Origin of the sequence: Paraburkholderia flava, assembly GCF_004359985.1 — a bacterium.
GTDB lineage: Bacteria > Pseudomonadota > Gammaproteobacteria > Burkholderiales > Burkholderiaceae > Paraburkholderia > Paraburkholderia flava.
In genome coordinates, this window is sequence record NZ_SMRO01000005.1 from 1 (window position 1) to 54328 (window position 54328).

A 54328-nucleotide genomic window follows, 5' to 3' on the forward strand; every position below is an offset into this window, starting at 1 on the left:
GCGCAGATGGACGGCGCGATCCTGGTGTGCTCGGCCGCAGACGGCCCGATGCCGCAAACGCGTGAGCACATCCTGCTGGCGCGTCAGGTCGGTGTGCCGTACATCATCGTGTTCCTGAACAAGTGCGACATGGTGGACGACGCCGAGCTGCTCGAGCTGGTGGAAATGGAAGTGCGCGAGCTGCTGTCGAAGTATGACTTCCCGGGCGACGACACGCCGATCGTGAAGGGTTCGGCGAAGCTGGCGCTGGAAGGCGACAAGGGCGAGCTGGGCGAAGTGGCGATCATGAGCCTGGCCGATGCGCTGGACACGTACATCCCGACGCCGGAGCGCGCAATTGACGGTGCGTTCCTGATGCCGGTGGAAGACGTGTTCTCGATCTCGGGCCGTGGCACGGTGGTGACGGGTCGTATCGAGCGTGGCGTGGTGAAGGTCGGCGAAGAAATCGAGATCATCGGGATCAAGCCGACGGTGAAGACGACGTGCACGGGCGTGGAAATGTTCCGCAAGCTGCTCGACCAGGGTCAGGCAGGCGACAACGTGGGTATCCTGCTGCGCGGCACGAAGCGTGAAGATGTGGAGCGTGGCCAGGTGCTGGCCAAGCCGGGTTCGATCACGCCGCACACGCACTTCACGGCTGAAGTGTATGTGCTGAGCAAGGACGAAGGCGGCCGTCATACGCCGTTCTTCAACAACTACCGTCCGCAGTTCTACTTCCGCACGACGGACGTGACGGGCTCGATCGAGCTGCCGAAGGACAAGGAAATGGTGATGCCGGGCGACAACGTGTCGATCACGGTGAAGCTGATTGCGCCGATCGCGATGGAAGAAGGTCTGCGCTTCGCTATCCGTGAAGGCGGTCGTACCGTCGGCGCTGGTGTCGTCGCCAAGATCATCGAGTAAAATCGCTGGTTTGCTGTAGCAGTAACAGGTGCCCGGGACCGGGCGCCCGCCTCCCAGGAAGGTGCCCGGTCTCTTGTTCTTTTTAATTTAGCGGTGCAATACCGCTTCGCTCTTTTCAAGGAAACATCATGCAGAACCAGAAAATCCGCATTCGCCTGAAGGCTTTCGACTATCGTCTGATCGACCAGTCGGCAGCTGAAATCGTCGAGACCGCAAAGCGGACTGGCGCAATCGTTCGTGGCCCGGTGCCGCTGCCGACGCGCATCCAGCGCTTCGACATCCTGCGTTCGCCGCACGTCAACAAGACGTCGCGCGATCAGCTCGAAATCCGTACCCACCAACGCCTGATGGACATCGTCGACCCGACGGACAAGACCGTCGACGCGCTGATGAAGCTCGATCTGCCGGCAGGTGTGGACGTCGAAATCAAGCTGCAATAAGGTTTCCAGCCGTCGTCCGATTCGTCGGGCGGCGCTAAGTCTTTGATTGCTTGCGGAAAACGAAAAGCCCCGCTATAATGGACGGCTTTTCGCGCATTTGCGCAAAAAAGTCGGCGCGATTTGCCCGGTATCGACCGGTCAGCGCCGGCATTTTGTAAATTAGCCCCGACCAATCGCAGTCGGGAATGGAGAAAACGATGAGCCTTGGACTCGTAGGTCGCAAGGTTGGCATGACCCGTATCTTTACGGCTGATGGGGACTCGATTCCCGTTACCGTGCTGGACGTGTCCGACAACCGCGTGACGCAGATCAAGACTGTTGAAACCGACGGCTACACGGCCGTTCAGGTTGCTTTCGGTACGCGTCGTGCATCGCGCGTGACGAAGCCGATCGCAGGTCATCTCGCCAAAGCCGGTGTTCAAGCCGGTGAAATCCTCAAGGAATTCCAGATCGATGCCGCCAAGGCAGCCGAGCTGTCCGCTGGCGCGGTGGTCGATGTCGATCTTTTCGAAGTGGGCCAGAAGGTCGACGTGCAAGGCGTGTCGATCGGTAAGGGCTACGCCGGTACCATCAAGCGTTACAACTTCGCATCCGGCCGTGCATCGCACGGTAACTCGCGCTCGCACAACGTGCCGGGCTCGATCGGTATGGCGCAGGATCCGGGTCGCGTGTTCCCGGGTAAGCGCATGACCGGTCATATGGGTGACGACACCGTAACCGTGCAAAACCTCGAAATCGCTCGTATCGACGCCGACCGCAAGCTGTTGCTGGTCAAGGGCGCGATTCCGGGTGCGAAGGGTGGCAAGGTTATCGTGACGCCGGCAGTGAAGGCGCGTGCCGTGAAAGGAGCGAAATAATGGAACTGAAGCTCCTTAATGCCAATGGCCAGGAAGGTGCTGGAGTCAGCGCGTCGGACGTCGTGTTCGGCCGTGACTACAACGAAGCCCTGATTCACCAGGTCGTGGTGGCCTACCAGGCCAACGCCCGTAGCGGCAACCGCGCGCAGAAGGATCGTGAGCAGGTCAAGCACACGACCAAGAAGCCGTGGCGTCAGAAGGGTACGGGTCGTGCCCGTGCCGGTATGTCGTCGAGCCCGTTGTGGCGCGGCGGTGGCCGTATCTTCCCGAATTCGCCGGAAGAAAACTTCTCGCACAAGGTCAACAAGAAGATGCATCGCGCAGGTCTCTGCTCGATCTTCTCGCAACTGGCTCGTGAAGGCCGCATCTCGGTCGTCGATGAACTGACGCTCGAAGCGCCGAAGACCAAGCTGCTGGCCGAAAAATTCAAGGCGATGGGTCTCGATTCCGTGCTGGTGATCACCGACACGGTTGACGAAAACCTGTACCTCGCGTCGCGCAACCTCGCCCACGTGGCGGTTGTCGAGCCGCGTTACGCCGACCCGCTGTCGTTGATCTACTTCAAGAAAGTGCTGATCACGAAAGCTGCGGTCGCCCAGATCGAGGAGTTGCTGTCATGAGCGAGATTCGCAAGAACGATCATCGTTTGATGCAGGTCCTGCTCGCGCCGGTGATCTCCGAAAAGGCGACGCTGGTAGCCGACAAGCACGAGCAGGTCGTGTTCGAAGTCGCACCGGATGCGACGAAGCAGGAAGTTAAGGCTGCTGTCGAGCTGCTGTTCAAGGTGGAAGTCAATTCCGTCAACGTGCTGGTCCAGAAGGGCAAAGCCAAGCGCTTTGGCCGTTTCATGGGCAAGCGCAAGGACGTGAAGAAAGCGTATGTCTGCCTGAAGCCCGGCCAGGAAATCAACTTTGAAGCGGAGGCCAAGTAATCATGGCAATCGTTAAAGTTAAGCCGACTTCGCCGGGCCGCCGCGCGATGGTCAAGGTGGTCAACAAGGATCTGCATAAGGGCAAGCCGTTCGCACCGCTGCTCGATTCGCAGAGCGTGACTGCCGGCCGTAACAACAACGGCCACATCACCACGCGTCATAAGGGCGGTGGCCATAAGCAACAGTATCGTATCGTCGACTTCAAGCGTACGAAGGACGGCATTCCGGCTAAGGTCGAGCGTCTCGAATACGATCCGAACCGTAGCGCGAACATCGCGCTGGTTCTGTACGCAGATGGCGAGCGTCGCTACATCATCGCGTCGAAGGGTATGACGGTCGGTCAGCAACTGCTGTCCGGTTCGGAAGCGCCGATCAAGGCAGGCAACACGCTGCCGATCCGCAACATCCCCGTCGGTACGACGATTCACTGCATCGAAATGCTGCCGGGCAAGGGCGCGCAAATCGCACGTTCGGCTGGTACGTCGGCAATGCTGCTGGCTCGCGAAGGCACGTACGCGCAGGTTCGTCTGCGCTCCGGCGAAATCCGCCGCGTGCACGTCGAGTGCCGCGCAACGATCGGTGAAGTGGGCAACGAAGAACATAGCCTCCGTCAAATCGGTAAGGCCGGCGCGAACCGCTGGCGCGGTATCCGTCCGACGGTGCGTGGCGTTGCGATGAACCCGGTCGATCACCCGCATGGTGGCGGTGAAGGCAAGACGGCAGCAGGTCGCCATCCGGTGAGCCCGTGGGGCACGCCGACGAAGGGCTACCGCACTCGCAGCAACAAGCGCACGACGACGATGATCGTCCAGCGCCGTCACAAGCGCTAAGGAGTAGGCAATGGCACGTTCTGTTAAAAAAGGTCCGTTCTGCGACGCCCATTTGCTGAAGAAGGTTGAGGCGGCTGCAGCTACGCGTGACAAGAAACCGATCAAGACCTGGTCGCGTCGTTCGACGATCCTTCCCGACTTCATCGGTCTGACGATCGCCGTTCATAACGGCCGTCAACACGTTCCGGTGTACGTCTCGGAAAACATGGTCGGCCACAAGCTTGGCGAGTTTGCATTGACCCGTACGTTCAAGGGTCATGCAGCCGACAAGAAGGCCAAGAAATAAGGGGCTCATGATGGAAGTGAAAGCAATTCATCGCGGTGCCCGCATCTCGGCGCAGAAAACGCGCCTTGTGGCTGACCAGATCCGCGGTTTGCCGGTCGACAAGGCGCTGAACGTTCTGACGTTCTCGCCGAAGAAAGCGGCTGGCATCGTGAAAAAGGTCGTGCTGTCGGCGATCGCGAATGCGGAGCACAACGAAGGCGCTGATATCGATGAGCTCAAGATCACGAGCATCTACATCGATAAGGCTGCGTCGCTCAAGCGGTTCACCGCGCGCGCTAAAGGCCGCGGCAACCGCATCGAGAAGCAATCCTGTCACATCACTGTGACGGTCGGGAATTAAGGAGCCATACGATGGGACAGAAAATTCATCCGACTGGCTTCCGTTTGGCCGTCAGCCGCAATTGGGCTTCGCGTTGGTACGCCAACAACAGCAATTTCGCGGCGATGTTGCAGGAAGACATCGGTGTTCGTGAATACCTGAAGAAGAAGCTGAAGAACGCTTCGGTGGGCCGTGTGGTGATCGAGCGTCCGGCAAAGAACGCGCGTATCACGATTTACAGCTCGCGTCCGGGTGTTGTCATCGGCAAGAAGGGCGAGGATATCGAACTGCTGAAGTCGGAACTGCAACGCCGCATGGGCGTGCCGGTCCACGTCAACATCGAAGAAATCCGTAAGCCGGAAACCGATGCGCAACTGATCGCCGATTCGATCACGCAACAGCTCGAGCGCCGGATCATGTTCCGTCGCGCGATGAAGCGCGCGATGCAAAACGCGATGCGTCTGGGTGCTCAAGGCATCAAGATCATGAGCGCCGGTCGCCTGAACGGCATCGAAATCGCCCGTACCGAGTGGTATCGCGAAGGTCGCGTGCCGCTTCATACGCTGCGCGCGGACATCGACTACGCGACCTCGGAAGCGAAGACGACGTACGGCATCATCGGCGTCAAGGTGTGGGTCTACAAGGGCGACACGCTCGGCCGCAATGACGCGCCGGTGGTGGAAGAAGTTGCCGAAGAAAAGCGCCCCCGCCGCAACGCACGTCCGGGTGGCGATCGCCGTCCGCGTCGCGATGGTGAAGGTGGTGCTCCGGCAGGTGCACGCCGTGGCGCACCGCGTCGTACGGGTGGTGCTGGCGGCGCCGGCGGCGACGGCAAGACTGGAGAATAACGATGCTGCAACCGAAACGCAGGAAGTATCGCAAAGAGCAGAAGGGTCGTAACACCGGTGTGGCTACTCGCGGCAACGCGGTGTCGTTCGGTGAGTACGGTCTGAAGTCTATCGGTCGCGGCCGCCTGACGGCTCGTCAGATTGAAGCGGCGCGTCGTGCCATGACGCGTCACATCAAGCGCGGCGGCCGGATCTGGATCCGCATTTTCCCGGACAAGCCGATTTCGCATAAGCCGGCGGAAGTACGTATGGGTAACGGTAAGGGTAACCCGGAGTACTACGTCGCTGAAATCCAGCCGGGCAAGATGCTGTACGAAATGGACGGCGTAACCGAAGAACTGGCACGCGAAGCGTTCCGTCTGGCTGCAGCGAAGCTGCCGCTCAAGACGACGTTTATCGTTCGTCAGCTCGGCGCCTAAGGAGTAAACGATGAAGGCTTCCGAACTTCACCAGAAAGACCAGGCCGCGCTCAACAAGGAGCTGTCGGACCTGTTGAAGGCGCAATTCGGCCTGCGCATGCAACTCGCGACCCAGCAGCTCACGAACACGAGCCAGCTGAAGAAGGTTCGTCGCGACATCGCACGTGTGCGGACCGTCCTGACTGAGAAGGCGAACCAGAAATGAACGATAGCGTGAAAACCTCGCTTAAGCGGACGCTGGTCGGCAAGGTCGTCAGCAACAAGATGGACAAGACGGTTACCGTGCTGGTCGAGCACCGCGTGAAGCATCCGATTTACGGCAAGTATGTCGTGCGCTCGAAGAAGTACCACGCGCATGATGAAGCGAACACCTATAACGAGGGTGACCTCGTCGAAATCCAGGAAACTCGTCCGATCGCAAAGACGAAGGCCTGGACGGTGTCGCGCCTTGTTGAAGCTGCTCGCGTGATCTAAGATCGCGCCGCGGTAGATGTCCCTGAAATTGCAGTAAGTTTAGCTTGCAAGGCCGGGATTATTTGTTATAATCTCGGTCTTCCCTCGTTATGGGAGCCCCGTCGCGGGCGAAGTTGGTGGGGGAAGCGGGTCGGGCGCCAGTCTGAGCCGAAAGATTCACCGGATTGCGATGGCGGGTTTCGTCGGCCGTCGCTGCTGTTCTAACCCAAGCGGCCAGTTGGCTGACGGGACCAAGACTGACTGGGTGTGCCATGGTGGTGCAACCGGATTAAGTTGGGAAAGATAAACCATGATCCAGACCGAAACTCGGCTTGAAGTGGCCGACAACACAGGTGCGCGTGAAGTCATGTGCATCAAGGTGCTCGGCGGCTCGAAGCGTCGTTATGCCAGCATCGGCGACATCATCAAGGTGACTGTCAAAGAGGCAACGCCGCGCGGACGCGTGAAGAAAGGCGAGATTTACAACGCCGTGGTGGTTCGCACCGCCAAGGGCGTGCGCCGTCAAGACGGCTCGCTGATCAAGTTCGATGGCAATGCCGCCGTGCTTTTGAATACCAAGCTCGAGCCTATCGGTACCCGTATTTTCGGGCCGGTCACGCGTGAGTTGCGTAGCGAACGGTTTATGAAGATCGTTTCGCTGGCGCCGGAAGTGCTGTAAGGGAGTCGCGATGAACAAGATTCGCAAGGGTGATGAAGTCATCGTTGTCACCGGCAAGGACAAGGGCAAGCGCGGCGTCGTGCTGGCTATCGGCGAAGAGCATGTAACCGTCGAGGGCATCAACATCGCCAAGAAGCATGTCAAGCCGAATCCGATGAAGGGTACGACGGGCGGCGTGGAAGCAAAGACGATGCCGTTGCATATTTCGAACGTCGCGCTGGTCGACGCGAATGGCAAGCCGTCGCGTGTCGGCATCAAGGTCGAAGGAGACAAGAAGGTTCGTTTCCTGAAGTCGACCGGTGCTGTGCTAAGCGCCTGACGCTGCGGAGTGAAAAATGGCACGTTTGCAAGAGTTTTATAAAGAGAAGGTTGTCCCCGGCCTGACCGAGAAGTTCGGTTACAAGTCCGTGATGGAAGTGCCGCGCATCACCAAGATCACCCTGAACATGGGCCTTGGCGAAGCCGTCGCTGACAAGAAGATCATCGAAAACGCTGTGGGCGATCTGACGAAGATCGCAGGTCAGAAGCCGGTGATCACGAAGGCGCGCAAGGCAATTGCCGGCTTCAAGATCCGTCAGGGCTATCCGATCGGTGCAATGGTCACGTTGCGTGGCCAGGCGATGTACGAATTTCTGGACCGTTTCGTGACGGTTGCGCTCCCCCGTGTGCGCGACTTCCGTGGCGTGTCGGGTCGTGCGTTCGACGGTCGCGGCAACTACAACATCGGTGTGAAAGAGCAGATCATTTTCCCCGAAATTGACTACGACAAGATCGACGCGCTGCGTGGGCTGAACATCAGCATCACGACGACCGCGAAGACTGACGACGAAGCAAAGGCACTGCTCGCCAGCTTCAAGTTCCCGTTCAGAAACTGAGGTTACCGTGGCTAAACTGGCACTGATCGAACGTGAAAAGAAGCGCGCCCGCCTTGCCGCGAAGTTCGCCCCGAAGCGCACCGCGCTGAAGGCGATCATCGACGACCAAAGCAAGACGGACGAAGAGCGCTATGCGGCGCGTCTGGAGTTGCAGCAACTGCCGCGCAATTCGAACCCGACCCGTAAGCGCAATCGTTGCGCGATTACTGGTCGCCCGCGCGGCACGTTCCGTAAATTCGGCCTTGCGCGTAACAAGATTCGCGAAATCGCGTTCCGCGGCGAGATCCCTGGCCTGACCAAGGCGAGCTGGTAATAGGAGAGACGTAAATGAGCATGAGTGATCCTATCGCCGATATGCTGACTCGCATCCGCAATGCGCAGATGGTCGAGAAGGTGTCGGTGACTATGCCCTCGTCGAAAGTCAAGATTGCGATTGCGCAGGTCCTGAAGGACGAAGGCTATATCGACGATTTCGCAGTGAAGTCGGAAGGCGCGAAGTCGGAACTGAATATTGCGTTGAAGTACTACGCCGGCCGTCCGGTTATCGAGCGCCTTGAACGCGTCTCGAAGCCCGGTCTGCGCGTGTACCGTGGCCGCAACGACATTCCCCAGGTCATGAATGGCCTCGGTGTGGCGATTGTTTCGACGCCGAAGGGCGTGATGACGGACCGCAAGGCGCGCGCTACGGGCGTGGGCGGCGAAGTCATCTGCTACGTCGCTTAAGCCGAAGGGAGAAGAAACATGTCTCGAGTAGGTAAAAGCCCAATCACGCTGCAAGGCGCGGAAGTGGCATTGAGCGGCGATCGCATCACCGTCAAGGGGCCGCTGGGTACGATTTCGCAGGCTGCGAATCAGCTCGTGAAGGTGATGAACGACAACGGCGTCATCAAGTTCGAGCCGGTCGACGAAAGCCGCGAAGCAAATGCGATGTCGGGCACGATGCGCGCGTTGGTCGCGAACATGGTGCTGGGCGTCACGAAGGGTTTCGAGCGCAAGCTGACGCTGGTTGGCGTCGGTTATCGCGCACAGGCACAAGGCGACAAGCTGAATCTGTCGCTGGGTTTCTCGCACCCTGTGGTGCACCAGATGCCGGAAGGCATTAAGGCTGAAACCCCGTCGCAGACCGAAATCGTGATCAAGGGAATCGACAAGCAGAAGGTCGGCCAGGTAGCTGCGGAAGTGCGCGGTTACCGCCCGCCCGAGCCCTATAAGGGCAAGGGTGTGCGTTACGCCGACGAAGTCGTGATCCTTAAAGAAACGAAGAAGAAGTAAGGGTGCGCAATCATGGATAAGACTCAATCTCGCCTGCGCCGCGCTCGTCAGACGCGTATCAAGATCTCTGAGCTGCAGGTCGCGCGTCTCGCCGTGCATCGCACGAACACGCACATCTACGCACAGGTGTTCTCGCCGTGCGGCACCAAGGTGCTCGCCAGCGCGTCGACGCTCGAAGCCGAAGTGCGTGCGCAACTGGCTGACAAGACGGGCAAGGGCGGCAACGTCGCCGCTGCCACGCTGATCGGCAAGCGCATCGCAGAAAAGGCTAAGGCTGCCGGCATCGAATCCGTCGCCTTCGACCGCTCGGGTTTCCGCTACCACGGCCGCGTGAAAGCGCTGGCTGATGCGGCGCGTGAAGCCGGGCTCAAGTTCTAAGGGAAGAATTCGTCATGGCAAAGATGCAAGCGAAAGTTCAGGCTGACGAACGCGACGACGGCCTTCGTGAAAAGATGATCTCGGTCAATCGCGTGACCAAGGTCGTGAAGGGTGGCCGTATTCTCGGCTTCGCCGCACTGACCGTGGTTGGCGATGGCGATGGCCGTGTCGGTATGGGCAAGGGCAAGGCGAAGGAAGTGCCGGTTGCTGTCCAGAAGGCAATGGAACAGGCTCGCCGCAACATGTTCAAGGTGCCGCTCAAGAACGGTACGCTGCAACACGAAGTGCACGGTAAGCATGGCGCATCGACGGTCCTCCTCGCTCCGGCGAAGGACGGTACCGGTGTGATCGCCGGCGGCCCGATGCGCGCAGTGTTCGACGTGATGGGCGTGCAGAACGTTGTGGCGAAGAGCCACGGTTCGACGAATCCGTACAACCTCGTTCGTGCAACGCTCGACGGTCTGCGCAAGCAGTCCACGCCGGGTGACATCGCGGCGAAGCGTGGTAAGTCCGTCGAAGAAATTCTGGGCTAAAGGTGGGCACCATGTCTGAAAAAACTGTCAAGGTTCAGCTCGTCAAGAGCCTGATTGGGACCCGCGAGACGCATCGTGCAACGGTGCGTGGCTTGGGCCTGCGCCGCCTCAACTCGGTTAGCGAGTTGCAGGATACGCCGGCGGTCCGCGGCATGATCAACAAGGTCTCGTACCTCGTTAAGGTCATCGGCTAAGGCTTCCGACTAGGAGTTGATAATGGAATTGAATGATCTGAAGCCGGCAGAAGGTTCGAAGCACGCCAAGCGTCGCGTCGGCCGCGGCATCGGCTCCGGCCTCGGCAAGACCGCAGGTCGCGGTCACAAGGGCCAGAAGTCGCGTTCGGGCGGCTTCCACAAGGTGGGCTTCGAAGGCGGTCAAATGCCGCTGCAACGTCGTCTGCCGAAGCGCGGCTTCACGTCGCTGACGAAGGAATTCGTTGGTGAAGTGCGCCTCGCCGATCTGGAAAAGCTGCCGGTCGACGAAATCGATCTGCTCGCGTTGAAGCAAGCCGGCCTCGTCGGCGAACTGACTCGCAGCGCCAAGATCATCGCGACGGGCGAGCTGAAGCGCAAGATCGTGGTGAAGGGTTTGGGTGCGACGAAGGGCGCGCGTGCTGCGATTGAAGCAGCAGGCGGTTCTTTTGCCGAGTAACGAGCAAGTCGATTGCCGTCACTAGCATTTGCATCGGAGAAGGTACTTGGCTAACAGCCCGAGTCTCGCAAAACCCGGTCGAAGCGCGGCGAAGTTTGGCGATCTGCGTCGGCGGGCAGTGTTTCTGCTGCTGGCACTGATCGTCTACCGGATCGGCGCGCATATTCCGGTGCCGGGTATCGACCCGGACCAACTGGCGAAGTTGTTTCAGAGCCAGTCGGGCGGCATCCTTGGCATGTTCAACATGTTTTCGGGTGGCGCACTTTCGCGGTTTACGATTTTCGCGCTGGGGATCATGCCGTACATCTCGGCGTCGATCATCATGCAGCTGCTGGCGATCGTATCGCCGCAGCTCGAGGCGCTGAAGAAAGAAGGGCAAGCGGGGCAGCGGAAGATCACGCAATACACGCGAATCTTCACTGTCGTGCTGGCGACGTTTCAGGCGTTCGGTATTGCGGTGGCGCTCGAGAATCAGCCTGGGCTGGTGCTCGATCCGGGTATGGTGTTCCGGCTGACGACGGTGGTGACCCTCGTGACGGGCACGATGTTCCTGATGTGGCTCGGCGAGCAGATCACGGAACGCGGCCTTGGTAACGGGATCTCGATCATCATCTTCGGCGGGATCGCTGCGGGCTTCCCGAATGCGATCGGCGGGCTGGTTTCGCTGGTGCAGACCGGCGCAATGGGTCCGGTGTCCGCGATTATCGTGGTCGCGCTAATTGCAGCCGTGACGTATCTGGTGGTGTTCATCGAACGCGGCCAGCGCAAGATCCTCGTGAACTATGCGAAGCGTCAGGTCGGTAACAAGATTTACGGTGGCCAGTCGTCGCATCTGCCGCTGAAGCTGAACATGTCGGGTGTGATTCCGCCGATCTTCGCGTCGTCGATCATCCTGTTCCCGGCAACGATCCTGAACTGGTTTAGTTCGGGTTCGCGTACCGGCTGGTTCTCGGACACGCTGCATAACGTGGCCGAAGCGCTGAAGCCTGGTCAACCGGTGTATGTATTGCTGTATGCGTTGGCGATCGTGTTCTTCTGCTTTTTCTACACCGCACTGGTGTTCAACAGCAGGGAAACGGCCGACAACCTGAAGAAAAGTGGTGCGTTTGTCCCGGGTATCCGTCCGGGTGATCAGACTGCCCGATATATTGACCGCATTCTCACGCGCTTGACGCTGGCGGGTGCGATCTACATCGTGTTCGTCTGTTTGTTGCCGGAATTTTTGGTGCTGCGCTGGAATGTGCCGTTTTATTTTGGTGGAACGTCGCTGCTGATCATTGTCGTCGTCACAATGGATTTCATGGCGCAGGTCCAGTCGTACGTTATGTCGCAACAGTATGAATCGCTGCTGAAGAAAGCCAATTTCAAAGGCGGCGGCGTCCCGATGCGTTGAAAGGACATATGGCCAAAGACGATGTGATCCAGATGCAGGGTGAGGTGATCGAAAACCTCCCCAACGCTACCTTTCGGGTGAAGCTGGAAAACGGCCATGTCGTATTGGGACACATATCCGGAAAGATGCGGATGCACTACATCCGTATCCTTCCCGGCGACAAGGTAACGGTTGAATTGACGCCTTACGATCTGTCGCGTGCGCGGATCGTCTTCCGGGCGAAGTGATTTGAAAAAAGGGTAATATCATGAAAGTGATGGCATCGGTTAAGCGCATTTGCCGCAATTGCAAGATCATCAAGCGCAAAGGCGTTGTGCGCGTGATTTGCAGCTCTGATCCGCGCCACAAACAGCGTCAAGGCTGAACGCCGCGCTTTTGCTTGCGCTTTTTGTTTGAGGAAAAACAATGGCTCGTATCGCAGGGGTTAACATCCCGAACCACCAGCACACCGAAATCGGCCTGACGGCGATCTATGGTGTTGGCCGCACGCGTTCGCGCGACATTTGCGTCGCATCTGGTGTGGCATTTTCGAAGAAGGTTAAGGACCTGACCGACGCAGACCTCGAAAAGCTGCGTGAAGAAGTCGGTAAGTTCATTGTCGAAGGCGATCTGCGCCGTGAAACGACGATGAATATCAAGCGCCTGATGGATCTGGGCTGCTACCGTGGCGTACGCCATCGCAAGGGCCTGCCCCTGCGTGGGCAACGCACGCGTACGAATGCCCGTACGCGCAAGGGTCCGCGTCGTGCAGCGCAATCGCTGAAGAAGTAAGCGGAACTGACAGTTACAGGAAAACGTAATGGCTAAGGCTTCGAACAACTCCGCGGCGCAACGCGTTCGCAAGAAGGTCAAGAAGAACGTCGCCGAGGGCGTGGTTCACGTCCACGCGTCGTTCAACAACACCATCATCACGATCACCGATCGTCAGGGCAATGCTCTTGCCTGGGCGACATCGGGTGGCCAGGGCTTCAAGGGTTCGCGTAAGTCGACCCCGTTTGCAGCCCAGGTGGCAGCTGAATCGGCTGGCCGCGTGGCGATGGAATACGGCGTCAAGAATCTGGAAGTGCGGATCAAGGGTCCCGGCCCTGGCCGTGAGTCCGCGGTGCGCGCGTTGCATGGTCTTGGCATCAAGATCACCACGATCTCCGATGTGACGCCGGTTCCGCACAACGGCTGCCGTCCGCCGAAGCGTCGTCGTATCTAAGACGTCGCGCTTGCTCATGCCTGTTGCCGCCTTGGGCGTCGACAGGCTTGTGCATTATTGAATTGACTAAGCCCACCGTTCGGCCCAAAGGGTCCGGACTAGCGTGAATACAGATGTTCACGTGATCAATCATAGAAGGAACGCAAAGTGGCACGTTATATCGGCCCTAAGGCCAAGCTGTCCCGCCGTGAAGGCACTGACCTCTTCCTGAAGAGCGCCCGTCGTTCGCTCGCTGACAAGTGCAAGCTCGACAGCAAGCCTGGCCAGCATGGCCGCACGTCGGGTGCACGTACGTCCGATTACGGTACGCAGCTGCGCGAAAAGCAGAAAGTGAAGCGCATCTACGGTGTCCTCGAGCGCCAGTTCCGCCGCTACTTCGCGGAAGCGGACCGCCGCAAGGGCAACACCGGTGAAAACCTTCTGCAACTGCTCGAATCGCGTCTCGACAACGTCGTCTACCGGATGGGTTTCGGTTCGACGCGCGCTGAAGCGCGCCAGCTCGTGGGCCACAAGGCGATCACGGTGAACGGTCAGGTTTCGAACATTCCGTCGCTGCAAGTCAAGGCTGGCGACATCGTCGCTGTCCGCGAACAAGCCAAGAAGCAAGCGCGTATTCTCGAAGCGCTTTCGCTGGCCGAGCAAGGCGGCCTGCCGAGCTGGGTCGCTGTCGATTCGAAGAAATTCGAAGGCACGTTCAAGCAAATGCCAGAACGTAGCGACATCGCTGGCGATATCAACGAAAGCCTGATCGTCGAATTGTATTCGCGGTAATCGGATTAACGGCCGGGGCACCCTGATTGCGCTGAGCAAGGGGGCGTCTCGGCTGTTTATTTTCAGGTTGTTACCGGTCAGCCTTATCGGTGTAACGAGCCGAGGGTATTGAAAAGGAAAACCTATGCAAACCAGTTTGTTGAAGCCCAAGATCATCGCAGTCGAATCGCTGGGCGAGAGCCACGCGAAAGTGGTCATGGAGCCGTTTGAACGCGGCTATGGCCACACCTTGGGTAACGCGCTTCGGCGCGTGCTGCTGTCGTCGATGGTTGGCTACGCGCCGACCGAAGTGACGATCGCAGGCGTCGTGCACGAATACTCGACGCTCGACGGTGTGCAAGAGGACGTAGTCAACCTGTTGTTGAACCTGAAGGGTGTCGTATTCAAGTTGCACAATCGTGACGAAGTGACCGTCACGCTGCGCAAGGAAGGCGAAGGCCTCGTGACCGCCGGCGATATCGAACTCGCGCACGATTGCGAAGTCATCAACCCGGATCACGTGATCGCGCATCTGTCGAAGGGCGGCAAGCTCGACGTGCAGATCAAGGTCGAGAAGGGTCGCGGTTATGTGCCGGGCAACGTGCGTCGCTACGGCGAAGAGTCGGCCAAGATCATCGGCCGTATCGTGCTGGACGCGTCGTTCTCGCCGGTTCGCCGTGTGAGCTATGCAGTGGAAAGCGCGCGTGTCGAACAGCGTACCGACCTCGACAAGCTCGTGATGAACATCGAAACCAACGGTGTGATTTCGCCGGAAGAAGCGATCCGTCAATCGGCGCGCATTCTGGTCGATCAGCTGTCGGTGTTCGCTGCACTGGAAGGCACCGAGGCTGCAGCCGAAGCGCCGTCGCGCGCGCCGCAGATCGATCCGATCCTGCTGCGTCCGGTGGACGATCTCGAGCTGACGGTTCGTTCGGCGAACTGCCTGAAGGCGGAGAACATCTACTACATCGGCGACCTGATCCAGCGTACGGAAAACGAGCTGCTGAAGACGCCGAACCTGGGCCGCAAGTCGCTGAACGAGATCAAGGAAGTACTCGCTTCGCGTGGCCTGACGCTCGGCATGAAGCTCGAAAACTGGCCGCCGGCTGGTCTCGACAAGTAAATCGCACGCTGTACCGCGACTGGCAAAGACGCGGATTTTCCTTTAAAATCCGCGTCTTGCTTTTTTCACTACCGGCCCGTGCTGCCTACAAGGGAAGCGATAGAAGAGCTGGATCAAAACTTTGAATCAAAGGAAATGAAATGCGTCACCGTCATGGTTTGCGGAAACTGAACCGCACGAGCAGCCACCGTCTGGCAATGCTCCGTAACATGTCCAATTCGCTGATCGAGCACGAAGTCATCAAGACGACGCTGCCGAAGGCGAAGGAACTCCGTAAAGTCGTCGAGCCGCTGATCACGCTCGGCAAGAAGCCGTCGCTGGCCAACCGTCGTCTGGCGTTCAACCGCCTGCGCGATCGTGACTCGGTCACCAAGCTGTTCGACGTGCTCGGCCCGCGTTTCGAGAACCGCCCGGGTGGCTACCTCCGCATCCTGAAGTTCGGTTTCCGCGTCGGCGATAACGCACCGATGGCGCTGGTCGAACTGCTCGATCGTCCGGAACCGGTCGAAGCCGAGAACATCGCCGAAGCTGAATAAGCGAAGCGATTGCAGTCGAGCGGCACACGAACTGCACAGAAAGCCAGGCACATTGCCTGGCTTTTTTGTTTTTCGTGGCTCTGAATGCACCAGACAGCGTGACCGATAGCCGCACCGGCTGCCGGCAGATGCACGGTACCCGGTGTTACGATAACGTCCTGATTTCCCGCTGCCGGAGCCCGCGCGTGAGCCTGAACGTGACCTTGATTCTGACGACGGTGCCCGATGCGGAGACCGCCCGGAAGCTCGCGTCCGACGTTCTCGCCGCACGTCTCGCTGCGTGCGTGACGCAGTTGGGTCACGTGCAGTCCGTTTATCACTGGCAAGGCAAGATCGAATCTGCCGACGAGATCCAGGTGCTGTTCAAAATGAGCGTCGCCCGTGCGACGGAACTCGAGCAGTTCATCCAGTCACATCACCCGTACGACACTCCCGAAATCCTGTCGTGGCAGGCCACTGCATCGGTCGCGTACGGACAGTGGGTCAACGCCGAAACACAACGCACTATTCATGTTTAACCGTATCGACTGGCGATCGCGCAGCACCGCGCCCATCGTCGCCCTGCTTCTTGCGCTGCTCGCACTCGTCCTGCTGTCGACGAACCTCGCCCGTGCGGCGGACGATTTCCTCGATCCCTCGGACGCATTCCGTTTCAGCGCGAGCGAGACGCCCGGCGTCGTCGACGTTCACTACAAGATCGCCGACGGCTACTACATGTATCGCGAGCGCTTTGCGTTCGCCGTGAAGAGCGGCACGGCGACACTCGGCGATCCGCAACTGCCGGCCGGTCACGTGAAATTCGACCAGACGTTCGGGAAGAACGTCGAGACCTATCGTGGCGAGCTAACTATCCACGTTCCGGTCAAGCAGGCCGCAGCCGGTTTCGACCTCGCGGTGACGTCGCAGGGATGCGCCGATGCGGGCATCTGCTATCCACCGATGGAGCGCGTGTACCACGTCAACGGTGCCGCGCTGCAGCCGGTAAGCGCCGGCGCATCCGCGCAGCCGACCACACAGGCCACCGGTGCGCACGACGGCGCTTCCTGGTTCGAACGCGCCACCAGCGCCGACTACGCGCAATCGCTGCTCGAGGGCGGCGGCTTCTTCACCATCGTCGGCCTGTATTTCGTCGCGGGTATCGTCCTGAGCTTGCTGCCTTGTTCGTATCCGATGATTCCGATCCTGTCGGCGATCATCGTCGGCGAGGGCGCGCGGGTAACGCGTGCGCGCGGATTCTCGCTGTCGCTCGCGTACGTGATCGGGATGGCGCTCGTTTATACGGCGCTCGGTATCGCGGCCGCGCTGGTCGGCCAGAGTCTCGGGGCATGGTTGCAGAACCCGTGGGTGCTCGGCACGTTTGCGGTGCTGCTGATGGCCTTCGCGTTGACGCTGATCGCCGGCTTCGACATCGCGTTGCCGCAGCGCTGGCAGGACGGCGTATCGCAGGCATCGCAGAAGCGCCAGGGCGGCCGGTACGTCGCGGTCGCGCTGATGGGCGCGCTGTCCGCGCTCGTCGTCGGCGCATGTATGACGGCGCCGCTGTTCGCGGTGCTCGCCTTCATCGCGCACACGGGCAATGCAGTACTCGGCGGCGCGGCGCTGTTCTCGATGGGCATCGGGCTCGGTGTGCCGCTGCTCATCATTGGTCTCGGAGCCGGCACGTTGCTGCCGCGCGCGGGCGCATGGATGGACGGTGTGAAGGTCTTCTTCGGTGTCGTGCTGCTCGCGGCCGCGTTGTGGATCGTCTGGCCGGTGCTTGGAGCCGTCGCGCAGATGTTGTTGAGCGCTGTGTGGCTGCTCGTTGCTGCAGCGGCGCTCGGGCTGTTTGCGGCGCCGGCAGCAGGCGTTTCGCTGGGACGCAGATTCGCGCGCGGCATCGGCGCGGCATTTGCGGTCTGGGCGGTGGTGTTGCTCGTCGGTCTTGCTGCGGGATCGACAGATCCTTTGCGGCCGCTCGCGGTGCTGGCTGCTCGCGGTCCGGCTACGGGCGCCGGTGCGGCAGCCCAGCCTGAGCTGATGTTTGCGCCAGTCCGTTCGTCGCAGCAGCTCGATCAGGCAGTTGCGTCAGGCGCACAACCGGCGATGCTCGACTTCTACGCCGACTGGTGCGTGAGCTGCAAGGAGATGGAGAAATTCACGTTCAGCGACCCGCGCGTGCAGGCACGACTTAAACAGATGAATCTGCTGCGTGCAGATGTGACCGCGAACAATACCGACGACCAGGCACTGCTGAAACGCTTCAAGCTCTTCGGACCGCCGGGCATCATCTTCTTCGATCGCAGCGGGAAGGAAGTGCTGCGCGTCGTCGGGTATCAACCGGCAGATCAGTTTCTACGCAGCCTCGATCGCGCGATGCCGCCGTCACCGCAGACCTGAGCGATATGCGAGGAACGCAAAAGCGGCACGTACATGCAACGCGCGTCGAGAGCTAACCAATGAAAAAGGCGCTGTAACCAGCACCTTTTTCATGATGAAACGACCGCGAACAGAATCAGCGTTGCGCCTTCAGCAGACGCGCAGCATCCAGCGCAAAGTAAGTCAGTACGCCATCCGCACCGGCCCGCTTGAACGCGAGTAGCGCTTCCATCATCGCCTTGTCGTGATCCAGCCAGCCGTTCTGCACAGCGGCCTTGATCATCGCATACTCGCCGCTCACCTGATAAACGTAGGTCGGAAAACCGAACTCGTCCTTCACGCGCCGCACGATATCGAGGTACGGCATGCCGGGCTTGACCATCACCATGTCGGCGCCTTCGTCGATATCGGCCTGCACTTCGCGCAGCGCTTCGTCGGAATTGGCCGGGTCCATCTGGTAAGTCATCTTGTTGCTCTTGCCCAGATTCGCCGCCGAGCCGACTGCATCTCGGAACGGACCGTAGAACGCTGACGCGTATTTGGCCGAATACGCCATGATCCGCGTATGGATGTGGCCGTCGCTCTCCAGCATTTCGCGGATTGCGCCGATGCGTCCGTCCATCATGTCCGATGGCGCGACGATATCGACGCCGGCCTCGGCCTGCGTACGCGCCTGATCGACGAGAATCTCGACGGTCTCGTCGTTGATCACGTAGCCGTTTTCGTCGAGGACACCGTCCTGGCCGTGGCTCGTGTACGGATCGAGTGCGACGTCGGTCAGCACGCCCAGTTCAGGAAAGCGCTTTTTCAGCTCACGGACCGCGCGCGGAATCAGGCCCGCTTCGTTAGCCGCTTCGCGGCCGTCCGGCGTTTTAAGCGCGGGCTCGATGGCCGGGAACAGCGACAGCACAGGTACACCCAGCGACACGCACTGCTCGGCGACCCCCATCAGCAGATCCACCGACACGCGTTCGACACCCGGCATCGACGGCACGGCTTGCCGCTCGTTATTGCCTTCGACGACGAATACCGGATAGATCAGATCGTTGGTCGTGAGAATCGTCTCGCGCATCAGGCGGCGCGAGAAGTCGTCGCGGCGCATGCGGCGCGGACGGTGATGCGGATAGAAGCTCATAGGAAATATCGTAGAGGTGAGAAAAAAGCCCTGCTTCCGCCTCCGGGAAACTTTTTGAGACAATGGTATATCATACCGATCGAGCAAGGCGCTATGCGCTGACCTCCCCGCTTCTCCTCCCTGAGCGGGTGCCTGTCGTGTTTTTCGATTAGGCTGTTTGACCCGCCGTTACAAGCGGCGGGTTTTTTTATGGGCGAACGAAAATGCATCGCCGCCCAGCCACCTCGACACGACGGGTTTTACGAGTCTGCCCCGGCGGCCGGTTCGCCTGTCTCGCCCGGGATGATCCAGCTTTCGAGCAGCGCGTGCGCTTCGTCGAGTCCGACCCGCTTCAACGACGAAAAGAGCTGCGCGCTGAGTTCGCCTTCGAAGCCCGCATTCTTGTACTCGGCAAAACCTTTTTGCGCGGTCCGCAGCGCATTGACGCTTTCCTGCCGCGTCAATTTGTCGCATTTGGTCAGCAGCGCGTGGATCGGTTTGCCGGTGGGTGCAAACCACTCGATCATGCGCCGGTCGAGCTCAGTGAGCGGACGGCGCGAATCCATCATCAGGATCATGCCGCGCAGTTGGGCACGCGACTGCAGATAGCTGGACAGCAGCGCTTCCCAGTGAGCCTTCGCCGCACCCGGCACTTCGGCGTAGCCGTAGCCCGGCAGATCGACGAGATGGCCCGCTGGCTCGTCCGCGGGGCCGACCGAGAAGTAGTTGATATGCTGCGTGCGGCCGGGCGTTTTACTGGCGAAGGCAAGCTGCTTCTGATTGCACAGTATGTTGATTGCCGTCGACTTGCCCGCATTCGATCGCCCCGCGAATGCCACTTCAGGCTGCGGCGTGGGCGGCAGGTCGCGCAGGTGATTCACCGTGGTTAAAAAGCGGGCTTGGTGGAGCAGGAAGGCCATGAGGAAACCAGAGAAAAGACGCGGAGGGAGCCCTGATCGGGCCGGGACATGCCCGACTGGCGTCTTGGCGATTAGCGAGTTATTGTACAATACGACGGTTTACTGAAGACCAGCGGGGCCAATGCGCAAGCCTTTGCGGAGTCAAACGGTCACCGTCGTATTTTGCAAAACCTCTAATTCCCACAAGACGAAACAGGGTGTGCGAATGAATCGACTGGGCAAGTTTCTGGTGGTGCTTCACACAGCAGCGGGTCTTTCAGTTTTAGCGGTACAGGCAAGAGCAGCAGATCCGGCCAAGCCGGACGTCAACAGGGGACAGGCAATCGCAGCGCAGGTTTGCGCTTCGTGCCACGGAGCGGATGGGAACAGCGCCGGTGGCGCGTATCCGAAGCTCGCGGGCCAACATCCCGAGTACCTCGTCAAGCAGCTCAAGGATTTCAAGACGCAGCCGGGCGCGAAGCAGGCCGCGCGCAACAATGCGATCATGGCGGGCATGGCGGCTGCGTTGTCGGACCAGGACATGGTCAACGTCGCGACGTATTTCTCCGAGCAGACACCGAAGCTTGGTTATGCGCACAACAAGGACACGGTTGCGCTCGGACAGAAGATTTATCGAGGCGGGATCGCCGAGAAGGGCGTGCCGGCATGCGCGAGCTGCCATGGCCCGACCGGTCAGGGGATTCCGTCGCAGTATCCGCGGTTGTCGGGTCAGTGGGCTGATTACACGGTTGCGCAGTTGACCGCGTTCCAGCAAGGCCCGGGAGCGCGCAACAACAACGAGGCGATGCATACGGTCGCGTCGCGTCTGTCGGATAGCGAGATCAAGGCAGTCGCCGATTACATCGCGGGCTTGCACTAAACCAGCAGTCCGCACGCAGGTGCAGCCGGCCCACGGGCCGGTCAGAAAACAAGAAAAGGGTGGGGGCGTCGTGCTCGAAGCGACCGCCCTTCACCCTTTTTTGCTGTTCAGTCGGAGTTTGAATGAGCGTCACCACGTCGGGTTTGCAGTTGAAGTCGGGCCAGCGGGCCGTGCGCAGTGCAGTCGAACTGCTGAGTTCGATGCGCTTCGCGATCGCGCTGCTCGTGATCCTGGCGATCGCGAGCATCATCGGTACCGTGCTGACTCAGGACGATCCGTATCCCAACTACGTCAATCAGTTCGGCCCGTTCTGGGCGGACATCTTCCGCTCGCTGTCGCTGTACACCGTGTACAGCGCGTGGTGGTTCATGCTGATCCTCTGCTTTCTGGTCACGTCGGTGTCGCTGTGCGTGATCCGCAATGCGCCGAAGATGATCGCCGACATGAAGAGCTGGAAGGACAAGGTGCGCGAGGGCAGTCTGCGCGCGTTCCATCACAAGGGCGAATTCGCGGTCGAGGGCACGCGTGCCGAATCGGTGGCGCTGCTCTCGCGGCTCGTCGGCAAGCTCGGCTACCGGTTCGTGACGCGCGAGAGCGAAGGTGCGACGCTGATCGCCGCGAAGTGCGGCGCGCTGGCGAAGATCGGCTACATCTTCGCGCACGTCGCGTTTGTCGTGATCTGCATCGGCGGTCTGCTCGACAGTAACCTGCCGATCAAGCTGCAGATGTGGATGTTCGACAAGACGCCGATCCGCGGCAACACGGTGATCAACGAGATTCCGCCCGAGCATCGTCTGTCGCAGTCGAACCTCACGTTCCGCGGTTACGCGTGGGTGCCGGAAGGCCAGTACGTGTCGACGGCGATCCTGAACCAGCCGGACGGTTCGCTGATCCAGGACCTGCCGTTCTCGATCGAGCTGAAGAAGTTCATCGTCGACTACTACTCGACCGGCATGCCGAAGCTCTTCGCAAGCGACATCGTCGTGATCGATCACAAGACCGGTGCGAAGGTCCCCGCGCGCATCGAGGTGAACAAGCCGTTCACGTACGACGGCGTGTCGATCTATCAGTCGAGCTTCCAGGACGGCGGCTCGCAGATGCAGATGACCGCGTACCCGATGGTCGGCGGCACCGTGAAGACAATGCCCTTCACCGGCACGATCGGCAACTCGGCGCCGCTGTCGGCGAGCATGCCGGGCGCGAACGGCCAGACTGTAGAGTTCGCCGATTTCCGCGCGATCAACGTCGAGAACATTTCGAACGGCAGCGGCCAGAACGACGTGCGCGGCGTGACCGCGCATCGCACGCTGCAGGAAGCGTTCGACGAACGCCTCGGCTCCGGCGCGAAGACCTCGAAGCCGCTCGATCTCCACAACGTCGGACCGTCGGTGCAGTACAAGGTGCGCGACAAGGATGGCCAGGCGCGCGAGTACAACAACTACATGCTGCCCGTCGATGTCGGCGGCGAACGGATGTTCCTCGCCGGCATGCGGAGCAATCCGGACGACCCGTTCCGCTATCTGCGGATTCCGGCGGACACTGGCGGCACGGTGAAGGAGTGGATGAATCTGCGCGCCGCGTTCCAGCAGCCGGAATTGCGCGTCGAGGCGGCGCGACGTTTTGCCGCACGCTCGGTCCCCGACGCGAATCCCGATCTGCAGCGACATCTGCAGGACAGCGCCGAACGGGTCTTGACCCTCTTTGCCGGCGCCGATGCAAACATGACTGCGGCAGCAGGCGGTCAACCGGTCGGCGGCTTCGGCGCGGTGGCGGCCTTCATCGACCATTCGGTGCCGAAGGCAGAACAGGAAAAGGCCGCCGGGCTGTTGCTGCGCATGCTGGAAGGCGCGACGTGGGATCTGTGGCAGCTCGACCGCGCGCAGATCGGCGAGGCTCCCGCGGCGGTCAACGCGGACACGAACCGCTTCCTGCAAAGCTCGATCAACGCGATTTCCGACAGCTTCCTGTATGGATCGCCGGTCTATCTGCAGCTGGATTCATTCAAGCAGGTGCAAGCTTCGGTATTTCAGCTCACGCGCGCACCCGGCAAAAAAGTCGTGTATCTTGGCAGCCTGCTCCTCGTGCTGGGCATCTTCTCGATGTTCTACGTCCGCGAACGGCGCCTGTGGTTCTGGCTCAAAGATAGTGAGCGCGGCGTCGACATCGTGATGGCGATGTCCAGTGCACGCAAGACGCTCGATTTCGAAAAAGAGTTTGCCCGGACGCGCGACGCTGTCGGTGCGGCGTTGGGCGTCAAACCGACCGACGCATCCGGTACAGCCGGCGCCTCCAGCGCCCCGCCGTCCGCAAGCTCACCCGATTCGACCCGGTAAGAATTATGGATCTGACCCAAGCCTCCACTCCCCCTTCGCGACCGGCCACGTCAGCCGCGACCCGCCCCGCGACGCCCGCCGTCCAGCCGCCCGATCTCGCGCTGCTCGATGAACGGTCGTTCCTGAGACGGCTCCGACCGTCCGACTGGCTGTTCGCGATCGCGCTGGTCGCCGGCGCGGGGTTCGCGCTGTCGCGCTATCACCCGTTCATGAACTACTACGACAAGCTCGTGCTCGTGTGCGCGGTGCCGGCGATGATCGTACTCGGCTGGCGCTGGAAGCCCGCGCGTCTGCTGATGGCCGGCATCGCCGTGCTGTCGCTGTTCGCGATCCAGACCTACCACGGCGACCTGACGCGCGCGGACAACGCGTTCTTCCTGAAATATTTCCTGTCGAGCCAGTCCGCGATTCTGTGGATGAGCGCGCTGTTCGTGTTCGCCACGGTGTTCTACTGGATCGGCCTGCTGTCGCGCTCGCCGACCGGCGGCGCGATCGGTTCGGGGATGACGTGGGCCGCGGTGCTGATGGGCTTCGTCGGCCTGATGGTGCGCTGGTACGAGTCGTACCTGATCGGCGCAGACGTCGGCCATATTCCAATCTCGAACCTGTACGAAGTGTTCGTGCTGTTCAGCCTGATCACCGCGCTGTTCTACCTGTACTACGAGCGGCATTACGCGACGCGTGCGCTTGGCGCATTCGTGCTGCTGGTTATCAGCGCGGCCGTCGGCTTCCTGATGTGGTACTCGATCGCACGCGACGCGCAGCAGATCCAGCCGCTCGTCCCCGCGCTGCAAAGCTGGTGGATGAAGATCCACGTGCCGGCGAACTTCATCGGTTACGGTAGCTTCGCGCTGTCGGCGATGGTCGGCGTCGCGTATCTGGTGAAGGAGCGGGGCATTCTCGCTGACCGCCTGCCGGCGCTCGATGTACTCGACGACCTGATGTACAAGTCGATCGCCGTCGGTTTCGCGTTCTTCACGATCGCGACGATTCTCGGCGCGCTGTGGGCCGCCGAAGCGTGGGGCGGCTACTGGAGCTGGGATCCGAAGGAAACCTGGGCGCTGATCGTCTGGTTGAATTACGCGGCGTGGCTGCATATGCGGCTGATCAAGGGCCTGCGCGGCGCGGTCGCCGCCTGGTGGGCGCTCACGGGCCTGCTGGTCACGACGTTCGCGTTCCTCGGCGTCAACATGTTCCTGTCGGGGCTGCATAGCTACGGCAAGCTGTAATATCTGCCGCGCTACGACGACTATGCTGTGACGACGCAAAACCGCCGGTGCCTCGCACCGGCGGTTTTTTTATTCCGGCGATGGAAGATTTCCCCGGTTGGCGGCGTTCACCTTAATGTAGCCCGCCAAAGCGGGTAGAACGGACATCGGAACGGCGCGCAGCGCCCACGGAGCAGCGACATGTGGATCAAGCGAACGAGCGGCATCGCGGTACGCGGCGAAGGCATTGCGCCCCACGAGATCACGCGGCAGGCGGTATTCGAGAACCGGCGACGCGTGCTGCAGGTGGCGGGCGCGGTTGCGCTCGGCGGCCTTATCGGTGTGAACGGCGAAGCACTGGCGGCGTACACATCGCCGGACGGCAAGGCGCAGAAGCTTGCCGCGAAGACGAACCCGAAATTCGTCGTGCCGGATAAGGCGACGCCGTACAAAGACATCACCACCTACAACAACTTCTACGAGTTCGGCACCGACAAGAGCGATCCCGCGCACAACGCCGGCACGCTGCGGCCGAGGCCCTGGCGCGTGAGTGTCGAGGGTGAGGTGAAGAACGCGAAGGTCTACGACATCGACGAGCTGCTCAAGCTCGCGCCGCTCGAGGAGCGTGTGTACCGGCATCGCTGTGTCGAGGGCTGGTCGATGGTGATTCCGTGGATCGGCATCTCGCTGTCCGAGCTGATCCGTCGCGTGCAGCCGACCGGCAATGCGAAGTACGTGCAGTTCATCACGCTGGCCGATCCGTCGCAGATGCCCGGTCTCTCGCAGCCGATTCTCGACTGGCCGTATTCGGAAGGGCTGCGGATGGACGAGGCGATGAATCCGCTGACGCTGCTCGCGGTCGGCCTCTACGGGCAAGTGCTGCCGAACCAGAACGGCGCGCCGATTCGTATCGTCGTGCCGTGGAAATACGGGTTCAAGAGCGCGAAGTCGCTGGTGAAGATCCGCTTCGTCGAGAAGCAGCCGGAGACGAGCTGGAACAAATACGCGCCGCAGGAGTACGGCTTTTACTCGAACGTGAATCCGAACGTCGATCACCCGCGCTGGAGCCAGGCGACCGAGCGACGCATCGGTGAAGACGGCTTCTTCACGCCGAAGCGCAAGACGTTGATGTTCAACGGCTACGGCGATCAGGTCGCGTCGCTGTATCAGGGCATGGACCTGAAGAAGAACTTCTGAGCGGATCCGATCATGCCAACCGATACGTCGACTGCTACTCGCCGCGACGCTTCACGCGCACCGGCTGCTGCCTCTGCATCTGCACGCCGTGCGCCAGCGGTCGGCTCCACCGCGAACCGCTGGATCGTGCCCGCGAAGATCGCGGTGTTCATTGCCGCGTGGTATCCGCTCGCGCGCATTGTGCTGTTCGGTCTGACCGATCGGCTCGGCGCGAATCCGATCGAGTTCATCACGCGCTCGACCGGCCTGTGGACGCTCGTGTTCCTGTGCATCACGCTCTCGGTCACGCCGTTGCGTCGTTTGACGGGCATCGCCGCGCTGGTTCGCTTCCGCCGGATGCTCGGTCTGTACGCATTCTTCTACGCGACGCTGCACTTCACCACGTACGTATGGTTCGACAAATGGTTCGACGCCGCGGAGATGTTGAAGGACATCGGCAAGCGGCCGTTCATCACGGTCGGCTTCGCGGCGTTCGTTCTGCTGATTCCGCTTGCGGTCACGTCGCCGCGCGCGATGGTGCGCAAGCTCGGGCGTCGGTGGCAAACGCTCCATCGCGCGATCTACGCGATCGCTGCGCTGGCGATCCTGCATTTCTGGTGGATGAAGGCAGGCAAGCACGATCTGCTGCTGCCGAAGATCTATGGTGCGATCGTCGTGGTGCTGCTTGGGTGGCGGCTTGCGGTGTGGTTGAAAGCGCGCGTGACGCAGCGGCGGGCGAAGGCGTAAGCGTAAGTGGAGAGCGTTGTTTGACGAGATATCGTCGAAGCACGTGCCGCTTCAAAAAGCAAAAAGGCGATGCACTGATGCATCGCCTTTTTTCATACGGCAGCGTCCTTCGACGCGACCGCTTATTCCGGCAAAACCGTCTCGCCCGCGAACAGTTCCGGCACCGTCTCGCGCGCGCGGACCACGTGCGCCGCATCGCCGTCGACCATCACCTCAGCCGCGCGAGGACGCGTGTTGTAGTTCGAGCTCATCGCGAAGCCATACGCGCCGGCCGAACGGATCGCGAGCACATCGCCCACGTCGACGGCCAGATCGCGATCGCGGCCCAGCCAGTCCCCGCTTTCGCACACCGGGCCGACCACGTCGTAGCGATGCGCGGCGACGTCGCGCTGCACGACCGCTTCGATCGCGTGATACGCGCCGTACATTGCGGGACGGGCGAGGTCGTTCATCGCAGCATCGACGATCGCGAAGTTTTTCTCCGCGCCCGGCTTCAGAAATTCGACACGTGTGAGCAGCACGCCCGCGTTACCGACGAGCGAACGGCCCGGTTCGAAATAGACCTCGCGATGGCCGTGGCCGCGCGCGTCGATCCGGTCGAGCACCGTGCGAACGAACTCACCAATGTCCGGCGGCGTTTCATCGGCATAGGTGATGCCGAGGCCGCCGCCGACGTCGATGTGCTTGATCGTCAGGCCATCCGCTTCGATCTGGCCGACCAGTTCGAGCAGCTTGTCGACCGCATCGAGATACGGCGCGATCTCGGTGATCTGCGAGCCGATATGGCAGTCGATACCGACAACGTCGAGGTGCGGCATCGCCGCTGCCGCGCGATAGGTTGCACGCGCTTCGTCGAACGCGACGCCGAACTTGTTCGACTTCAATCCCGTGGAAATGTACGGATGCGTCTTCGCGTCGACGTCCGGATTCACGCGCAGCGACACAGGCGCCGTGCGGCCCATCTCGCCGGCAACCGCATTGAGGCGATCAAGTTCGGGAATCGATTCGACGTTGAAGCATTTGACGCCGGCCGCCAGAGCCTCGCGCATTTCGCTCGTGCTCTTGCCGACGCCGGAGAACACGGTGTTTTCCGCTTTGCCGCCGGCCGCGAGCACGCGCGCCAGTTCACCGCCCGACACGATGTCGAAGCCGGCACCAAGCCGCGCGAACACGTTGAGCACCGCGAGATTGCTGTTCGCCTTGACGGCGACGTGCACCGTCGCGTGGCGTCCTGCGCACGCGTCGGCGTACGCGTGCCACGTGGCAGTGAGCGCCGCGCGCGAATAGACGTACAGCGGAGTGCCGAACTGTTCGGCGAGCGAAACGGCGGACACGCGTTCGGCGTGCAGCACGCCGTCGACATACGCGAATGCGGATCGAGTCATGCGAAGCTTTTACTGAGTGGTGAGAGTGCCGGAAGCCGGTTGCGGTGTCGACGCGGCAGCATCGGAGGCAGGGGCGTTGCGCAGTTCGCTTTCGGTCGACAGCGACAGCGGCGTACCCGATGTATCCGGCACGGTGCCCGACGCGGTTTCCGCATCCGGTTTGACGTCGTCCGGTGACGGCTGGGTGCGGTCGACCGGTTTGGCCGGCAAAGGCGGCACGGTGGGCAGATAAAGCGCGCCGCGTTGACCGCAGCCGCTCAGTGCGCCACCTGCGAGAATGGCCAAAGCCGCTACAATCGCGCTCATCCGGAAAACGACTCGCATGACTGTCCCTGAATAATCAATCGTTGGAGTTTAGCATGTCCGATCATGAATACCTGACCCGCGCAGAGGCCGCGCTCGCGGCCGTGGAGCGCACACTCGACGACACCGGCGCGGACATCGAATTCGAACGCAGCGGCAATGTGCTGACGCTCGAATTCGAGAGCGGAACGAAGATCATTGTGAACCTGCAGCCGCCGATGCGCGAGATCTGGATCGCCGCGAAAGCCGGCGGTTTCCACTTCCGTTTCGTCGATGGCGAATGGCGCGACACGCGCAGCGGCACCGAGTTTTTCGCGGCGCTGTCCGATTACGCGACCCAGCAGGCCGGCGAGCCGGTTCACTTCGCGCCGTAACCCCGCTGCGAGTTCTCCACCCGCGGCCTAATGGCCGCGGAACAGATTCATGATGTCCTGCTTTTCCTGCTCGCCGACCTCGGCCGGTGCGACACCTGACGCACCGCTCGCGCCGGCATCGAGCGACGCCTGGCTCACGCCGACCGTCGCGACGAAGCCGTGCCCCGGCGTGAAGTCCTCGAAGTACAACTCGTCGCCGAGCGTGACGATGCCGTCGGGCATCGGCATCTTGTAGGCGGGCACGTCCTTCAGCGCGCGGCTCATGTATTCGATCCACACCGGCAACGCGAGCCCGCCGCCCGTTTCGCGATCGCCGAGGCTGCGCGGATTGTCGTAGCCGATCCACGCGATCGCCGTCAGCGTGTGCTGATAGCCGGCGAACCACGCGTCGCGCGAATCGTTGGTCGTCCCGGTCTTGCCTCCAAGGTCCGTGCGTTTCAGCACGTTGGTCTTCGCGCCGGTGCCGCGCTGCGCGACACTCTGCAGCAGGCTGTTCATCACGTACGCGTTGCGCGGGTCGATTGCGTGCGGTGCGCTTTCGCCCGCGACGAGCGGCTGCGCGTGCGCGACGACGATGCCGCGCTGATCGGTGACCTCGGCGATCAGATACGGATTGACGCGATAGCCGCCGTTCGCGAATACCGAGTACGCGCCCGCCATCTGCAGCGGCGTGACGAGCCCCGCGCCGAGCGCCATCGGCAGATAGGCCGGATGACGATCCGCATCGAAGCCGAAACGCGTGATGTACTGCTGCGCGTATTTCGTTCCGATCTGGTTGAGGATGCGGATCGATACGAGATTCTTCGATTTCATCAGCGCGGTGCGCATCGTCATCGGACCATCGAAACCGCCGCCGTAGTTCTTCGGCTCCCACGCCTGGCCGCCGGTTTCGGCGGCGCTGAAAAAGAGCGGCGCGTCGTTGATGATCGTGGCCGGCGCGAGGCCCTTTTCGAGCGAAGCCGAATAGATGAACGGCTTGAAGCTCGAACCCGGTTGACGCCACGCCTGCGTCACGTGATTGAACTTGTTCTTGTTGAAGTCGAAGCCGCCGACGAGCGCGCGGATCGCGCCGTCCTGCGGCACCACCGATACGAACGCGCCTTCCACCTGCGGCAACTGCGTGATCGACCAGTTGCCCTCGTCGTCCTTGACGACGCGAATGATCGCGCCCGGTCGCACGCGCTGGTTCGGCTGCGCGCGCGGACCCAATGCGAACGACGCGAAGCGCAGCCCGTCGCCTTCGATCGTCGCGGTGTTGCCGTCGATGAACGTGACCTGCACCTGCTTCGGCGTCGCCGACGTGACCATCGCCGCGACGATTTCGCCGTTGTCCGGGTGTTCGAGCAACGCGTCGTCGATGGCTTGCTCGCGATCGTCGCCGGGTGGCGGCAGATCGATGAACGCTTCCGGTCCACGGTAGCCGTGACGGCGCTCGTAGTCCATCAAGCCTTTACGCAGCGCGCGATAGGCGACGTCCTGATCGGCAGAGTCGATCGTCGTGACGACATTCAGGCCGCGCGTGTACGCTTCTTCGCGGTACTGCGCGTACATCATCTGCCGCACCATTTCTGCAACGTACTCCGCGTGCACGCTGAACTCCTTGCCCGCGCCCTTGACGACGAGCGGCTGCTTCGCGGCTTCGTCGTACTGCTGCTGCGTGATGTAGTTCAGTTCGAGCATGCGCTGCAGGATGTACTCCTGCCGCACCTTCGCGCGCTTCGGATTGACCACCGGGTTATACGCGGAGGGCGCTTTCGGTAGCCCGGCGAGCATCGCGCATTCGGCCAGCGTCAGATCCTTCATGTCCTTGCCGAAGTACACGCGCGCCGCGCTCGCGAAACCGTATGCGCGCTGCCCGAGATAGATCTGATTCATGTACACCTCGAGAATCTGATCCTTCGACAGCTTCGACTCGATCTTGTACGCGAGCAGCATCTCGTAGATCTTGCGCGTGTAGGTTTTCTCGCTCGACAGGAAGAAGTTGCGCGCGACCTGCATCGTGATCGTGCTTGCGCCCTGCGTCGCGTGACCGTTCGTCAGCGCGACGAAGCCTGCGCGCGCGATGCCGGTGAGATCGACGCCGCCGTGATCGTAGAAGCGCGCGTCTTCGATTGCGAGCACGGCCTTCTTCAGATTGTCCGGTACGTCCTGGATATGAACGACGTCACGACGCTCCTCGCCGAATTCGCCGATCAGCACGTGATCGGCCGTGTAGATGCGCAGCGGCACCTTCGGCTGGTAATCGGTGAGCGCGTCGAGCGACGGCAGGTTCGGTGTCGCGACGACGAGCGCGTAACCGAGCACGAGACCGACACACACGATGCCAGCAACGATCAGCCCCACGAAGCCGAGCAACAGCTTCATCCATAGGGAACGCTTGCGCTTTTCGGGTGCGGGCGGCGGGGATGTAGGAGACGTGGATTGCATATGAACACCAAAAAACAGTCCCGCGATTATAGCCGCCCGGTTCCGTGGCTTTCGACACGCTTACTTCTCGTATGACTTCGCGTAGCGTATCGCGTGAACATGACTTCACTCTAGCCGCTTTGCGACGCCGCGCGCGACGCGCGATGCCGCGTTAGCCGTCCGGCCGAATGTCGCGCGAACGTCACGTTTCGCACAATGCGTCATCAGGCCTGTGCACGAATGGTTCGTCGCGGGATGCAATGGTGTGGAGGCGCGATGGCATTCGGGAGTTCGTTGTTGTTGCCGGCGCGGCGGTTTGCCGCCGGCGTCGATGTGAGCCAGCAGGCACTGCGGCTCGTCGTGCTGAGCAGGCGGTCGCGTGCCGGCGGCGGAGCGCGGGTCGAGCATATGGGCGAAGCGCCGCTCACGCCCGGTGCAATGGCAGGCGCGGAGATGGTGGACCGCACGGCAGTGTCGCGTGCGTTGCGGCATCTGTTTGCGGAACTGCCGTCGCGCTGCGACACGCAGGCGTTGAGCTGCGCGATGGGATTACCTGCGTCGGCGATCGCTACGGCGACCGTGCCGCTCGCGCAGTTCGGCGGCGTGCGCGTGGCGAGTCATCGCGTGCATGCGACGCTCGAGCCGGCTGTGATGGTGGAGGCTGAGCGGATCGCGGGCATCGAGCGGCACGCGCTCGCGGTGGACTGGTTCGTCGAGGATGCCCTGCACAACGCAAGTCACGCGCACGACGAAGGACGCGTGACCATCGCGGCTGCCGGTCGAGCGCATCTCGAAGCGCGTGTCGAATGCGCGGCGTCGGCCGGGATTACGCTGACCGCGCTCGATGGCGAACCGCACGCGGCACTGCGCGCGCTGCGTTACGCCGCTTCCTGCGAACTGACGCCACGCGAACCGTACGTCGCGCTGTGGATCGGCACGGAGAGCGTGCACGGCTGGCACATCGCCGGCGAAACGATGACCGGTGAGATCCGCTATCCGTCGCTCGAGTACGCGGGTTTCGCCGACGCGCTGCGCGATCTCGCGCGTCAGGATGCGCCGGGGTGCGCGCTCGTCGGTGGAGAACTGGAGCTGCTCGACGGCATCGGCTTTTCGATGGCGGATATCGGTGACGTACTCGGCTGCACTGTGCTGCCGTTCGAATGCGTGACGTTCGGTGAAGGCATCGCGGCGCATGCCGTCGAGCTGTTGCACGAACCGGCGTATGCGGTTGCATTCGGGCTTGCGTTGCGCGGGGTGTTCGAATGAAGGGTGCACGCGTTTTTCCTGATCGCGATTTCGCGTGGATCGGTGGATTCAATCTGTTGCCGTATCGCAGACGGAATGCGTTGCGTGCGCGGCGGCGCTTTGTAGCGGAGTGTGGTTTCGCGGCGCTGGTGGGCGGTGCATGCGTGCTGCTGCTCGTGGGGTGGCATACGTATCAGCGTTCGCGTATCGACGGTGAACGTGTGACCGTCGAGCGCACGCTGACACAGCTCGCCGTGCCGCTTGCCGAACACGCGCGCCTTTCGCGCGATGCGCACACGGCGCAGTCCGACGCGGCCGATGCGGCAACGCGTTCTGCTCCGCTCGATCATCTTCGCGACCTGCTTGACGTGCTGAGCAACGAGCCTGCATCGGGCGTCGTGTTGGAGCGGCTCCGGCATCGCGGGCAGCAGACCGATCTCGTCGCGCGGGCTGCGGATCGTGCGCTGTCCGCTGCATGGATCGAGCGACTCGATGGCGTGCGCGGGGCGCAAGGTGCCGATGCGAGTGATCTGCATCACGCGGCAAGTTCTGGTTCGGGGCACGGCAAGAGCGATGCCGTCGATGGTTCGTTCGAATTCGGCGCGGCGGTGCGCTGGGCAGGAGCGATGGACGATGCGAAGGGCGCGGTGCATCGAGCATTCGTCGCAGGTTCAGGAGGTGTGAAATGAGTACCACTGCGATGGGTCGTTTCGATGCGGGGCGTGCAGCATCAACGCGTTTTACGGAGGGATGGGTTTGGTTGAGCATTCCCCCCGAAGCATGGAGCAAGCAACGACGCTTCGTCGTCGCGCTGCTTGTCGCGTTCGCGGCATTCGTGCTCGGCGTACAAGGTATAAGGTCGGCGGATCTCGACGGCTTCGACGCGAGCCGTGCAACGCTCGCCGAAGCACAGCATCGCCTCGCCGACGCCCGGCATGCGATGACGCAACTGCCGACGTTACGCAATGAAGCACGTGAGCGTGCGCAACGCGCGCGTCCTGCGGTCTGGACTTCCGCAGACGACGTGCGCGCGTTATCCGCGCTCGCCGACGACAGCGGGCTCGCGCTCGTCTCTCTCGAACCCGGTGCCGAGAGCGGCGCGGCAACGGACACGATGCGGCCCGTGCAACTCGCCGCGCGCGGCGATTTCGCGGAGGTGCTGCAATTCATCGACGGGCTCACGACGCTGCCGGTGCTCGTCGTGCCGTTCGATGTCGAGATCAGGCGTGACGGCAATGTGCTGTCGATGAACGCGACGTTGCAGGTGTTCAGTCGTCTGTCGCCCGTGGCAAACGCGTTGTCCCATGCCGATGCGGACGACGATCCGGAGATCGTGTTCTACGATCCGTTTTCACAGCGAGCCACAAGTGTCGATGCATCGGCGGATGCGAGTCTGCGGCTTGTCGGGTTGCTGCGCGATCGCGTGCATGCACTGGCGCTGGTCGAAACCGACGACGGCCCGATTGCCGCAGAACCGGGCCAGCAGGTCGGCGATGCTCGCGTGACGCGCATCGATGCTGACGGTCTTACGTTGGCGACATCGTTGGGAGCGAAGCAATTGACGTTCGCGGAGGACGCACGATGAGCGTCGTACTCCCAACGCGTGGCTTGATCGCGTGTGTTGCAGCGCTCGTGCTGATGACTGCTCACGCACTCGCGCACGCTACCGTCGCTCCGCTGCCTGACCTCATGCCGATAGACGATTCCGTCGCATCGGCAGGCGTGCCGCCGTTGCCGCCCGGCGTACCGGAGGGCAGCACACCGAACCCGTTCAGTCCGCGAAGTGCAGGCGACAGCATCGACAGGGTAGAGGACGTAGAGGCCGTGCAAAAAGACCCGCTCGACGAAAGCACAACGACGGACGCAGCACCGCATCCATCAACGCCGCCGATTACCGCTGCTACACCACCCGACCCACTAGAGGGACCACCCACACCCCTTCCACCAACGCAACGAATGACCTCCGCTGCCAGCGATGAAACAGGAAACCTCACCGACAACAAACCAATCACGCTGGATTTCCAGCACGCAGAACTGGGCGCGGTGCTGAACGCGTTCGCGCGGTTCACAGGACTGAACATCGTATCGAGCGAGAAAGTGCGCGGCTTCGTTTCGCTGAAACTCGACAAGGTGCCGTGGCGCAATGCGTTCGATACGCTGCTCGACGTCAACGGCCTCGCGATGGAGCGTCGCGGCAACGTGATCTGGGTCGCGTCGCTCGCCGAACTCGCGGCACGCGAGCGACAGCGTTTCGAAGCGCACGCGCGGGATGCCGACCTCGAACCGCTCGTCAGCCGCACGTTTGAACTGCACTACGCGCGTGCCGACGATGTTCGCCGTCTGCTCGGCGCGGCAGGCAACCAGCGTGTGCTGTCGAAGCGTGGTTCGGTGATGGCGGACCCGCGCACGAACCTGCTGTTCGTCACCGATCTCGACGCGCGGCTCGCACAGATCGCGCAGCTGATCGCGACGATCGACCGGCCGACGCGGCAGGTGATGATCGAGGCACGCATCGTCGAAGGGGAGCAGGGGTTCTCGCGGAATCTCGGCGTGCGGATGGCGCTTGCCAATACCGCGGCGGATGGCGGCGGGACCGGCGTGGTCGGCGGCAACGAAGGAACGGTGCTCGACCTGACGGCCCGGCCGATTTCCGGTTTCGATGCGGCGACGGCCGGTTTGACGTTGTTCGCGGCGCGCGCCACTCGTCTGCTGAATATCGAGTTGAGTGCGCTGGAAGCCGAGGGCCGTGGGCAGACGGTATCGAGCCCGAACGTCGTCACCGCGGATCGGACGAAGGCGATCGTCGAGCAGGGCACCGAGTTGCCGTATCAGGCGAAGGTGGGGCAGGGCGTGTCGGGTGTGCAGTTTCGTCGTGCGAGCCTCAAGCTCGAGGTCGAACCGCAGATCACGCCCGACGGCCACGTCGTGCTCGATCTCGACGTCGCGAAAGACAGCGTCGGCGAACAGACCGCAGCCGGGCCAGCGATCAACACGAAACACGTGCAGACGCGGGTCGAAGTGGAAGACGGCGGAACCGTATCGATCGGAGGAATCTACGAGCAGAACGATCGCGACGATGTGACGGGTGTGCCAGTCCTGGGCAAAATACCGCTTCTAGGCGCACTTTTCAGGCATAGCGCGCATCGCGACCAGCACGACGAACTCGTGGTGCTGATCACGCCGCACGTGGTGCGAGCCGAATGATGTGGCCGCCGGCGCAGGCTCGACAAGGCAGTCGCTTTGCCAGTAAGCTGCGGCACAAACTACCGGATTACCAGAGGATAGCGTTGCAACCGCGGGACTCACACGCCAATGTATTTTTCGTAGGGCTCATGGGGGCAGGCAAGACCACCGTGGGCCGGGCCGTGGCGCGTCGGCTGGAGCGCCCGTTCTTCGATTCCGACCATGAAATCGAAGCCCGCACCGGCGCCCGCATTCCGCTGATTTTCGAGCACGAAGGCGAGGCGGGTTTTCGAGATCGCGAAGCGCAGGTTATCGGCGATCTCACCGCACGCGACAACATCGTGCTCGCGACCGGCGGCGGGGCGGTGCTGCGGCCGGAAAATCGAGATGCGCTACACACTCGCGGGATCGTCGTGTACCTGCGCGCGAATCCGCACGACCTGTGGCTGCGCACGCGCCGCGACAAGAATCGTCCGCTGCTGCAGACCGAAGATCCGAAGGCACGCCTCGAAGCACTGTACGAGGTGCGCGATCCGCTGTATCGCGAGTGCGCGCATTTTGTTATCGAGACCGGGCGGCCGTCGGTTGCCGGGCTCGTCAATATGGTGCTGATGCAGCTTGAAATGGCGGGCGTCAGTGTCGTCCAGCCGGTCCCTCCCGCGCCATCTACGTGATAATGGCGAGCATGAAGACCCCCATGATTACCGTCAACGTCGAACTGGGCGAGCGCGCCTACCCCATCCACATCGGCTCCGGGCTGATCGGACAGACTGAGCTTTTCGCGCCGCATATCGCGGGCTCGTCGGTGACGATCGTCACCAACACCACCGTCGATCCGCTGTACGGCGACGCGCTCCGGCAAGCGCTGGCGCCGCTCGGCAAACAGGTGTCGACGGTCGTGCTGCCCGACGGCGAGGCGTACAAGAACTGGGAAACGCTGAACCTGATCTTCGACGCGCTGCTGGGTTCGCGCGCCGACCGCAAGACCACGCTGATCGCGCTGGGCGGCGGCGTGATCGGCGACATGACCGGTTTCGCGGCTGCGTGCTACATGCGCGGCGTGCCGTTCATCCAGGTACCGACCACCCTGCTGTCGCAGGTCGATTCGTCGGTGGGCGGCAAGACCGGCATCAATCACCCGCTCGGCAAGAACATGATCGGCGCGTTCTATCAGCCGCAGGCGGTCATCGCCGATATCGCGACGCTGCAAACGCTGCCCGAGCGCGAACTCGCCGCAGGCGTCGCCGAAGTCATCAAGACCGGCGCGATCGCGGATGCCGCATTCTTCGACTGGATCGAAGCGAACGTCGAAGCGCTGAACCGCTGCGAACCCGAAGCGCTCGTGCACGCGGTAAAGCGTTCGTGCGAGATCAAGGCATCGGTCGTTGCCGCGGACGAACGCGAAGGCGGCCTGCGCGCAATCCTGAATTTCGGCCACACGTTCGGCCACGCGATCGAAGCAGGCCTCGGCTACGGCGAGTGGCTGCACGGCGAAGCGGTCGGTTGCGGGATGGCGATGGCGGCGGATCTGTCGGTGCGGCTCGGTCATCTCGACGAAGCGTCGCGCCGGCGGCTCGTCGATGTGATCTCGGCGGCGCGTCTGCCCACGCGCGCACCCGCGCTCGGCGCGGATCGCTACGTCGACCTGATGCGCGTCGACAAGAAAGCGGAAGCCGGCCAGATCAAATTCATCCTGCTGAAACGGTTCGGCGACACGCTGATCGCGCCCGCGCCGGACGACGCCGTCCACGCGACGCTCGCGGCAGCCGTCTAGTCCGGCAGCGCCACGCAGCCACGGCGCACCGGACCCGAACGCTTCATGCGGCGGCTACCCCTCTTGCGGAGAAACCGGTGAGCGACACGCGCAGCGATCAATCGACGAACGACAGCGTCCCTCGCGGCAACCCCATGCCGCCGGTGCGGCCTACCGTCGCCACGCTCGAGGCGCATCTCGCGCCGTACGCGGCGCATTCGTCGCTATCGCGCGGACGCCGCTATCCGGAAGCCGCGCCCACCGCACGCACCGAGTTTCAGCGCGATCGCGACCGCATCGTGCATTCCACCGCGTTTCGCCGGCTCGAATACAAGACGCAGGTGTTCGTGAATCACGAGGGCGACCTGTTCCGCACGCGCCTCACGCACAGCCTCGAGGTCGCGCAGATCGCGCGGTCGGTCGCACGCAATCTGCGCGTCAACGAGGATCTCGTCGAAGCGATTTCGCTCGCGCACGATCTCGGCCATACGCCGTTCGGTCACGCGGGCCAGGACGCGCTCAACGAGTGCATGCGCGAGTACGGCGGCTTCGAACACAACCTGCAAAGTCTCGCGGTCGTCGATGAACTCGAAGAACACTACGGCGCGTTCGACGGACTGAATCTCTGTTTCGAGACGCGCGAAGGCATCCTCAAGCACTGCTCGCGTGAGAACGCACGGCGGCTCGGCGACCTGGGCGAGCGCTTCCTGCGCGGCGAGCAACCGTCGATCGAAGCGCAGATTGCGAATCTCGCCGACGAGATCGCGTACAACAATCACGACGTCGACGACGGTCTGCGCTCGGGTCTTCTCACGATCGACCAGCTCGCCGAGGTCGAACTCTGGCAGCAGCACTACGAGGCGGCGCGCGCGGATTATCCGCATATCGAGGGGCGGCGGCTGGTGCATGAAACCGTGCGCCGCATCATCAATACGCTGATCGTCGATCTGATCGACACGACGACGCGCAATCTGCAGCGTCACGCGCCCGCTTCACTCGACGACGTGCGCGCCGCGCCCGCGCTCGTCGCGCACAGCGAAGCCGTGGCCGCGCAGGCCACGGCGCTCAAGCGCTTTCTGTTCGGGAATCTGTATCGCCACTATCGCGTGATGCGGATGGCGAGCAAGGCGAAGCGCGTCGTCGCAGGGCTGTTCGACGCGTTCATCGCCGACCCGCGGCTGTTGCCGCCGGCGTATCAGGCTGCGCAGGCGGACGCGCAGCCTCGACTCGTCGCGCACTACATCGCGGGTATGACGGACCGGTATGCGCTTAAGGAGTATCAGCGGTTGTTCGTCGTCGACGGCGCGTAGCGGTCCGCCGTCAGCGTCTACATCCGCGCAACGCTCAACGCGAACGCGCCAGCAACGCCCCCGTCAGTAGCGCCAGGCCACCGACGATCGCGATCGTCCGCCACGGATTCTCATGCACATAATCGTCCGCATCGGCGAGCGCGGTTTCGGCTCGTTCGCGAACTGCTTCGCGCGTTTCCTGCAGACGGGCGCGCGCCGAATCGAGGCGTTTGCGCAGCTGCTCGCGCAGCACAACAGCGTCGGCCTGCGTGCCGTCGCCCAGGGTTTCTTCGAGTTCGGCCATCAGCGTGCGCAGTTCGCCGGCGACATCTTCCGCGGCATGGCGGCTATGGCGGGCGATGCGGCGTGCGCGCCGTCCCGTCGTGGTCCAGGATTCGCCGATGGCTTCTCGCGTGTTCGGTAGTGCAGTCATGGTCGCTCCGTCGGTGGAAGAGGGAAGAGAATGGGAAAGCCCGAGTCTCCTGCGGGGTTCCGTTGGGGAACCCGTTGCTTCGCAACTTCGGTGCCCGCCTGCGGCGGTGCGGCCGAAGCCCATGAACACTATCGTTCAAACATATGAATGCAATCTGCGCGGGCGAGGCCACAGGCAGATATTTCAGCGACGGCCACCGCGCGGGTCAAAATTACAATCCGTTTCGCGCGCATGCGATGCCCGCCGCATAGGCATAGAATCCAGAAAACAAAACGCCGCCACGAGGTGACGGCGTCTTACTGCAACAGGCCGCGAGGTCCGATGCATCCGGTGGTCCAGCCGCGCTAGAACGTGTAGCCCAGCTTCACGAACGTGACGATCGGATTCAGCTTGATCTTCGCCTGCGAGACCGCGCTGCCGCCGACCGGCGTCGCACCCGACGTATGCAGGGTCGCCGTCACGCTGACCGGAATGTAGGACACGGAGAAGCCGGCAAACCAGTGCTTCGTGAGCGCGTAGTTGAAACCGACGTTAAACACCGGAGCCCAGGAACGATCCGTCGTTACAGAGGTCGGACCATGCAGAACGCCTTGTTCGAAACTGCTGTTGGTGATCTGCGCGTCGGTGAACCAGACATACGTCGCGCCGAGCCCCACGTACGGACGGAATCTAGCCTGAGCATCGAAGAAGTGATACTTGACCAGCACTGCCGGGCTCCACTGTTTCGCCGAGCCGAGCGTACCGAACTGCGAGAAAGAGCCCTTGCCGGTGAGGTCGAATTTCGGTGGGATGCCGAGTTCCGTTTCAACTGCGATGTGGTCGGTAACGAAGTAGCCGAGGCTGAAGCCGAGCGTGTCGGACGAGTTAATCCCTGCGCCGGTGCCCTGCTCGGTCAGGTTGACGGGCGTGCCGCCAACCGAGAGTACTTTCAGTGGCTTGCTGCTGTCCTGGGGTGCGAAATGGAACCAACCTGTCGTGAGATAAATGCTGCCGGCAGATTGCGCATGGGCTGCCGATACGCAGGCGAGCGCTGCGATCCCCGTTATGGCCTGTTTTAATTTCATTGTGCTCCTCCTGAAAAAGCCCGCTCATTATGACCACAACGTTTGAAACAAACCATACGATGCAGTTAGAGCTTTCTCCCTAAGCGCCAGGCGGTTTCCGGCTCAGCCGCATCGCGCCGAACCCAACGCGCACGCGGCTCTTCGGACCTTCGGGTATATACCAACGCGACTATTGGATAATCCAGCATGGCACGGCTTGCACGTCTTTATGTTCCTGACCAGCCGCAGCACGTGATTCTGCGCGGACTCGACCAGCAGCCCGCATTCGTCGACGACCAGGATTACGAGCTTTTTATCGATTGTCTGAAAGCGGCTTCACGCGATCACCGTCTCTCCATTCACGCGTACGCGTTAATGCCGGGCGCGGTGCAACTGCTCGTCACGCCCGCCGACGAAGCGAGTCTCCCCAAGGCGATGCAGGCCGTCGGCCGTCGCTACGTCGCGCATTTCAATCGTCGCTATGCGCGGCGCGGCACGCTGTGGGAAGGACGCTATCGCGCGACGGTGATCGAGGGCGAGCGCTACTTTCTGCTCGCGAGTCGCGTGGTCGAGTTGTGTCCGGTCCGCATGCAACTGACGAGCGTGCCGGAGGACTATCGCTGGTCCAGCTACCGGCATCACATCGGGCTCACGCTCGACAGTCTCATCACCGATCATCCGCTGTACTGGTCGCTCGGCAACACGCCGTTTGAACGGCAGCGCGCGTATCGCGAGTTGTGCGAACAGCCGCTCGACGAACGCGAGGCCAGCCAGCTGCAGCAGGCCACGCTGAAGGGCTGGGTGCTGGGCGGCGATTCGTATCGCGAGTGGGCGGCGCGGGCCGCGAACCGGCGCGTGTCGCCGCTGCCGCGCGGCCGGCCGCGCAAGGTGCGGGAAACGCCGCAGACGCGCTAGGCCAGAGCCAGCAAGGCGCTCAGGCGCCGGCGTTCCCTGAAACGGCATCCACGGATGCCGTTTTCTTTAGCTTCTTTTTGATGTGGCACCGTTTAATCGTGAGCATCATGCACCAATACGATAATAGGTGCCTGATCATCACGTTTTATTTGCTATTCCATTGATTCGTCGCGTATATTCCGAATTCCGGCGGTTCCCCGGCACACGACGCCGGAAGCCCGATCGCCCGCGCGGCTGCACACCCAGCACAGCGGATGGCGAAAACAACAAATGGTTTTAACGGCCACCCCGGCCCCTTTCAGACGGTGTCCCCATGAACGACCCCCTGCAACCGACGTCCTCGGTGCCCGCCGCGCAAGGTCTGTACGACCCGCAAAACGAACATGACGCCTGTGGCGTCGGCTTCGTCGCCCACATCAAGGGCAAGAAGAGCCACGAGATCATTCAGCAAGGTCTGAAGATCCTGGAGAATCTCGATCACCGCGGCGCGGTCGGTGCCGATCCGTTGATGGGCGACGGCGCGGGCATCCTGATCCAGATTCCGGACGGCTTCTATCGCGAAGAGATGGCGAAGCAGGGCGTGACGCTGCCGCCGAACGGCGAATACGGCGTCGGCATGATCTTCCTGCCGAAGGAACATGCATCGCGTCTCGCGTGCGAACAGGAACTGGAACGCACGGTGAAGGCCGAAGGCCAGGTCGTGCTCGGCTGGCGCGACGTGCCGGTCGATCACGCGATGCCGATTTCGCCGACGGTAAAGGCGAGCGAGCCGCTGATCCGCCAGATCTTCATCGGCCGCGGCAAGGACATCATGGTGACCGACGCGCTCGAGCGGAAGCTGTACGTGATCCGCAAGACCGCGAGCCACCGCATTCAGGCGTTGAAGCTCAAGCACGGCAAGGAATACTTCGTGCCGTCGTGCTCGGCGCGCACGGTCGTCTACAAAGGGCTGCTGCTCGCAGGCCAGGTCGGCGTGTATTACCGCGACCTGCAGGACGAGCGCGTCGTGTCGGCGCTCGCACTCGTGCACCAACGCTTCTCCACGAACACATTCCCCGCATGGGAACTGGCTCACCCGTACCGGATGATCGCGCACAACGGCGAAATCAACACGGTGAAGGGCAACGTCAACTGGCTCAACGCACGGACCGGCGCGATCGCGTCGCACGTGCTCGGCGACGATCTGCCGAAGCTGTGGCCGCTGATCTATCCGGGCCAGTCCGATACCGCGTCGTTCGACAACTGTCTCGAATTGCTGGTGATGGCCGGCTACCCGCTCGTGCACGCAGTGATGATGATGATCCCGGAAGCATGGGAACAGCACACGCTGATGGACGACAACCGCCGAGCGTTCTACGAATACCACGCCGCGATGATGGAGCCGTGGGACGGCCCCGCCGCGATCGCGTTCACCGACGGTCGCCAGATCGGCGCGACGCTCGACCGTAACGGTCTGCGTCCGGCGCGCTACATCATCACGGACGACGACCTGGTCATCATGGCGTCGGAAGCCGGCGTGCTGCCGATTCCCGAATCGAAGATCGTCAAGAAGTGGCGTCTGCAGCCGGGCAAGATGTTCCTGATCGACATGGAACACGGCCGCATCATCGACGACAAGGAACTGAAGGACAACCTCGCGAACGCTAAGCCGTACAAGAGCTGGATCGACGCGGTGCGGATCAAGCTCGACGAGATCGAGCCGAACGCGGAAGACGTCGCCACCGAACGCCGCGAAGCAGCTGCGCTGCTCGATCGTCAGCAGGCGTTCGGCTATACGCAGGAAGACCTCAAGTTCCTGATGGCGCCGATGGCGCAAGCCGGTGAGGAAGCAGTCGGCTCGATGGGTAACGACTCGCCGCTCGCCGTCATGTCGAACAAGAACAAGACGCTGTATCACTACTTCAAGCAGCTGTTCGCGCAGGTGACGAACCCGCCGATCGACCCGATCCGTGAAAACATGGTGATGTCGCTCGTGTCGTTCGTCGGCCCGAAGCCGAACCTGCTCGACACGAACAACATCAACCCGCCGATGCGGCTCGAAGTGTCGCAGCCGGTGCTCGACTTCAAGGACATCGCGAAGATCCGCGCGATCGATCAGTACACCGGCGGCAAGTTCAGCTCGTACGAGCTGAACATCTGCTATCCGGTCGCATGGGGCAAGGAAGGCATCGAGGCGCGCCTCGCGTCGCTGTGCGCCGAAGCTGTCGACGCGGTGAAGTCCGGCTACAACATGCTGATCGTGTCGGACCGCAAGACCGACCGCGATAACGTCGCGATTCCGGCGCTGCTGGCCACGGCCGCGATTCACACGCATCTCGTGCAGCACGGTCTGCGCACGAGCGCGGGTCTCGTCGTCGAAACCGGCTCCGCGCGTGAAACGCACCACTTCGCGCTGCTCGCGGGCTACGGCGCGGAAGCCGTGCATCCGTACCTCGCGATGGAAACGCTCGCGCAACTGGCGTCCGGTCTGAAGGGCGACCTGTCGGCGGACAAGGCGATCTACAACTTCACGAAGGCAGTCGGCAAGGGCCTGCAGAAGGTCATGTCGAAGATGGGCATTTCGACCTACATGTCGTACACCGGCGCGCAGATTTTCGAAGCCGTGGGTCTGGCCGAAGATCTCGTCGCGAAGTACTTCCGGGGCACGGCGTCGAAGGTCGGCGGCATTGGTCTGTTCGATGTTGCAGAAGAAGCGATCCGTCTGCATCGCGATGCGTTCGGCGACAACCCGGTCCTCGCGAACATGCTCGACGCGGGCGGCGAGTACGCGTATCGCGTGCGTGGCGAAGACCACATGTGGACGCCCGACGCGATCGCGAAGCTGCAGCATTCGGCGCGCAGCAACTCGTATCAGACGTACAAGGAATACGCGCATCTGATCAACGATCAGACGAAGCGTCACATGACGTTCCGCGGCCTGTTCGAGTTCAAGGTCGATCCGATGAAGGCGATCGCACTCGACGACGTCGAATCGGCGAAGGACATCGTCAAGCGTTTTGCTACAGGCGCGATGTCGCTCGGCTCGATCAGTACCGAAGCGCACGCTACGCTCGCGGTCGCGATGAACCGGATCGGCGGCAAGTCGAACACCGGCGAAGGCGGCGAGGACGAAAACCGTTATCGCAACGAACTGCGCGGCATTCCGATCAAGAACGGCGACACGATGAAGTCGATCATCGGCGACGAGATCGTGCGCGACATCCCGTTGAAGGACGGCGATTCGCTGCGCTCGAAGATCAAGCAGGTCGCGTCAGGCCGCTTCGGCGTGACGGCGCAGTATCTCGCGTCGGCGGATCAGATCCAGATCAAGATGGCGCAGGGCGCGAAGCCGGGCGAAGGCGGTCAGCTGCCGGGCCACAAGGTGTCCGAGTACATCGGCAAGCTGCGTTACTCGGTGCCGGGCGTCGGCCTGATTTCGCCGCCGCCGCACCATGACATCTACTCGATCGAAGATCTCGCACAGCTGATCCACGATCTGAAGAACGTGAACCCGGCGGCGAGCGTGTCGGTGAAGCTCGTGTCGGAAGTGGGCGTCGGCACGGTGGCAGCAGGCGTCGCGAAGGCGAAGGCCGATCACGTCGTGATCGCAGGCCACGACGGCGGCACTGGCGCATCGCCGCTGTCGTCGGTGAAGCACGCGGGCACGCCGTGGGAACTCGGTCTTGCCGAAACGCAGCAAACGCTGGTGCTGAACCACCTGCGCGGCCGTATCCGCGTGCAGGCCGACGGCCAGATGAAGACCGGCCGCGACGTCGTGATCGGTGCGCTGCTCGGCGCCGACGAATTCGGCTTCGCTACCGCGCCGCTCGTCGTCGAAGGCTGCATCATGATGCGCAAGTGCCATCTGAACACGTGCCCGGTCGGCGTCGCGACGCAGGACCCGGTACTGCGTGCGAAATTCCAGGGCCAGCCGGAACACGTCGTCAACTTCTTCTTCTTCGTCGCCGAAGAAGTGCGCGAAATCATGGCGCAGCTCGGCATCCGCAAGTTCGACGATCTGGTCGGCCGCGCGGATCTGCTCGACATGAAGAAGGGCGTCGAGCACTGGAAGGCGAAGGGTCTCGATTTCGCACGTGTGTTCTACCAGCCGTCGGTGCCGGCGGAAGTTGCGCGCCTGCACGTCGAATCGCAGGATCACGGTCTCGACCGCGCGCTCGATCACACGCTGATCGAGAAAGCGAAGGCCGCGATCGACAAGGGCGAGCACGTGTCGTTCATCCAGCCGGTGCGTAACGTGAACCGGACGGTCGGCGCGATGCTGTCCGGCATGGTCGCGAAGAAGTACGGCCACGACGGTCTGCCCGACGACACGATCCACATCCAGTTGAAGGGCACGGCGGGTCAGAGCTTCGGTGCGTTCCTCGCGAAGGGCATCACGCTCGATCTCGTCGGCGACGGTAACGACTACGTCGGCAAGGGGCTGTCGGGTGGCCGCATCATCATCCGTCCGACCAACGACTTCCGCGGCAAGTCCGAAGAAAACATCATCTGCGGCAACACGGTGATGTACGGCGCGATCGAAGGCGAAGCGTTCCTGCGCGGCGTCGCAGGCGAACGCTTCTGCGTGCGTAACTCGGGCGCCACCGCAGTCGTCGAAGGCACCGGCGATCACGGCTGCGAATACATGACGGGCGGTACGGTCGTTGTGCTCGGCGAGACGGGGCGCAATTTCGCGGCCGGCATGTCGGGTGGCCTCGCGTATGTGTACGACCCGGACAACACGTTCGCGGCGAAGTGCAACAAGGCGATGGTCGCGCTCGATCCGGTGCTGCAGCAGGCCGAACAGGAACGCACGGTCGACGCCGCGCTGTGGCACGGCGGTCAGACCGACGAAGCGCTGTTGCGGGAGCTGATCGAACGTCACTTCCAGTTCACGGGCTCGACGCGCGCGAAGGCGCTGCTCGAAAACTGGGATGCGGCGCGCCGCCAGTTCGTGAAGGTATTCCCGACCGAATACCGTCGCGCGCTTGGCGAACTCGGCGCGAAGAAGGCCAGCAAGGAAGAACTGGCGGCCTGATTCGAGTCCGTACTCGCGACGCAACGACCGACGCAACGAAGAAGACAAAGCGCCCGCCGCAGCGAATGCGGTGGGCGCCGCTCCCCTCACCGAATACCGATAGACACGAGAACCACATGGGCAAGGCAACCGGCTTTCTCGAGTTCGAACGCCGCCACGAGGCGTACGAAGCTCCGCTCACGCGTGTGAAGCACTACAAGGAATTCGTGTCGGCACTGACCGACGACGAAGCGAAGATCCAGGGCGCACGCTGCATGGACTGCGGCATCCCGTTCTGCAACAACGGCTGCCCGGTCAACAACATCATCCCGGACTTCAACGACCTGGTGTTCCATCAGGACTGGAAGAACGCGATCGAAGTGCTGCACTCGACGAACAACTTCCCCGAGTTCACGGGCCGCATCTGCCCGGCGCCGTGCGAAGCGGCGTGCACGCTCGGCATCAACAACGACCCGGTCGGCATCAAGTCGATCGAACACGCGATCATCGACAAGGCGTGGTCCGAAGGCTGGGTTGCCCCGCAGCCGCCGAAGCACAAGACCGGCAAGAAGGTCGCCGTCGTCGGGTCGGGGCCTGCGGGTCTCGCGGTCGCGCAGCAGCTTGGGCGCGCGGGTCACGACGTGACGGTGTTCGAGAAGAACGACCGGATTGGCGGGCTGCTGCGTTACGGCATCCCTGACTTCAAGCTCGAGAAGTGGCTGATCGATCGCCGCATGCGTCAGATGGAAGCGGAAGGCGTGACGTTCCGCCCGAACGTGTTCGTCGGCCGCGACGCGCTGCCTGCGTACATCGGCAACACCGCGAAGGAAACCGTTACGCCCGAAGAGCTGAAGGAACAGTTCGACGCGGTCGTGATCACCGGCGGTTCGGAAACGCCGCGCGACCTGCCGGTGCCGGGCCGCGACCTCGCGGGCATTCACTACGCGATGGAATTCCTGCCGCAGCAGAACAAGATCAACGCAGGCGACAAGGTTGTCGATCAACTGCTCGCGAAGGGCAAGCATGTCGTCGTGATCGGCGGCGGCGATACCGGCTCCGACTGCGTCGGCACGTCGAACCGTCACGGCGCGAAGGACGTCACGCAGTTCGAACTGCTGCCGCAGCCGCCGGAAGAAGAGAACAAGCCGCTCGTGTGGCCGTACTGGCCGATCAAGCTGCGCACGTCGTCGTCGCATGACGAGGGCTGCGAGCGCGACTGGTCGGTGGCGACGAAGCGCTTCGAAGGCAAGAACGGCAAGGTCGAAAAGCTGGTGGCCGTACGCGTCGAATGGAAGGACGGCAAGATGCAGGAAGTGCCGGGCTCCGAGTTCGACATGAAGGCCGACCTCGTGCTGCTCGCGATGGGCTTCACGCAGCCGGTGTCGCCGGTACTCGAAGCGTTCGGCGTCGACAAGGATGCACGCGGCAACGTGCGCGCGGCGACCGAAGGCGACAAGGCGTACTACACGTCGGTCGACAAGGTGTTCACTGCAGGCGATATGCGTCGCGGTCAGTCGCTCGTCGTGTGGGCGATTCGTGAAGGCCGTCAGTGCGCGCGTTCGGTCGATGCGTACCTGATGGGGCATTCGGATCTGCCGCGCTAAGCGATCGATAACCGGCACGAAATTGTGCCGGTCCTGTTTGCAGGATAGGTGGAGACGACGCAGTAAAAAGCCGGGCGCCCGTTGGGGCGACCCGGCTTTTCTTTTTTTGCGTTGGAGTCGTCGCGGCTACGCGCGCTTATAACGCGCGAGCGTGAGCCCATCGAGATCGAGTTCGGGCACGCGCTGCGTCACCAGATCGGCGACGACGCGCCCCGAGCCGAGCGACATCGCCCAGCCAGTCGAGCCGTGTCCGAGGTTGATCCACAGATTGCCGATGCCCGACGGTCCGAGCAGCGGCGCGCCGTCCGGCGTCATCGGCCGACGTCCGACCCAGAAGTGTGCGGACGTTGGCTTGGCTGCACGCGGGAACCAGTCGTCGAGCACTTTCATCAGCGTGTGCAGTGCCTGTTCGCGCAGCGTCGCGCGACCGTTGCTGAGTTCGGCCGTACCGGCCACGCGCAGGTTCGGGCCGAATCGTGTGATCGCGGTTTTCAGCGATTCGTCCATCAATGCGGCACGCGGTGCTTTTTCATCGTCGATGACCGGAAGCGTCGCCGAGTAACCCTTCACCGGATACAGCGGCACCTTCACGCCGAGCGCCGCAAGCAACGGTGCGCTGTCGACACCCAGCGCGACCACGACCGCATCCGCCGCGAGCCGTTCCTTGCCGCGCGCACTGTCGATCCGCACGCCATGCACAGCACCACCCTGCACGTCGAGTCCTGCGACCTGAGTCTCGAAGCGAAACTGCACCCCGGCCTTCTCGCACAACGCACGTAGCTCGCGGGTGAAGCGTGCGCAGTCGCCGGCTTCGTCGTCGGGCAGGTAGAGGCCCGACACGGGCGTCTGTCGCGCCCAGCGCAGACCCGGTTCGATCGTCGCGCATTCGGCGGCGCTCACCTCGCGATGCGGGACACCGGCATCGCGCAGCACCGCGAGCGCGGGCTGCGCGAGTTCGACGTCGTAGTCGCTGCGAAAGAGCTGCAGATAGCCTTTGCTGCGACCATATTCGAACGGATAGCGCGAACGGAATTCGTGCAGACACGCGCGGCTGTAGTACGCGATGCGCTGCATCCGCTGCTTGTTCACGCGGAACCGCGCGAGATCGCATTCGCGGAACCAGCGCGCGATCCAGCGCCACTGCGCCGGGTCGAACGTCGGCCGGAAGATCAGCGGCGATGCGGGCTGGAACATGTATTTCGCGATCTTCGCGGGCATGCCGGGTGCGGCCCACGGTGTCACGTAGCCAGGCGCGATCACGCCGGCATTGCCGAAGCTCGTCGACAGCGCGACGTCGACCTCGCGTTCGATTACCGTCACATCGCAGCCGCATTCGCGCAGATAGAAAGCGGTCGCGACACCGATCACGCCGCCGCCGAGTACGATCGTTTTCATGGCGTGGCCGACGGTCAGGGAGCGGGAGCGGTAGTGGTTTCCGCGAGCGATTTCCCGCGCGTCTCAGGCAGGCAAAGCGCCGACACGATGACGAGCAGATAGCCCGACCCCGCGACGATCCCCATCGCCTTCACGAGCGTCGTGGTCTGCGACAGCGTACCGACGAGAATCGGAAAGAACGAGCCGAGCCCCCGGCCGAGGTTGTAGCAGAACCCCTGACCTGAACCCCGGATCGCATTCGGATACAGCTCCGACAGATACGCACCGACGCCCGCGAAAATCCCCTGCACGACGATGCCGAGCGGGAAGCCGAGCAACAGCATTGCGCCGTCGGTGATCGGCAGCATCGTGTAGGCCATGCCGATCGCGAACGAGCCGATCGCGAACAGCACGAACGACGCGCGCCGGCCGATCCGGTCGCACAGGATCGCACCGACGATATACCCGCAAAACGACCCGACGATCAGCACGACGAGATACCCGCTCGTGTTGAACACCGACAGATGCCGGACGGTTTTGAGATAGGTCGGCAGCCAGGTCGTGATCGCGTAGTAGCCGCCGAGCATGCCGGTGCACAGCGCGCTGCCGAGCAGCGTGGTTTTCAGATGCGGATACGAAAAGATCTGCAGGAAGTGCGACGTGTCGAAGCCGTTGTCGCGTGCGCGGCGAGTCGCGATATAGATATCGGGGTCGCTGACGTTGCGGCGGATGTAGAGGATCCACAGCGCGGGCAGCAGGCCGATCCAGAAGCACGCGCGCCATGCGTACTGCTCGGGCAGCAGCGCGAAGAACGCCCAGTACAGGATCGCGGCGGCACCCCAGCCGAACGACCAGCTGCTCTGCACGGTGCCGACCGCTTTCGCGCGATGCTGCGGCGAGCGGATCGTCTCGGCCATCATGATCGTCACCACCGACCATTCACCGCCGAAGCCGAAGCCCTGCAGCGTGCGTGTGGTGAGCAACTCCCAGAACGAATTCGTGAAACCGGACAGGCACGTGAACACGGCGAACGTCGCGATGGTCCATTGCAGCACGCGAATGCGGCCGTAGCGGTCGGCTAGAATGCCGGCGAGCCAGCCGCCGAGCGCCGACGAGATCAGCGAGCCGGTCGCGATCATGCCGGCCTCGCTTTTCGTCATGCCCCATGTGGCGATCAGGGTTGGGATCAGGAACGAGTAGATCATGAAGTCGAACGCATCGACTGCATAACCGCCGAAGCCGGCATACAGCGTGCGCCGTTCGCGGGTCGTCAACTCGGTGAACCACTGGAACGATCCCATTATTTTTGTCTCCTCCTGTCTTGCCCGAGCGGCGGCGTGCGCCACGGTGGCCCCCATTTTACGGTGCGTCATTCCGCATAATCCAGTCGGAATAAAAAGAAGCGGAGCGCGGGGTGGCAGCCAGTAGGACGATTCGAGGGGGCCTATGATGGCCGGTAAATTTCCTTACCGTATGTTGCACGGTAATTTTAATTTGCCACGATCCCTGTAAACTTTGCCGATCCGCGTGCGCTGCATGCGAATCTTCGACTTCCCCTGCGCGCGAGCGCTTACTCCGGATGGCTCGAACCATGAATCTCACTGCGACAGCGCGCGCTTTGGCTCTCTCCGCTGCGCGGCAACGCAGCTTCGCGACGCGCGAACCGGCCGCCGGGAGCATCGACGGGGCCCGGCGCGCGTGGCTGAAGGGCACCGGCGCGCTCGCGCTGTCCGGGCTCGCGGGCACGCTGCTCACGGGCTGCGGCGGCTCGATTGAAGCCGATGCGGCGCCGACGCCGCGTCTCGCGTCGGTGGCGAATTTTCGCGATGTCGGCGGCGCGGCCGAAGGCTATACGACCGTCGACGGCGCGCGCGTGCAGCGCGGCCGCTTCTATCGTTCGAGCGCGCTGACGGCCAATGCCGCCGACAAGGCCGTCCTCGACACGCTCACGATCGCCGTCGACTATGACCTGCGCACGCCAGCCGAGATCGCGCAGTCGCCGGACGTAATGCCGGCGGGCGCCGCGTATGTCAGTCTCAATATCGACGGCACGTCCGAGCCGCCGCAGATGTCGCCCGCCACGTCCGCGGACGCGGTCGCGATGATGGAAGGGCTGTGGCGCAGCTTCGTGAACGGCACCGCGCAGCGCGCGGGGTTCGGCGCGCTGCTCACGCGTCTCGCGAACACGCCGGGCGCGCAGCTCTTTCACTGCGACGACGGCAAGGACATTTCGGGATGGGTCTCGGCGGTACTGCTGAGCATCGCGAACGTTCCGTTCGACGTCGTGATGCAGGACTACCTGCTGACGAACACCTATCTCGCCACGTCGACGCAAACCACGCTCGCGGTGATCCGCGCGCAGCAGGGCGATGCGGCGGCGACGGCTGCGGTGCCGCTGCACAGCGCGCAGGCGAGCTTCCTGCAGGCTGCCGTCGATCAGGTGCAGGCGAGCTACAGCACGATGAACGGGTATCTCACCACCGGCCTGGGTTTGTCGCAGGGCACGATCGGACTGCTGCGCGCACGGCTCGTTAGCTGAGCGTAGCGTTGCGCATCGTGCGTGCGATGCGTGTGCAAAAAAAACGAAAAAAACGGCCCGGTCGCCGTGCCGGGCGAACGGACCGAAGGGGGTGGCTCACAGAGCCAGCCCGCACTATACCCACGGCTTCACAGGGAGAGGGGCATCGGTAAGGCCGGGTAAGCAAGCGGCCTCGCGATGCAAGAAAGCGGAATATCCGGCGCGCGGTTTTTGACTCAGATGAGCAAGTCGCGCGAATGATTCAAGCCAGCGCTTTTGCGCGCTCCTGCGGATCTGTCTTCTGCGAACCGTTCGACGCCTGCGCACCTTGCGAACGATCCGCACGCTCGCCGCGATTCGTGACCGCCTCGATCCGCTCGACCCCGCTACGTTCCGGCCGCACTTCCTGCGCGACCGGCAACACGATCTGAATCCACAGCCCACCGTCCGGATGGTTGCGCACGTCGCAGCGTCCGCCGCGATCGTGCGCGAGCCGCGCGACGATCGCGAGACCCAGCCCGCAGTGACCGTCGCCGCCGCGCGCCGCATCGAGTCGCACGAACGGCTTCATCGCGGCTGCGATGCGATCCTCGGCGATGCCGTCGCCATGATCGCGCACGCTGACAATCCAGTGACGACCGTCGCGCACCGTCGAAATCTCGACCGGCGGCGCGCCGTGTTCGAGCGCGTTGTCGACGAGGTTCGTGATCAACCGGTCCAGCGTCGTGCGCGGCAGCGTGAAGGCCGGGCCAGCCTGCAGATCGAGTGAGAACAGCGGTTCGTCGTCTAGCGCTTCGCCGGAGGAGAATTGCTCGCGCAGGAATGTTTCCACTTCGACGGGCGGTCCTGCATCGGCGGCCTGGCCCGCGAACTCCAGAAACTGCTGGACGATGTTCGTCAGCGAATCGATGTCGCGGATGAAGTCGGTGCGCTCGCGCTCCGCCGTGAGCACGCTCGCGCGCAGCTTCAGGCGCGTGAGCGGCGCCTTCAAATCGTGTGCGACGCCGGCGAGCATCACCGCCTGATCGTCGTCGGCTTCGTTCAGGCGCCGCATCATGCCGTTGAACGAACCGATCAGGTCGCGCAGTTCGCGCGGTCCCTGCTCGTCGATCGGTTCGGGCCGGCCACCGTCGCCGAATGCGCGGGCCGTATCGGCGACGCGCGACAGCGGCCGCTGCATCTGCCATGCGGCGGCGAGCGACAGGATCAACGCCGCGACCAGCATCGTGCCCGCTTCGACAAAGAAGTGCGGCTGCGGCGGGAGATCGACCGGCGCGACGATCCACATCGGCTTGTCGGGGAAGCGCACCCAGATGCGCGGCGGCTGCGCGTCGTCGGCGACGATCTGCGTACCGACCGGCAGATTGTTGAGCAGGTTCTGACGCAGCTCGACGAGCGGTGGCTGGATCGGCGTGCGCAGATGCACGGCGCCCGGCATGTTCCACGTCGGCACGAGATGCACGCGCAGTGCGGGCGCGAGTTCCGCGCCGTTCGACGACGATTCGCCGTTCGCCGCGTGCAGCACGAGCAGCATGCCGCGCGCGAAGCCGTCGATCTCGTGACGCGGCGGCTGCCGCACGACCAGCACGAACCAGCCCGCCTGCACGGCGAGCAGCAGCACGGTCGACAGCAGCGCCATCCGGCCGAACAGCGAGTTCAGCGGATTTTTCATGAGCTTCATGAGCTTGCCGCCGTGCCGGTGTCGCGGTTGCTGTCGTTACCGTCGCTGCCGCCATCCGTTGCCGGGGGCGGGGATTCTGCCTCGGAGGAATCCGGGGAGTCGAGGCCTGCGTCGGAAGCATCCGGCACGAACACATAACCCTTGCTGCGCACGGTCTGCACATAACGCGGATTCGACGGATCGTCTTCGATCACGCGACGCAGCCGCCAGATCGGCACGTCGAGACTGCGGTCGCGGAACGCGAGGTCGTCGCGATGCACGAGGTCGTGAATCAGCGCACGCGACAGCACCTTGTACGGCTGCGTGCTGAAAATTTTCAGCAGCGCGAATTCGCTGTCGCGCAGCGTGACGCGCGCGCCGTCGCGCAGCAGCGTGCGGGTCGCGTAGTCGAGTTCGAACGGGCCGAAGCGATAGCGCTCGCGGGCTTCCGGCGCACTCGGCGTCGCCGGGCCGCGTCGTCGCAGCACGGCGTGGATGCGCACCAGCAGTTCGCGCGGATCGTACGGCTTCGTGATGTAGTCGTCGGCACCGAGCGACAGCCCCGCGATCCGGTCGGCCACCGTGCCGCGCGCGGACGCGAAGATCACCGGGATGTCGTCGCCGGCTTCGCGCAGCGCGGCGAGCGCGCGCATGCCATCCGTCTTCGGCATCATGATGTCGAGCACGACCACCGACGGACGCTCTCTTTCGAGGCGCCGTTTGAGGTGCGTGCCATCGTGCAATACGGATACGTCGAGCCCGTTCGACTGCAGGAACCGGCACAACAGATCGCGTACCACGGCATCGTCGTCGACGATCAGGACCTGTGGATTCATCGCGAAATTCTAAGCTGGCCGGCGCCCCCTGCGGACGCCGGCTTTCTTACCTTTGCTTACATCATCGCATAGCAAGACGTGGCGCCCTTTTGCGCGGGCTTGCACGCGTCCGCACGGGTCTGCGGAAAGTTTTTGAGCGGCTTCGCAACGCGAAGTAAGCGCCACAGGAAATCGCGCGCTGCTTCGCGCATTGCGCACAGGGCCACCGCGCGAAGATTCACCTCGCAATACGTCGATCGAGGAGCGTTCGTGATCGACGCAGCATCGATTCCATCCCTTTCGCGAGGTTCGTCATGAACAACACCGTTGGCTCACATCACTCCACCTTTCCGCCGGTCACGCATCCGCAGCCAGCCGCCAGGCCCGCAGCGACGACAGCAGGCAACACCGCACATCCGTCCACGGAAGCTGCAGAGCCTGCAGCCGGCTCCACGACGATGCCGTCTCTGCCGACCGGCCTCGTCGGTCATCACGTCGACACTACCGCATAACGCGGGGCGCCGGTGACCAGATCGATTTTTCGTCGGAGCGTGGTGCGCATGGCGCGGCTCGCAGCGGGTTCGCTGCTGTGCGCGATGGTGTTGCCGCTCGGCGGCTGCGGCGTTGCCGCGCTGCCGTG

At 62.6% G+C, this 54328-nt stretch carries 62 protein-coding genes (1 of these 62 cut by a window edge); 51 read left to right on the forward strand and 11 right to left on the reverse strand.

Annotated features, from left to right (window positions below):
• The 32 genes from tuf to dsbD all read left to right on the forward strand — a co-directional run.
• A partial coding sequence (gene tuf / locus E1748_RS30340; protein WP_133651019.1) for an elongation factor Tu occupies positions 1-903 on the forward strand: 903 nt, incomplete at its 5' end.
• Between the two features lie 128 nt (positions 904-1031).
• Positions 1032-1343, forward strand: coding sequence for a 30S ribosomal protein S10 (gene rpsJ, locus E1748_RS30345; protein WP_035988804.1), 312 nt, complete (start codon positions 1032-1034; stop codon positions 1341-1343).
• Positions 1344-1540: 197 nt separating this feature from the next.
• Positions 1541-2200: a 50S ribosomal protein L3 gene (gene rplC / locus E1748_RS30350; protein WP_133651020.1), complete on the forward strand. Its 660-nt coding sequence runs from the start codon at positions 1541-1543 to the stop codon at positions 2198-2200.
• Positions 2200-2820, forward strand: a complete 621-nt coding sequence (gene rplD, locus E1748_RS30355; protein WP_008923346.1) for a 50S ribosomal protein L4 — start codon at positions 2200-2202, stop codon at positions 2818-2820. The genes rplC and rplD overlap by 1 nt, the downstream gene beginning before the upstream one ends.
• Entirely contained in the window at positions 2817-3131 is a 315-nt protein-coding gene (gene rplW, locus E1748_RS30360) for a 50S ribosomal protein L23 (RefSeq protein WP_091019604.1), read from the forward strand. Before rplD ends, rplW begins: the two co-directional genes overlap by 4 nt.
• A 2-nt stretch (positions 3132-3133) precedes the next feature.
• Positions 3134-3961, forward strand: a complete 828-nt coding sequence (gene rplB, locus E1748_RS30365) for a 50S ribosomal protein L2 (protein ID WP_133651021.1) — start codon at positions 3134-3136, stop codon at positions 3959-3961.
• Positions 3962-3971: 10 nt separating this feature from the next.
• The gene (gene rpsS, locus E1748_RS30370) at positions 3972-4247 is read left to right on the forward strand and encodes a 30S ribosomal protein S19 (RefSeq protein ID WP_091019609.1); all 276 of its coding nucleotides are present in this window, start codon (positions 3972-3974) and stop codon (positions 4245-4247) included.
• 7 nt (positions 4248-4254) lie between these two features.
• Positions 4255-4587 carry a 50S ribosomal protein L22 gene (rplV, locus tag E1748_RS30375; RefSeq protein ID WP_007180133.1) on the forward strand — a complete coding sequence of 111 codons (333 nt, stop codon included), beginning with the start codon at positions 4255-4257 and terminating at the stop codon, positions 4585-4587.
• Between the two features lie 11 nt (positions 4588-4598).
• The gene (gene rpsC / locus E1748_RS30380; RefSeq protein ID WP_133651022.1) at positions 4599-5414 is read left to right on the forward strand and encodes a 30S ribosomal protein S3; all 816 of its coding nucleotides are present in this window, start codon (positions 4599-4601) and stop codon (positions 5412-5414) included.
• 2 nt (positions 5415-5416) lie between these two features.
• Positions 5417-5833: a 50S ribosomal protein L16 gene (rplP, locus tag E1748_RS30385; RefSeq protein ID WP_133651023.1), complete on the forward strand. Its 417-nt coding sequence runs from the start codon at positions 5417-5419 to the stop codon at positions 5831-5833.
• Positions 5834-5843: 10 nt separating this feature from the next.
• Positions 5844-6038 (forward strand): 50S ribosomal protein L29, encoded by a 195-nt coding sequence (gene rpmC / locus E1748_RS30390; RefSeq protein WP_007180130.1) that lies wholly within the window; start codon positions 5844-5846, stop codon positions 6036-6038.
• The gene (rpsQ, locus tag E1748_RS30395) at positions 6035-6307 is read left to right on the forward strand and encodes a 30S ribosomal protein S17 (RefSeq protein ID WP_133651024.1); all 273 of its coding nucleotides are present in this window, start codon (positions 6035-6037) and stop codon (positions 6305-6307) included. The genes rpmC and rpsQ overlap by 4 nt, the downstream gene beginning before the upstream one ends.
• Positions 6308-6596: 289 nt before the next feature.
• The gene (gene rplN / locus E1748_RS30400) at positions 6597-6965 is read left to right on the forward strand and encodes a 50S ribosomal protein L14 (RefSeq protein ID WP_006998478.1); all 369 of its coding nucleotides are present in this window, start codon (positions 6597-6599) and stop codon (positions 6963-6965) included.
• A gap of 10 nt (positions 6966-6975) precedes the next feature.
• Entirely contained in the window at positions 6976-7284 is a 309-nt protein-coding gene (gene rplX / locus E1748_RS30405; RefSeq protein WP_133651025.1) for a 50S ribosomal protein L24, read from the forward strand.
• A gap of 16 nt (positions 7285-7300) precedes the next feature.
• Complete coding sequence (gene rplE / locus E1748_RS30410; RefSeq protein WP_091019622.1) at positions 7301-7840, forward strand: 50S ribosomal protein L5; 540 nt, start codon at positions 7301-7303, stop codon at positions 7838-7840.
• A gap of 7 nt (positions 7841-7847) precedes the next feature.
• On the forward strand, positions 7848-8153 hold the full coding sequence (gene rpsN / locus E1748_RS30415; protein WP_133651026.1) for a 30S ribosomal protein S14: 306 nt from the start codon (positions 7848-7850) through the stop codon (positions 8151-8153).
• A 14-nt stretch (positions 8154-8167) separates the two neighbouring features.
• Positions 8168-8563, forward strand: a complete 396-nt coding sequence (gene rpsH, locus E1748_RS30420; protein WP_091019626.1) for a 30S ribosomal protein S8 — start codon at positions 8168-8170, stop codon at positions 8561-8563.
• 18 nt (positions 8564-8581) lie between these two features.
• The gene (rplF, locus tag E1748_RS30425) at positions 8582-9112 is read left to right on the forward strand and encodes a 50S ribosomal protein L6 (RefSeq protein ID WP_133651027.1); all 531 of its coding nucleotides are present in this window, start codon (positions 8582-8584) and stop codon (positions 9110-9112) included.
• Positions 9113-9124: 12 nt separating this feature from the next.
• A complete protein-coding gene (rplR, locus tag E1748_RS30430; RefSeq protein ID WP_133651028.1) occupies positions 9125-9490 on the forward strand; it encodes a 50S ribosomal protein L18 in 366 nt (121 codons plus the stop codon).
• A gap of 14 nt (positions 9491-9504) precedes the next feature.
• Entirely contained in the window at positions 9505-10023 is a 519-nt protein-coding gene (gene rpsE, locus E1748_RS30435) for a 30S ribosomal protein S5 (RefSeq protein ID WP_009888402.1), read from the forward strand.
• Positions 10024-10034: 11 nt separating this feature from the next.
• A complete protein-coding gene (gene rpmD / locus E1748_RS30440) occupies positions 10035-10217 on the forward strand; it encodes a 50S ribosomal protein L30 (RefSeq protein WP_010106952.1) in 183 nt (60 codons plus the stop codon).
• A 22-nt stretch (positions 10218-10239) separates the two neighbouring features.
• On the forward strand, positions 10240-10674 hold the full coding sequence (gene rplO, locus E1748_RS30445; RefSeq protein ID WP_133651029.1) for a 50S ribosomal protein L15: 435 nt from the start codon (positions 10240-10242) through the stop codon (positions 10672-10674).
• A 46-nt stretch (positions 10675-10720) separates the two neighbouring features.
• The gene (gene secY / locus E1748_RS30450) at positions 10721-12067 is read left to right on the forward strand and encodes a preprotein translocase subunit SecY (protein ID WP_133651030.1); all 1347 of its coding nucleotides are present in this window, start codon (positions 10721-10723) and stop codon (positions 12065-12067) included.
• An 8-nt stretch (positions 12068-12075) separates the two neighbouring features.
• A complete protein-coding gene (infA, locus tag E1748_RS30455) occupies positions 12076-12294 on the forward strand; it encodes a translation initiation factor IF-1 (RefSeq protein WP_004521905.1) in 219 nt (72 codons plus the stop codon).
• Positions 12295-12314: 20 nt separating this feature from the next.
• Positions 12315-12431 (forward strand): 50S ribosomal protein L36, encoded by a 117-nt coding sequence (gene rpmJ / locus E1748_RS30460; RefSeq protein ID WP_004199844.1) that lies wholly within the window; start codon positions 12315-12317, stop codon positions 12429-12431.
• 41 nt (positions 12432-12472) lie between these two features.
• Entirely contained in the window at positions 12473-12838 is a 366-nt protein-coding gene (rpsM, locus tag E1748_RS30465; protein ID WP_133651031.1) for a 30S ribosomal protein S13, read from the forward strand.
• A gap of 28 nt (positions 12839-12866) precedes the next feature.
• On the forward strand, positions 12867-13271 hold the full coding sequence (gene rpsK, locus E1748_RS30470) for a 30S ribosomal protein S11 (protein WP_091019645.1): 405 nt from the start codon (positions 12867-12869) through the stop codon (positions 13269-13271).
• Between the two features lie 147 nt (positions 13272-13418).
• A complete protein-coding gene (rpsD, locus tag E1748_RS30475; RefSeq protein ID WP_133651032.1) occupies positions 13419-14042 on the forward strand; it encodes a 30S ribosomal protein S4 in 624 nt (207 codons plus the stop codon).
• Positions 14043-14166: 124 nt separating this feature from the next.
• Positions 14167-15144 (forward strand): DNA-directed RNA polymerase subunit alpha, encoded by a 978-nt coding sequence (locus tag E1748_RS30480; protein WP_133651033.1) that lies wholly within the window; start codon positions 14167-14169, stop codon positions 15142-15144.
• A gap of 140 nt (positions 15145-15284) precedes the next feature.
• On the forward strand, positions 15285-15680 hold the full coding sequence (gene rplQ, locus E1748_RS30485) for a 50S ribosomal protein L17 (protein ID WP_133651034.1): 396 nt from the start codon (positions 15285-15287) through the stop codon (positions 15678-15680).
• 191 nt (positions 15681-15871) lie between these two features.
• On the forward strand, positions 15872-16198 hold the full coding sequence (gene cutA / locus E1748_RS30490) for a divalent-cation tolerance protein CutA (RefSeq protein WP_205965331.1): 327 nt from the start codon (positions 15872-15874) through the stop codon (positions 16196-16198).
• Entirely contained in the window at positions 16191-18056 is a 1866-nt protein-coding gene (dsbD, locus tag E1748_RS30495; RefSeq protein ID WP_133651036.1) for a protein-disulfide reductase DsbD, read from the forward strand. The genes cutA and dsbD overlap by 8 nt, the downstream gene beginning before the upstream one ends.
• A gap of 115 nt (positions 18057-18171) precedes the next feature.
• On the opposite strand, the gene hemB is transcribed toward dsbD, so the two are convergent.
• Both hemB and yihA read right to left on the reverse strand, forming a co-directional pair.
• On the reverse strand, positions 18172-19170 hold the full coding sequence (gene hemB / locus E1748_RS30500; RefSeq protein ID WP_133651037.1) for a porphobilinogen synthase: 999 nt from the start codon (positions 19168-19170) through the stop codon (positions 18172-18174).
• Between the two features lie 239 nt (positions 19171-19409).
• The gene (gene yihA, locus E1748_RS30505; RefSeq protein ID WP_133651170.1) at positions 19410-20069 is read right to left on the reverse strand and encodes a ribosome biogenesis GTP-binding protein YihA/YsxC; all 660 of its coding nucleotides are present in this window, start codon (positions 20067-20069) and stop codon (positions 19410-19412) included.
• A 205-nt stretch (positions 20070-20274) separates the two neighbouring features.
• Between yihA and E1748_RS30510 the strand changes: the two genes are divergently transcribed.
• The 5 genes from E1748_RS30510 to msrQ all read left to right on the forward strand — a co-directional run bounded on the left by E1748_RS30510 (position 20275) and on the right by msrQ (position 26392).
• Positions 20275-20928, forward strand: a complete 654-nt coding sequence (locus E1748_RS30510) for a c-type cytochrome (RefSeq protein WP_133651038.1) — start codon at positions 20275-20277, stop codon at positions 20926-20928.
• 122 nt (positions 20929-21050) lie between these two features.
• On the forward strand, positions 21051-23261 hold the full coding sequence (locus E1748_RS30515; protein WP_133651039.1) for a cytochrome c biogenesis protein ResB: 2211 nt from the start codon (positions 21051-21053) through the stop codon (positions 23259-23261).
• A gap of 5 nt (positions 23262-23266) precedes the next feature.
• Entirely contained in the window at positions 23267-24490 is a 1224-nt protein-coding gene (gene ccsB / locus E1748_RS30520; RefSeq protein WP_133651040.1) for a c-type cytochrome biogenesis protein CcsB, read from the forward strand.
• Positions 24491-24670: 180 nt separating this feature from the next.
• Positions 24671-25666, forward strand: coding sequence for a protein-methionine-sulfoxide reductase catalytic subunit MsrP (gene msrP, locus E1748_RS30525; RefSeq protein WP_133651041.1), 996 nt, complete (start codon positions 24671-24673; stop codon positions 25664-25666).
• A 12-nt stretch (positions 25667-25678) separates the two neighbouring features.
• Positions 25679-26392 carry a protein-methionine-sulfoxide reductase heme-binding subunit MsrQ gene (gene msrQ, locus E1748_RS30530; RefSeq protein ID WP_133651042.1) on the forward strand — a complete coding sequence of 238 codons (714 nt, stop codon included), beginning with the start codon at positions 25679-25681 and terminating at the stop codon, positions 26390-26392.
• Between the two features lie 122 nt (positions 26393-26514).
• On the opposite strand, the gene lysA is transcribed toward msrQ, so the two are convergent.
• Positions 26515-27777 carry a diaminopimelate decarboxylase gene (gene lysA / locus E1748_RS30535; protein ID WP_133651043.1) on the reverse strand — a complete coding sequence of 421 codons (1263 nt, stop codon included), beginning with the start codon at positions 27775-27777 and terminating at the stop codon, positions 26515-26517.
• Between the two features lie 9 nt (positions 27778-27786).
• A complete protein-coding gene (lptM, locus tag E1748_RS30540) occupies positions 27787-28101 on the reverse strand; it encodes an LPS translocon maturation chaperone LptM (RefSeq protein ID WP_133651044.1) in 315 nt (104 codons plus the stop codon).
• Positions 28102-28136: 35 nt separating this feature from the next.
• Here lptM and cyaY point away from each other — a divergent pair, with 35 nt between their 5' ends.
• Positions 28137-28454 (forward strand): iron donor protein CyaY, encoded by a 318-nt coding sequence (gene cyaY / locus E1748_RS30545; RefSeq protein ID WP_133651045.1) that lies wholly within the window; start codon positions 28137-28139, stop codon positions 28452-28454.
• 27 nt (positions 28455-28481) lie between these two features.
• Here cyaY and E1748_RS30550 read toward each other — a convergent pair whose 3' ends face one another.
• Positions 28482-30881, reverse strand: a complete 2400-nt coding sequence (locus tag E1748_RS30550) for a penicillin-binding protein 1A (protein ID WP_133651046.1) — start codon at positions 30879-30881, stop codon at positions 28482-28484.
• A 255-nt stretch (positions 30882-31136) separates the two neighbouring features.
• On the opposite strand from E1748_RS30550, the gene pilM reads away from it, so the two are divergent.
• From pilM to E1748_RS30585, 7 genes are all read left to right on the forward strand, one after another.
• On the forward strand, positions 31137-32126 hold the full coding sequence (gene pilM / locus E1748_RS30555) for a pilus assembly protein PilM (protein ID WP_133651047.1): 990 nt from the start codon (positions 31137-31139) through the stop codon (positions 32124-32126).
• Positions 32123-32794 carry a fimbrial assembly protein gene (locus E1748_RS30560; protein WP_133651048.1) on the forward strand — a complete coding sequence of 224 codons (672 nt, stop codon included), beginning with the start codon at positions 32123-32125 and terminating at the stop codon, positions 32792-32794. Before pilM ends, E1748_RS30560 begins: the two co-directional genes overlap by 4 nt.
• Positions 32795-32865: 71 nt before the next feature.
• Positions 32866-33690: a type 4a pilus biogenesis protein PilO gene (gene pilO, locus E1748_RS30565; protein ID WP_240766873.1), complete on the forward strand. Its 825-nt coding sequence runs from the start codon at positions 32866-32868 to the stop codon at positions 33688-33690.
• Positions 33687-35309: a type IV pilus secretin PilQ gene (locus E1748_RS30570; RefSeq protein ID WP_133651050.1), complete on the forward strand. Its 1623-nt coding sequence runs from the start codon at positions 33687-33689 to the stop codon at positions 35307-35309. The genes pilO and E1748_RS30570 overlap by 4 nt, the downstream gene beginning before the upstream one ends.
• An 83-nt stretch (positions 35310-35392) precedes the next feature.
• Positions 35393-35962: a shikimate kinase gene (locus tag E1748_RS30575; RefSeq protein WP_133651172.1), complete on the forward strand. Its 570-nt coding sequence runs from the start codon at positions 35393-35395 to the stop codon at positions 35960-35962.
• A gap of 23 nt (positions 35963-35985) precedes the next feature.
• Positions 35986-37062, forward strand: a complete 1077-nt coding sequence (aroB, locus tag E1748_RS30580; protein WP_133651171.1) for a 3-dehydroquinate synthase — start codon at positions 35986-35988, stop codon at positions 37060-37062.
• Positions 37063-37196: 134 nt separating this feature from the next.
• A complete protein-coding gene (locus E1748_RS30585) occupies positions 37197-38351 on the forward strand; it encodes a deoxyguanosinetriphosphate triphosphohydrolase (RefSeq protein WP_133651173.1) in 1155 nt (384 codons plus the stop codon).
• A 34-nt stretch (positions 38352-38385) separates the two neighbouring features.
• Here the strand turns inward: E1748_RS30585 and E1748_RS30590 are convergent, their stop codons facing one another.
• Together E1748_RS30590 and E1748_RS30595 are read right to left on the reverse strand one after the other, a co-directional pair.
• Positions 38386-38763 carry an ElaB/YgaM/YqjD family protein gene (locus E1748_RS30590; RefSeq protein WP_133651051.1) on the reverse strand — a complete coding sequence of 126 codons (378 nt, stop codon included), beginning with the start codon at positions 38761-38763 and terminating at the stop codon, positions 38386-38388.
• 344 nt (positions 38764-39107) lie between these two features.
• Positions 39108-39827: an OmpW/AlkL family protein gene (locus E1748_RS30595; protein WP_133651052.1), complete on the reverse strand. Its 720-nt coding sequence runs from the start codon at positions 39825-39827 to the stop codon at positions 39108-39110.
• A 186-nt stretch (positions 39828-40013) separates the two neighbouring features.
• On the opposite strand from E1748_RS30595, the gene E1748_RS30600 reads away from it, so the two are divergent.
• The 3 genes from E1748_RS30600 (at position 40014) to E1748_RS30610 (ending at position 47321) form a co-directional block, all read left to right on the forward strand.
• Positions 40014-40721, forward strand: a complete 708-nt coding sequence (locus E1748_RS30600) for a transposase (protein WP_133651053.1) — start codon at positions 40014-40016, stop codon at positions 40719-40721.
• A 313-nt stretch (positions 40722-41034) separates the two neighbouring features.
• Positions 41035-45738 (forward strand): glutamate synthase-related protein, encoded by a 4704-nt coding sequence (locus E1748_RS30605; protein ID WP_133651054.1) that lies wholly within the window; start codon positions 41035-41037, stop codon positions 45736-45738.
• A gap of 116 nt (positions 45739-45854) precedes the next feature.
• Positions 45855-47321 carry a glutamate synthase subunit beta gene (locus E1748_RS30610; protein ID WP_133651055.1) on the forward strand — a complete coding sequence of 489 codons (1467 nt, stop codon included), beginning with the start codon at positions 45855-45857 and terminating at the stop codon, positions 47319-47321.
• 126 nt (positions 47322-47447) lie between these two features.
• Here E1748_RS30610 and E1748_RS30615 read toward each other — a convergent pair whose 3' ends face one another.
• Entirely contained in the window at positions 47448-48716 is a 1269-nt protein-coding gene (locus E1748_RS30615; RefSeq protein ID WP_133651056.1) for a D-amino acid dehydrogenase, read from the reverse strand.
• A gap of 14 nt (positions 48717-48730) precedes the next feature.
• Positions 48731-49996 carry an MFS transporter gene (locus tag E1748_RS30620; RefSeq protein WP_133651057.1) on the reverse strand — a complete coding sequence of 422 codons (1266 nt, stop codon included), beginning with the start codon at positions 49994-49996 and terminating at the stop codon, positions 48731-48733.
• Between the two features lie 290 nt (positions 49997-50286).
• Between E1748_RS30620 and E1748_RS30625 the strand changes: the two genes are divergently transcribed.
• Positions 50287-51234, forward strand: a complete 948-nt coding sequence (locus E1748_RS30625) for a tyrosine-protein phosphatase (RefSeq protein ID WP_133651058.1) — start codon at positions 50287-50289, stop codon at positions 51232-51234.
• Positions 51235-51475: 241 nt separating this feature from the next.
• On the opposite strand, the gene E1748_RS30630 is transcribed toward E1748_RS30625, so the two are convergent.
• Together E1748_RS30630 and E1748_RS30635 are read right to left on the reverse strand one after the other, a co-directional pair.
• Positions 51476-52885 carry an ATP-binding protein gene (locus E1748_RS30630; protein WP_133651174.1) on the reverse strand — a complete coding sequence of 470 codons (1410 nt, stop codon included), beginning with the start codon at positions 52883-52885 and terminating at the stop codon, positions 51476-51478.
• A gap of 5 nt (positions 52886-52890) precedes the next feature.
• The gene (locus E1748_RS30635) at positions 52891-53709 is read right to left on the reverse strand and encodes a response regulator (protein WP_133651059.1); all 819 of its coding nucleotides are present in this window, start codon (positions 53707-53709) and stop codon (positions 52891-52893) included.
• A gap of 293 nt (positions 53710-54002) precedes the next feature.
• Between E1748_RS30635 and E1748_RS30640 the strand changes: the two genes are divergently transcribed.
• Both E1748_RS30640 and E1748_RS31610 read left to right on the forward strand, forming a co-directional pair.
• A complete protein-coding gene (locus tag E1748_RS30640) occupies positions 54003-54200 on the forward strand; it encodes a hypothetical protein (RefSeq protein ID WP_133651060.1) in 198 nt (65 codons plus the stop codon).
• Between the two features lie 48 nt (positions 54201-54248).
• A protein-coding gene (locus E1748_RS31610; protein WP_166653663.1) for a DUF6726 family protein crosses the window boundary here: on the forward strand, positions 54249-54328 show its 5' portion. 91 nt of this gene lie beyond the right edge of the window; only the first 80 of its 171 coding nucleotides appear in the window; the start codon lies at positions 54249-54251; its stop codon lies beyond the right edge, outside the window.

What these genes read in the sequence shown, in the direction of transcription:
- rpsC (WP_133651022.1), top strand. Translation starts at nt 4,599, where the DNA reads ATGGGACAGAAAATTCATCCGACTGGCTTCCGTTTGGCCGTCAGCCGC.
- E1748_RS30640 (WP_133651060.1), top strand. Translation starts at nt 54,003, where the DNA reads ATGAACAACACCGTTGGCTCACATCACTCCACCTTTCCGCCGGTCACG.
- lptM (WP_133651044.1), bottom strand. Translation starts at nt 28,101, where the DNA reads ATGCGAGTCGTTTTCCGGATGAGCGCGATTGTAGCGGCTTTGGCCATT.
- rpmJ (WP_004199844.1), top strand. Translation starts at nt 12,315, where the DNA reads ATGAAAGTGATGGCATCGGTTAAGCGCATTTGCCGCAATTGCAAGATC.
- E1748_RS30620 (WP_133651057.1), bottom strand. Translation starts at nt 49,996, where the DNA reads ATGGGATCGTTCCAGTGGTTCACCGAGTTGACGACCCGCGAACGGCGC.
- E1748_RS30560 (WP_133651048.1), top strand. Translation starts at nt 32,123, where the DNA reads ATGAAGGGTGCACGCGTTTTTCCTGATCGCGATTTCGCGTGGATCGGT.
- rpmC (WP_007180130.1), top strand. Translation starts at nt 5,844, where the DNA reads ATGAAGGCTTCCGAACTTCACCAGAAAGACCAGGCCGCGCTCAACAAG.
- rpsS (WP_091019609.1), top strand. Translation starts at nt 3,972, where the DNA reads ATGGCACGTTCTGTTAAAAAAGGTCCGTTCTGCGACGCCCATTTGCTG.
- E1748_RS30595 (WP_133651052.1), bottom strand. Translation starts at nt 39,827, where the DNA reads ATGAAATTAAAACAGGCCATAACGGGGATCGCAGCGCTCGCCTGCGTA.
- lysA (WP_133651043.1), bottom strand. Translation starts at nt 27,777, where the DNA reads ATGACTCGATCCGCATTCGCGTATGTCGACGGCGTGCTGCACGCCGAA.
- rplN (WP_006998478.1), top strand. Translation starts at nt 6,597, where the DNA reads ATGATCCAGACCGAAACTCGGCTTGAAGTGGCCGACAACACAGGTGCG.
- rplC (WP_133651020.1), top strand. Translation starts at nt 1,541, where the DNA reads ATGAGCCTTGGACTCGTAGGTCGCAAGGTTGGCATGACCCGTATCTTT.
- E1748_RS30510 (WP_133651038.1), top strand. Translation starts at nt 20,275, where the DNA reads ATGAATCGACTGGGCAAGTTTCTGGTGGTGCTTCACACAGCAGCGGGT.
- rplP (WP_133651023.1), top strand. Translation starts at nt 5,417, where the DNA reads ATGCTGCAACCGAAACGCAGGAAGTATCGCAAAGAGCAGAAGGGTCGT.
- E1748_RS30600 (WP_133651053.1), top strand. Translation starts at nt 40,014, where the DNA reads ATGGCACGGCTTGCACGTCTTTATGTTCCTGACCAGCCGCAGCACGTG.
- E1748_RS30610 (WP_133651055.1), top strand. Translation starts at nt 45,855, where the DNA reads ATGGGCAAGGCAACCGGCTTTCTCGAGTTCGAACGCCGCCACGAGGCG.
- rplO (WP_133651029.1), top strand. Translation starts at nt 10,240, where the DNA reads ATGGAATTGAATGATCTGAAGCCGGCAGAAGGTTCGAAGCACGCCAAG.
- cyaY (WP_133651045.1), top strand. Translation starts at nt 28,137, where the DNA reads ATGTCCGATCATGAATACCTGACCCGCGCAGAGGCCGCGCTCGCGGCC.
- rpsE (WP_009888402.1), top strand. Translation starts at nt 9,505, where the DNA reads ATGGCAAAGATGCAAGCGAAAGTTCAGGCTGACGAACGCGACGACGGC.
- E1748_RS30625 (WP_133651058.1), top strand. Translation starts at nt 50,287, where the DNA reads ATGAATCTCACTGCGACAGCGCGCGCTTTGGCTCTCTCCGCTGCGCGG.
- E1748_RS30480 (WP_133651033.1), top strand. Translation starts at nt 14,167, where the DNA reads ATGCAAACCAGTTTGTTGAAGCCCAAGATCATCGCAGTCGAATCGCTG.
- dsbD (WP_133651036.1), top strand. Translation starts at nt 16,191, where the DNA reads ATGTTTAACCGTATCGACTGGCGATCGCGCAGCACCGCGCCCATCGTC.
- rpsJ (WP_035988804.1), top strand. Translation starts at nt 1,032, where the DNA reads ATGCAGAACCAGAAAATCCGCATTCGCCTGAAGGCTTTCGACTATCGT.
- hemB (WP_133651037.1), bottom strand. Translation starts at nt 19,170, where the DNA reads ATGAGCTTCTATCCGCATCACCGTCCGCGCCGCATGCGCCGCGACGAC.
- msrQ (WP_133651042.1), top strand. Translation starts at nt 25,679, where the DNA reads ATGCCAACCGATACGTCGACTGCTACTCGCCGCGACGCTTCACGCGCA.
- rpsH (WP_091019626.1), top strand. Translation starts at nt 8,168, where the DNA reads ATGAGCATGAGTGATCCTATCGCCGATATGCTGACTCGCATCCGCAAT.
- rplE (WP_091019622.1), top strand. Translation starts at nt 7,301, where the DNA reads ATGGCACGTTTGCAAGAGTTTTATAAAGAGAAGGTTGTCCCCGGCCTG.
- rpsK (WP_091019645.1), top strand. Translation starts at nt 12,867, where the DNA reads ATGGCTAAGGCTTCGAACAACTCCGCGGCGCAACGCGTTCGCAAGAAG.
- rplD (WP_008923346.1), top strand. Translation starts at nt 2,200, where the DNA reads ATGGAACTGAAGCTCCTTAATGCCAATGGCCAGGAAGGTGCTGGAGTC.
- rplR (WP_133651028.1), top strand. Translation starts at nt 9,125, where the DNA reads ATGGATAAGACTCAATCTCGCCTGCGCCGCGCTCGTCAGACGCGTATC.
- E1748_RS30590 (WP_133651051.1), bottom strand. Translation starts at nt 38,763, where the DNA reads ATGACTGCACTACCGAACACGCGAGAAGCCATCGGCGAATCCTGGACC.
- rplF (WP_133651027.1), top strand. Translation starts at nt 8,582, where the DNA reads ATGTCTCGAGTAGGTAAAAGCCCAATCACGCTGCAAGGCGCGGAAGTG.
- E1748_RS30550 (WP_133651046.1), bottom strand. Translation starts at nt 30,881, where the DNA reads ATGCAATCCACGTCTCCTACATCCCCGCCGCCCGCACCCGAAAAGCGC.
- rpsM (WP_133651031.1), top strand. Translation starts at nt 12,473, where the DNA reads ATGGCTCGTATCGCAGGGGTTAACATCCCGAACCACCAGCACACCGAA.
- msrP (WP_133651041.1), top strand. Translation starts at nt 24,671, where the DNA reads ATGTGGATCAAGCGAACGAGCGGCATCGCGGTACGCGGCGAAGGCATT.
- rplW (WP_091019604.1), top strand. Translation starts at nt 2,817, where the DNA reads ATGAGCGAGATTCGCAAGAACGATCATCGTTTGATGCAGGTCCTGCTC.
- rplV (WP_007180133.1), top strand. Translation starts at nt 4,255, where the DNA reads ATGATGGAAGTGAAAGCAATTCATCGCGGTGCCCGCATCTCGGCGCAG.
- E1748_RS30630 (WP_133651174.1), bottom strand. Translation starts at nt 52,885, where the DNA reads ATGAAAAATCCGCTGAACTCGCTGTTCGGCCGGATGGCGCTGCTGTCG.
- E1748_RS30515 (WP_133651039.1), top strand. Translation starts at nt 21,051, where the DNA reads ATGAGCGTCACCACGTCGGGTTTGCAGTTGAAGTCGGGCCAGCGGGCC.
- E1748_RS30635 (WP_133651059.1), bottom strand. Translation starts at nt 53,709, where the DNA reads ATGAATCCACAGGTCCTGATCGTCGACGACGATGCCGTGGTACGCGAT.
- rpsQ (WP_133651024.1), top strand. Translation starts at nt 6,035, where the DNA reads ATGAACGATAGCGTGAAAACCTCGCTTAAGCGGACGCTGGTCGGCAAG.
- yihA (WP_133651170.1), bottom strand. Translation starts at nt 20,069, where the DNA reads ATGGCCTTCCTGCTCCACCAAGCCCGCTTTTTAACCACGGTGAATCAC.
- E1748_RS30605 (WP_133651054.1), top strand. Translation starts at nt 41,035, where the DNA reads ATGAACGACCCCCTGCAACCGACGTCCTCGGTGCCCGCCGCGCAAGGT.
- rplQ (WP_133651034.1), top strand. Translation starts at nt 15,285, where the DNA reads ATGCGTCACCGTCATGGTTTGCGGAAACTGAACCGCACGAGCAGCCAC.
- infA (WP_004521905.1), top strand. Translation starts at nt 12,076, where the DNA reads ATGGCCAAAGACGATGTGATCCAGATGCAGGGTGAGGTGATCGAAAAC.
- E1748_RS30585 (WP_133651173.1), top strand. Translation starts at nt 37,197, where the DNA reads ATGCCGCCGGTGCGGCCTACCGTCGCCACGCTCGAGGCGCATCTCGCG.
- ccsB (WP_133651040.1), top strand. Translation starts at nt 23,267, where the DNA reads ATGGATCTGACCCAAGCCTCCACTCCCCCTTCGCGACCGGCCACGTCA.
- pilM (WP_133651047.1), top strand. Translation starts at nt 31,137, where the DNA reads ATGGCATTCGGGAGTTCGTTGTTGTTGCCGGCGCGGCGGTTTGCCGCC.
- aroB (WP_133651171.1), top strand. Translation starts at nt 35,986, where the DNA reads ATGATTACCGTCAACGTCGAACTGGGCGAGCGCGCCTACCCCATCCAC.
- rplB (WP_133651021.1), top strand. Translation starts at nt 3,134, where the DNA reads ATGGCAATCGTTAAAGTTAAGCCGACTTCGCCGGGCCGCCGCGCGATG.
- E1748_RS30615 (WP_133651056.1), bottom strand. Translation starts at nt 48,716, where the DNA reads ATGAAAACGATCGTACTCGGCGGCGGCGTGATCGGTGTCGCGACCGCT.
- rpmD (WP_010106952.1), top strand. Translation starts at nt 10,035, where the DNA reads ATGTCTGAAAAAACTGTCAAGGTTCAGCTCGTCAAGAGCCTGATTGGG.
- rplX (WP_133651025.1), top strand. Translation starts at nt 6,976, where the DNA reads ATGAACAAGATTCGCAAGGGTGATGAAGTCATCGTTGTCACCGGCAAG.
- E1748_RS30570 (WP_133651050.1), top strand. Translation starts at nt 33,687, where the DNA reads ATGAGCGTCGTACTCCCAACGCGTGGCTTGATCGCGTGTGTTGCAGCG.